General features: G+C 59.4%; 48 protein-coding genes and 1 riboswitch (1 of these 49 only partly in view). Of the genes, 13 read left to right on the top strand and 35 right to left on the bottom strand.

Going from position 1 to position 57,671, the window contains the following annotated elements; genetic code table 11:
* Together cobU and VFW72_RS01525 are read right to left on the bottom strand one after the other, a co-directional pair.
* Positions 1 to 370 carry the 5' portion of a bifunctional adenosylcobinamide kinase/adenosylcobinamide-phosphate guanylyltransferase gene (gene cobU, locus VFW72_RS01530; RefSeq protein WP_329672496.1) on the bottom strand. Its footprint begins 185 nt before the window's first position, so 370 of the gene's 555 nt are visible here — the first part of the coding sequence; its start codon is at positions 368 to 370; its stop codon lies beyond the left edge, outside the window.
* A gap of 11 nt (positions 371 to 381) precedes the next feature.
* A complete protein-coding gene (locus VFW72_RS01525; protein WP_329672495.1) occupies positions 382 to 2,352 on the bottom strand; it encodes a TonB-dependent receptor plug domain-containing protein in 1,971 nt (656 codons plus the stop codon).
* A gap of 81 nt (positions 2,353 to 2,433) precedes the next feature.
* A riboswitch (cobalamin riboswitch) is annotated at positions 2,434 to 2,652 on the bottom strand.
* Positions 2,653 to 2,727: 75 nt separating this feature from the next.
* On the opposite strand from VFW72_RS01525, the gene VFW72_RS01520 reads away from it, so the two are divergent.
* Together VFW72_RS01520 and VFW72_RS01515 are read left to right on the top strand one after the other, a co-directional pair.
* Positions 2,728 to 2,964 carry a DUF904 domain-containing protein gene (locus tag VFW72_RS01520; protein WP_329672494.1) on the top strand — a complete coding sequence of 79 codons (237 nt, stop codon included), beginning with the start codon at positions 2,728 to 2,730 and terminating at the stop codon, positions 2,962 to 2,964.
* On the top strand, positions 2,951 to 3,268 hold the full coding sequence (locus VFW72_RS01515) for a cell division protein ZapA (protein ID WP_329672493.1): 318 nt from the start codon (positions 2,951 to 2,953) through the stop codon (positions 3,266 to 3,268). Before VFW72_RS01520 ends, VFW72_RS01515 begins: the two co-directional genes overlap by 14 nt.
* Before the next feature lie 306 nt (positions 3,269 to 3,574).
* On the opposite strand, the gene VFW72_RS01510 is transcribed toward VFW72_RS01515, so the two are convergent.
* Complete coding sequence (locus VFW72_RS01510; RefSeq protein WP_329672492.1) at positions 3,575 to 4,576, bottom strand: diguanylate cyclase; 1,002 nt, start codon at positions 4,574 to 4,576, stop codon at positions 3,575 to 3,577.
* A 247-nt stretch (positions 4,577 to 4,823) separates the two neighbouring features.
* Here VFW72_RS01510 and VFW72_RS01505 point away from each other — a divergent pair, with 247 nt between their 5' ends.
* A complete protein-coding gene (locus tag VFW72_RS01505) occupies positions 4,824 to 5,708 on the top strand; it encodes an NAD(P)-dependent oxidoreductase (protein ID WP_329672491.1) in 885 nt (294 codons plus the stop codon).
* Positions 5,709 to 5,724: 16 nt separating this feature from the next.
* On the opposite strand, the gene VFW72_RS01500 is transcribed toward VFW72_RS01505, so the two are convergent.
* A complete protein-coding gene (locus tag VFW72_RS01500) occupies positions 5,725 to 6,924 on the bottom strand; it encodes a GGDEF domain-containing protein (RefSeq protein ID WP_329672490.1) in 1,200 nt (399 codons plus the stop codon).
* Positions 6,925 to 7,014: 90 nt separating this feature from the next.
* On the opposite strand from VFW72_RS01500, the gene VFW72_RS01495 reads away from it, so the two are divergent.
* The gene (locus VFW72_RS01495; RefSeq protein ID WP_329672489.1) at positions 7,015 to 7,227 is read left to right on the top strand and encodes an oxidoreductase-like domain-containing protein; all 213 of its coding nucleotides are present in this window, start codon (positions 7,015 to 7,017) and stop codon (positions 7,225 to 7,227) included.
* Between the two features lie 66 nt (positions 7,228 to 7,293).
* Here the strand turns inward: VFW72_RS01495 and tssH are convergent, their stop codons facing one another.
* Genes tssH through VFW72_RS01455 form a run of 8 tightly spaced genes read right to left on the bottom strand, consistent with a single transcriptional unit; the run spans position 7,294 to position 16,853 of the window.
* Positions 7,294 to 9,969 carry a type VI secretion system ATPase TssH gene (gene tssH / locus VFW72_RS01490; protein WP_329672488.1) on the bottom strand — a complete coding sequence of 892 codons (2,676 nt, stop codon included), beginning with the start codon at positions 9,967 to 9,969 and terminating at the stop codon, positions 7,294 to 7,296.
* Between the two features lie 50 nt (positions 9,970 to 10,019).
* Positions 10,020 to 11,156, bottom strand: coding sequence for a type VI secretion system baseplate subunit TssG (gene tssG / locus VFW72_RS01485; protein WP_329672487.1), 1,137 nt, complete (start codon positions 11,154 to 11,156; stop codon positions 10,020 to 10,022).
* On the bottom strand, positions 11,120 to 13,033 hold the full coding sequence (gene tssF, locus VFW72_RS01480; protein ID WP_329672486.1) for a type VI secretion system baseplate subunit TssF: 1,914 nt from the start codon (positions 13,031 to 13,033) through the stop codon (positions 11,120 to 11,122). The genes tssG and tssF overlap by 37 nt, the downstream gene beginning before the upstream one ends.
* 26 nt (positions 13,034 to 13,059) lie before the next feature.
* Positions 13,060 to 13,509 (bottom strand): type VI secretion system baseplate subunit TssE, encoded by a 450-nt coding sequence (gene tssE, locus VFW72_RS01475; RefSeq protein ID WP_329672485.1) that lies wholly within the window; start codon positions 13,507 to 13,509, stop codon positions 13,060 to 13,062.
* A gap of 51 nt (positions 13,510 to 13,560) precedes the next feature.
* Positions 13,561 to 14,121 (bottom strand): Hcp family type VI secretion system effector, encoded by a 561-nt coding sequence (locus tag VFW72_RS01470; RefSeq protein WP_329672484.1) that lies wholly within the window; start codon positions 14,119 to 14,121, stop codon positions 13,561 to 13,563.
* Positions 14,122 to 14,160: 39 nt separating this feature from the next.
* Positions 14,161 to 15,636: a type VI secretion system contractile sheath large subunit gene (gene tssC / locus VFW72_RS01465; RefSeq protein ID WP_329672483.1), complete on the bottom strand. Its 1,476-nt coding sequence runs from the start codon at positions 15,634 to 15,636 to the stop codon at positions 14,161 to 14,163.
* Between the two features lie 5 nt (positions 15,637 to 15,641).
* The gene (tssB, locus tag VFW72_RS01460) at positions 15,642 to 16,157 is read right to left on the bottom strand and encodes a type VI secretion system contractile sheath small subunit (protein WP_329672482.1); all 516 of its coding nucleotides are present in this window, start codon (positions 16,155 to 16,157) and stop codon (positions 15,642 to 15,644) included.
* A gap of 27 nt (positions 16,158 to 16,184) precedes the next feature.
* Positions 16,185 to 16,853: a hypothetical protein gene (locus VFW72_RS01455; protein ID WP_329672481.1), complete on the bottom strand. Its 669-nt coding sequence runs from the start codon at positions 16,851 to 16,853 to the stop codon at positions 16,185 to 16,187.
* 246 nt (positions 16,854 to 17,099) lie between these two features.
* Here VFW72_RS01455 and tssJ point away from each other — a divergent pair, with 246 nt between their 5' ends.
* From tssJ to icmH, 3 genes are read left to right on the top strand one after another with little or no spacing between them, the layout of a single operon-like run.
* Complete coding sequence (gene tssJ / locus VFW72_RS01450; protein WP_329672480.1) at positions 17,100 to 17,789, top strand: type VI secretion system lipoprotein TssJ; 690 nt, start codon at positions 17,100 to 17,102, stop codon at positions 17,787 to 17,789.
* Entirely contained in the window at positions 17,786 to 19,144 is a 1,359-nt protein-coding gene (tssK, locus tag VFW72_RS01445) for a type VI secretion system baseplate subunit TssK (protein WP_329672479.1), read from the top strand. The genes tssJ and tssK overlap by 4 nt, the downstream gene beginning before the upstream one ends.
* A gap of 19 nt (positions 19,145 to 19,163) precedes the next feature.
* The gene (gene icmH, locus VFW72_RS01440; protein ID WP_329672478.1) at positions 19,164 to 19,916 is read left to right on the top strand and encodes a type IVB secretion system protein IcmH/DotU; all 753 of its coding nucleotides are present in this window, start codon (positions 19,164 to 19,166) and stop codon (positions 19,914 to 19,916) included.
* 18 nt (positions 19,917 to 19,934) lie between these two features.
* Here the strand turns inward: icmH and VFW72_RS01435 are convergent, their stop codons facing one another.
* Complete coding sequence (locus VFW72_RS01435) at positions 19,935 to 21,284, bottom strand: replication-associated recombination protein A (protein WP_329672477.1); 1,350 nt, start codon at positions 21,282 to 21,284, stop codon at positions 19,935 to 19,937.
* A gap of 616 nt (positions 21,285 to 21,900) precedes the next feature.
* Between VFW72_RS01435 and VFW72_RS01430 the strand changes: the two genes are divergently transcribed.
* Positions 21,901 to 23,805: a DEAD/DEAH box helicase gene (locus tag VFW72_RS01430; RefSeq protein ID WP_329672476.1), complete on the top strand. Its 1,905-nt coding sequence runs from the start codon at positions 21,901 to 21,903 to the stop codon at positions 23,803 to 23,805.
* Here the strand turns inward: VFW72_RS01430 and lolA are convergent, their stop codons facing one another.
* From lolA to VFW72_RS01415, 3 genes are all read right to left on the bottom strand, one after another.
* Complete coding sequence (gene lolA, locus VFW72_RS01425) at positions 23,806 to 24,477, bottom strand: outer membrane lipoprotein chaperone LolA (protein WP_329672475.1); 672 nt, start codon at positions 24,475 to 24,477, stop codon at positions 23,806 to 23,808.
* Positions 24,478 to 24,499: 22 nt separating this feature from the next.
* Positions 24,500 to 26,863 carry a DNA translocase FtsK gene (locus VFW72_RS01420; protein WP_414638766.1) on the bottom strand — a complete coding sequence of 788 codons (2,364 nt, stop codon included), beginning with the start codon at positions 26,861 to 26,863 and terminating at the stop codon, positions 24,500 to 24,502.
* Positions 26,864 to 27,012: 149 nt separating this feature from the next.
* Positions 27,013 to 27,684 (bottom strand): Crp/Fnr family transcriptional regulator, encoded by a 672-nt coding sequence (locus VFW72_RS01415; protein WP_329672473.1) that lies wholly within the window; start codon positions 27,682 to 27,684, stop codon positions 27,013 to 27,015.
* Positions 27,685 to 27,911: 227 nt separating this feature from the next.
* Between VFW72_RS01415 and trxB the strand changes: the two genes are divergently transcribed.
* The 4 genes from trxB to fabI all read left to right on the top strand — a co-directional run bounded on the left by trxB (position 27,912) and on the right by fabI (position 30,404).
* Entirely contained in the window at positions 27,912 to 28,868 is a 957-nt protein-coding gene (trxB, locus tag VFW72_RS01410; protein WP_329672472.1) for a thioredoxin-disulfide reductase, read from the top strand.
* A 231-nt stretch (positions 28,869 to 29,099) separates the two neighbouring features.
* Positions 29,100 to 29,333, top strand: a complete 234-nt coding sequence (gene rpmB / locus VFW72_RS01405) for a 50S ribosomal protein L28 (RefSeq protein WP_329672471.1) — start codon at positions 29,100 to 29,102, stop codon at positions 29,331 to 29,333.
* A gap of 16 nt (positions 29,334 to 29,349) precedes the next feature.
* On the top strand, positions 29,350 to 29,520 hold the full coding sequence (gene rpmG / locus VFW72_RS01400) for a 50S ribosomal protein L33 (RefSeq protein WP_130966209.1): 171 nt from the start codon (positions 29,350 to 29,352) through the stop codon (positions 29,518 to 29,520).
* Between the two features lie 98 nt (positions 29,521 to 29,618).
* Positions 29,619 to 30,404 (top strand): enoyl-ACP reductase FabI, encoded by a 786-nt coding sequence (fabI, locus tag VFW72_RS01395; RefSeq protein ID WP_329672470.1) that lies wholly within the window; start codon positions 29,619 to 29,621, stop codon positions 30,402 to 30,404.
* A gap of 2 nt (positions 30,405 to 30,406) precedes the next feature.
* On the opposite strand, the gene VFW72_RS01390 is transcribed toward fabI, so the two are convergent.
* The 16 genes from VFW72_RS01390 to VFW72_RS01315 all read right to left on the bottom strand — a co-directional run bounded on the left by VFW72_RS01390 (position 30,407) and on the right by VFW72_RS01315 (position 45,975).
* Positions 30,407 to 30,772 carry a response regulator gene (locus VFW72_RS01390; protein ID WP_329672469.1) on the bottom strand — a complete coding sequence of 122 codons (366 nt, stop codon included), beginning with the start codon at positions 30,770 to 30,772 and terminating at the stop codon, positions 30,407 to 30,409.
* 26 nt (positions 30,773 to 30,798) lie between these two features.
* Positions 30,799 to 31,770, bottom strand: coding sequence for a chemotaxis protein CheX (locus tag VFW72_RS01385; RefSeq protein ID WP_329672468.1), 972 nt, complete (start codon positions 31,768 to 31,770; stop codon positions 30,799 to 30,801).
* A gap of 29 nt (positions 31,771 to 31,799) precedes the next feature.
* Entirely contained in the window at positions 31,800 to 32,357 is a 558-nt protein-coding gene (locus tag VFW72_RS01380) for a hypothetical protein (RefSeq protein ID WP_329672467.1), read from the bottom strand.
* A gap of 5 nt (positions 32,358 to 32,362) precedes the next feature.
* A complete protein-coding gene (locus VFW72_RS01375) occupies positions 32,363 to 33,085 on the bottom strand; it encodes a methyl-accepting chemotaxis protein (RefSeq protein ID WP_329672466.1) in 723 nt (240 codons plus the stop codon).
* Positions 33,086 to 33,224: 139 nt separating this feature from the next.
* Positions 33,225 to 35,510, bottom strand: coding sequence for an Hpt domain-containing protein (locus VFW72_RS01370; RefSeq protein ID WP_329672465.1), 2,286 nt, complete (start codon positions 35,508 to 35,510; stop codon positions 33,225 to 33,227).
* Positions 35,511 to 35,800: 290 nt separating this feature from the next.
* Complete coding sequence (locus VFW72_RS01365; RefSeq protein ID WP_329672464.1) at positions 35,801 to 37,000, bottom strand: DesA family fatty acid desaturase; 1,200 nt, start codon at positions 36,998 to 37,000, stop codon at positions 35,801 to 35,803.
* Positions 37,001 to 37,169: 169 nt separating this feature from the next.
* A complete protein-coding gene (locus VFW72_RS01360; RefSeq protein ID WP_329672463.1) occupies positions 37,170 to 37,601 on the bottom strand; it encodes a hypothetical protein in 432 nt (143 codons plus the stop codon).
* A gap of 18 nt (positions 37,602 to 37,619) precedes the next feature.
* Positions 37,620 to 38,924, bottom strand: coding sequence for a hypothetical protein (locus VFW72_RS01355; protein WP_329672462.1), 1,305 nt, complete (start codon positions 38,922 to 38,924; stop codon positions 37,620 to 37,622).
* Positions 38,925 to 39,130: 206 nt separating this feature from the next.
* Positions 39,131 to 39,562, bottom strand: a complete 432-nt coding sequence (locus VFW72_RS01350) for a hypothetical protein (protein WP_329672461.1) — start codon at positions 39,560 to 39,562, stop codon at positions 39,131 to 39,133.
* An 18-nt stretch (positions 39,563 to 39,580) separates the two neighbouring features.
* Positions 39,581 to 41,020 (bottom strand): hypothetical protein, encoded by a 1,440-nt coding sequence (locus VFW72_RS01345; protein ID WP_329672460.1) that lies wholly within the window; start codon positions 41,018 to 41,020, stop codon positions 39,581 to 39,583.
* A 344-nt stretch (positions 41,021 to 41,364) separates the two neighbouring features.
* A complete protein-coding gene (locus tag VFW72_RS01340; protein ID WP_329672459.1) occupies positions 41,365 to 42,093 on the bottom strand; it encodes a lysophospholipid acyltransferase family protein in 729 nt (242 codons plus the stop codon).
* Between the two features lie 55 nt (positions 42,094 to 42,148).
* Entirely contained in the window at positions 42,149 to 43,480 is a 1,332-nt protein-coding gene (locus VFW72_RS01335; RefSeq protein ID WP_329672458.1) for a dihydroorotase, read from the bottom strand.
* Complete coding sequence (locus VFW72_RS01330; protein WP_329672457.1) at positions 43,477 to 44,460, bottom strand: aspartate carbamoyltransferase catalytic subunit; 984 nt, start codon at positions 44,458 to 44,460, stop codon at positions 43,477 to 43,479. The genes VFW72_RS01335 and VFW72_RS01330 overlap by 4 nt, the downstream gene beginning before the upstream one ends.
* Positions 44,460 to 44,990, bottom strand: coding sequence for a bifunctional pyr operon transcriptional regulator/uracil phosphoribosyltransferase PyrR (gene pyrR, locus VFW72_RS01325; RefSeq protein WP_329672456.1), 531 nt, complete (start codon positions 44,988 to 44,990; stop codon positions 44,460 to 44,462). The genes VFW72_RS01330 and pyrR overlap by 1 nt, the downstream gene beginning before the upstream one ends.
* Positions 44,990 to 45,391: a Holliday junction resolvase RuvX gene (gene ruvX / locus VFW72_RS01320; RefSeq protein WP_329672455.1), complete on the bottom strand. Its 402-nt coding sequence runs from the start codon at positions 45,389 to 45,391 to the stop codon at positions 44,990 to 44,992. Before ruvX ends, pyrR begins: the two co-directional genes overlap by 1 nt.
* Positions 45,388 to 45,975, bottom strand: a complete 588-nt coding sequence (locus tag VFW72_RS01315; RefSeq protein ID WP_329672454.1) for a YqgE/AlgH family protein — start codon at positions 45,973 to 45,975, stop codon at positions 45,388 to 45,390. Before VFW72_RS01315 ends, ruvX begins: the two co-directional genes overlap by 4 nt.
* Positions 45,976 to 45,995: 20 nt before the next feature.
* Between VFW72_RS01315 and VFW72_RS01310 the strand changes: the two genes are divergently transcribed.
* Positions 45,996 to 47,444: a deoxyribodipyrimidine photo-lyase gene (locus VFW72_RS01310; protein ID WP_329672453.1), complete on the top strand. Its 1,449-nt coding sequence runs from the start codon at positions 45,996 to 45,998 to the stop codon at positions 47,442 to 47,444.
* On the opposite strand, the gene VFW72_RS01305 is transcribed toward VFW72_RS01310, so the two are convergent.
* From VFW72_RS01305 to VFW72_RS01295, 3 genes are read right to left on the bottom strand one after another with little or no spacing between them, the layout of a single operon-like run.
* Positions 47,445 to 48,572 (bottom strand): GGDEF domain-containing protein, encoded by a 1,128-nt coding sequence (locus VFW72_RS01305; protein ID WP_329672452.1) that lies wholly within the window; start codon positions 48,570 to 48,572, stop codon positions 47,445 to 47,447.
* Positions 48,572 to 55,300, bottom strand: a complete 6,729-nt coding sequence (locus VFW72_RS01300) for an Hpt domain-containing protein (protein WP_329672451.1) — start codon at positions 55,298 to 55,300, stop codon at positions 48,572 to 48,574. The genes VFW72_RS01305 and VFW72_RS01300 overlap by 1 nt, the downstream gene beginning before the upstream one ends.
* Positions 55,301 to 55,313: 13 nt before the next feature.
* A complete protein-coding gene (locus tag VFW72_RS01295; RefSeq protein WP_329672450.1) occupies positions 55,314 to 57,647 on the bottom strand; it encodes a methyl-accepting chemotaxis protein in 2,334 nt (777 codons plus the stop codon).
* Positions 57,648 to 57,671 lie beyond the last annotated feature (24 nt).

The following is a 57,671-nucleotide window of genomic DNA, read 5'->3' as shown; positions in this document are numbered from 1 at the left end:
GCTCCAGCGAGCGAAGCAAATCAGCCCGCGCCACCGGCCAGTCCTGAGCCAGAGACGCATCAGCCTCCAGAGGCATCAGCCAGTTGGTCAACCACAAAGGCAAACAGTCAACCACCAGCAAGCGCTCTGGCTGCGACCAAGCCTGAATACAAGACCCAAGTTGGTAAGGCGCCTCCAACACCTCGAACCCCGCAGGTCGATCTTGTCGATGGCGCGCGATGCGATCGCGCATCTCGTCGTCACCGGCCAGTGCAGTGGCCACCACCGAAACTCGATGGGTGGCCGACTGCGCCAGCCACCTCACACCCAATCGTTCAGCGAAGCGCGACTTGCCACTGCGTTGACCACCGAGAATGAGATGTGACTGCATGGGTAACCCGATCAGAACTGCTTGCTCAGGCTGGCCTTGATCACCTGACCTGGGTCAGGATACGCATAGCCGTACTGGCACATATAGGCGTTCGCATAGTTCAAGCGATCACCCAGGTTGGACACCACCAACCCCATGCGCCAGCCATCGCGTTCAAAACTGTAGCCGGCATCGACGCTGACTTGCGCCGGAATGCGAGTGGGGCAGGTGTTATCGAAATCATCCCCAAACCGGGAGGACGACAAGTACTGTGCCCCCAGATGGATCGACTGCGAGTCGCTCAACGCCACCCAAACACGTGCCGTAGCCGAACGCGGCGACACCAGTACACGCTGCTTGCCGGCATACGGCCCTTCGCTGAATCGAGCCGACAGAGACTGGGCAGACCCCGTCACCGTGACCTTGGCGGTCACAGGCCACTTGCCGTCCACCTCCACACCTTGACGGCGCACCGGATCGATGTTGCGGTTGCAACAGAGATCCCGGTCCAAGGGGTTCAGGTCCAGATACAAAATTTCGTGAGTGGTGTCCTGTCGGAACACTCGCGCGTTGAACACCGCACCTTGGGCTGCCCAACGCAGCCCCAACTCCCGATCCTGACTGGTCTGTGGCAACAAAGGCTGGCCATTCGGAGTCGACGCGTTTTCGTCAAAATTGGCCAAACGGAACGAACGCGCCGCACGACCGTACACCTGCCACTGATCATTGACGGCCTGACTCACCCCAAACTCCGCCGACGTCACGGCATCACGGCGCTCATAGCCACTCCAGGACGTGGTCTCACGCTTGTTGACAAACTCGCGGCGCACCCCGGCATTCACTCGGGTGCCCCCATTGACCGTCACATCCGAGTACGCATAGACAGCGCGGTTGATCTGCAGCCCCGAATTGGGGTCGGCGCCCTCGGGGGTGCCCCGCTTCCAGTGCTGGAAATCAACCCCCACGGTTTGCAACCACTGGCCCCAACTCAGGTCCAGGTCGTAAGACAACTTGGGCGACACCTGCTGGTTGCTCACTGCACTGTCGGACTCACTGCCGTAATAGGTCGAAGTGGTGCTGCGATAGCGGGCCGACGCATCCAATTGCGCCATCCAAGGTCCGGCCTGCCATTGCGTGTTGCTGATCAACCGGGTTTGAACCGATTTGCCCCAACTGCTGTCATCAGTCGACTGGCGACGGTCCTGACGCAGCTCATCGAACGTCAGGGGTCCCGGCCACTGGCTGAACTGCTCGTCACGCATCAAACGCAACTGCTGAGACCAGGCCCCCTCCGCCAGCGAAGCCCCCAACGAATACACATCGTTGTCCGACTGGGCATTGCGTCGATAACCCGGGCTGGTCTGGCGGCGCACGGTCGCGTCCAGCGCCCAGGCGCCCACCTTGGCCGCCGTAGAGCCATGCAGCACGTAGCCACCCAGGCTGTCGATCGATCCGCCCAGACTGGAACGCGAACCGGCCAAGGCCGCGCCGTCTTTCAACACCACATGAATGACCCCAGACGTTGCGCCCTCCCCCCACAACACGCTGGAACCACCGCGCTGCACCTCAATGCGTTCGATCTGGTCCACCGGCACACCCGACAGGCGTGCACTGGAGAGGTCGGTTTCACTCACGCGAATGCCATTGATCAGCACCACGGTGTTGGGGTGAGTGGCATCGCCAAACCCACGCAGATCGATGGTGTCATTGCCCCCGTTGGACAAATCCTGCTTGCCAACGAAGCCGCCCAGCTTGCGAATGGCTTCGAAAACCGTGTCCACTCCGGACTTGCGAATCTCGTCGGCTGAGATCACCGTCAATGCCGAGGTGGCCGTACGTGCACTGGCGGGAGAACGCGTCGCGGTCACCACCACCGTATCGAGTGACTCGGTCGGAGCGGGTGTCGCTGCCTCAGCGGAAAAAGAAGCCAATGCAGCAGCTGCCCCCAACGCAACGGCGGAGGGAGACACAGGTGCCTTGCGCACCAAGAACGAAAACAACATGATGTAGGGAAGTAACGAGTGCTCCCGCCAGCGTCCCCGCAGGTCTGGAGCGAAATGGCCTGCACGCGCCCAAATGGCGCGAACGCAAACCCCCTGTTGGCCGGTATCCGGGCTAGACGATGCAACCCATGACACCTTCCCAGGTAGAACCCAGTGGCAGAGAACATGAGCGAAGCAGAGTGGGCGCAAACCCATCAGCTTGACCGTCGACCGTTGCGGGGGCAGCGCAGTTCGAAACCTGCTTCCCGTTTAACTTCGGCGAGGAACCTCGCCGTATGCACCAACGGCAGGCATTGTAAAGGCGGCACCCGCTACGAGGAATACAATCCCCTTTGAGATGCCAGAGTACCCGGCCTTTGCTGACGGTGAGCGCCCATGTCCCGAATTGATGAAATGACCGAACGCGTCGAGCGTCTGCTGCTTCGCCACGAAGAACTGCGGCGCACGAATGCGCTGCTGCAGCAACAGCTGACCGCGACCATGCAAGAGCGTGACTCGCTCAAGACCCGACTGTCGGCCGCGCGCGCGCGCATCGATGCCCTGATTGACAAACTGCCACAGGCCACAGGCGCCACATCGGCAGAGGTTGAAGATTCCGATGAAGCAAATTGAAGTCTCGATCATGGGCCAGAGCTACCTGCTGGGTTGCCCGGAAGGTGGCGAGGCTCGACTCCGCGATGCCGTGACCCAGGTAGACCGCGAAATGTGCGCCATTCGCGATTCAGGCAAACTCAAAGCACGTGAGCGGATTGCGGTGCTGGCCGCACTGAACCTGGCCTATGCCCTGACCGACCCTGCCAACAAACAAGCAGCAGCGCAACCCCAAGTCGATGTCGACTTGCCTGCCCCCGAGTACCTCGACAACTTGATCGCTCGCCTCGACCACGCGCTGGATCAGGATGGCCACCTGATCTGATCTGTCAATAAAGCCCCCGACTACCGACAACAGTTTCGCTCAAGGGGCTGAGTTGGCCGTAGAATGAAATCGTTCGTCGCGTTCGTGGTTGTTTTTATTTCCTTGAACCGATGCTCTTTGAGCCAGGGCTTGGAACATCGCTGCACAGGTGCGATCGTCTCGCGTCAGATGAACCCGAAGTGCTGCTGACCTCGCCCACCTGAATCCCCTGGGTTCAGGAATGCGGCAACCAGTCTGCGACGAACCCTTATGCAAAACGGGCAGGTCCTCTCCGAGGAACCTGCCCGTTGTCTTTTGGGAGAAAAATCAGGCTTCCTGAGCGAACTGGATGCTGGCGAGCGCCACGCGATTGCCGCCCTTTTCACGCGCCCCGGCCAGAGCCCGATCAGCGCTGCGCATCAGTTCCTCGACCACCCCTGCGGTATGAGGGAAGCTGGCCACGCCCATGCACACGGTGAAAGGAATTTGTTGCCCGTTGAACGGCACGATGTGTTGCGAACACTGACGCCGCAACTGCTCCATCCTGGAATGGGCAATTGCCAAGCCCACACCAGACAGCAGCACCACAAAGCGGTCGCCCCCCAAACGACAAGGGGAATCCATCGCGCGGGTGTTGGCGCGCAACAAGCGCCCCAGTGCCTCGACCACACGCTCGCAACCTTCTACGCCATGGCGCTGGCGAATGTCTTCCATGTTGTCGATGGCCACGGCGACCAGGGCAAACTCGCGCTGCTCGCGGCTCGACAAATCGGCCTCGCGGCGCAGTTGCTCTTCAAAGTGAGCTCGATGGTACAGACCCGACACCGTGTCACGCACCTGGTTGTCCTGCACTTCCCGACGCAAGGCGTCATTGGCCTTTTGCTGCTGCTCCAACTGGGCCAAAGCATGCTGCAACTGAGTTTCTTTCCGGCGCGCCTCGGTCACGTCTTGCCATACCGACAACAACTTGGCAGGCGCATCATCGCGCTCGCGCATCACCTGGCGCCAAGCCACAAACTCATGGCGTTCACCGCCAATTTCCAACTTGTGCTCGGCTCGCACACCACGACTCGATGCGGCCAGGGTCTGTTGATCCGCCGCACGCAGGGCCATGGCTTGGCTGGCCTCAAACAAATCAGCATCGACCGCCCCAACCACGGGTTTCTGGGTCAGGCCCAACAGGCGCGACGCCGTGTCATTTGCGTGTTCATAGCGACCCGATGCGGCATCCTTGATCAAAATGGCCAAGCCAAACTGATCCAGCGCTTTCAGAAAAGCATCTGTCAACACCTGCTCACCGAGAGCGGACTGGGCAATAGCATCAAGCATAACCATGCGCTTTTGATTGTGGGGGTCTACCCATGGGGGGAAATATTCGCTGAAATTACCTGATCTGACTGCCCTTCAAACAAGGGATCAAGCCAGGCTTTCCGCGTCAAGTGCACGCTTTGCAACGAAAGGCGCTTCAAGGGCCTCACCCAATCCTCCATGGATACCCGAGGTCACGCCACAGAGGCCCTCAAGCGATCACCGACAATGGCGCCTTCCTGTATTCATTTCCGACCCCCAAACCACCATGACGACGATCTGTTTGCTGGGATGCGGCCTGATGGGCACGCCCATGGCACTCCGCCTGCTGAACCACGGGTTTCCCCTGATCGCATGGAATCGCACACGCAGCAAAGCGGACGCGCTCACCGCCCACGGCGCCCGGGTTGCAGATACACCAGCTGCTGCGGCACAAGACGCCGACATCGTGATCACCATGCTCGAACACGGCGGCGTGGTGGAGGACGTGCTGTTCAACCCAGCTTTGCCTGGCGCGGCACTCGGCCTACGCCCAGGCAGCCTCGTCATCGACATGAGCTCGATCCTGCCGGAACAGGCGCAGTCTCACGCCCCGAAACTCTCTGCGCAGGGGGTCGCCTACCTGGATGCCCCAGTCTCAGGCGGTACCTTGGGTGCGGAAGCGGGCACGCTGGCCATCATGGCCGGAGGCAAAGAAGCTGATTTCGAACGCGCCCGCCCCGTGTTGGAGGCACTCGGTCGCCCCGTGCACGTGGGCCCCACCGGCTCCGGTCAATTGACCAAGCTCGCCAACCAGATGATTGTCGGCATCACGATCGGCGCGGTCGCCGAAGCCCTGCTGCTGGCGCAAAAAGGGGGCGCCGATCCTGCCAAGGTCCGCCAGGCCTTGCGGGGTGGCTTCGCCGAAAGCCGGATCCTCGAAGTCCACGGACAACGCATGGTCGACGAGGACTTTGCCAAACGTGGTTCTCTGGCCATACAACTCAAGGACCTGCGCAATGCACTCTACACCGCGGGAGCACTCGATTTCCAGGCCCCCATCACGGAAGCTCTGACCGATTTGTACGCCCAGGCGGCCGAACACGGCTTCGCCGATCTGGACCAGTCAGGGCTATATCGAGAACTACAGCGCCGCCAAAACAGCGGGCAGTGATCAGGTAAAGCGCACCTCAGGAGGCCAAAAGCGAGCGGTTACGCCCCTGGCGTTTGGCCTCGTACAGCGCCACATCGGCGCGATCAATCGTGGCTTCGACGGTCTCATCAGGCATGCACCGAGCCAATCCGGCCGAAAATCCCATGCGCAGATCTGGCACGGAGGGGCTGATCTCATAGTCGCCCAGGCTCACACGCAAACGCTCGATGCCCGTCACCGGACTGGTTCCGGGCTCTTCCAGCATGATGATCAGAAACTCTTCCCCACCCCAGCGGCTGATGACATCGGCCGAGCGCATGACCTTCGAAGCCTGCCGCGCGAAGCCCTTGAGAACTTCGTCGCCCACGCTGTGCCCCCAGGTGTCATTCACTCGCTTGAAGTGATCCAGATCGATCAGCGCAACCCACAAACCCAGGTTGTTTCGCTTGAGCAGTGTTTTGTATTCCTGCAAAACCAACAGCCCCTGGCGGCGGTTGATCAGCCCCGTGAGGGCGTCACGAGTGGCCATTTCATGAATGCGCTCCAGGGCTGCCGTCAAATCGCGTTTCTGCTCCTTGAGGCGATTTCTCATCGCCGCAATCTGGGTGGCGAGATAAGCCATCACCGGCACGGTGACCACCACAAAAATGAAGTGCACCAATTCGATGTGAGGCGGGTAGTGAACCGGATCCGTCTGGGCCTTGTAGTACATCGTCACACTGGCCAGCAAGACCACGTACGCCCCCGAAATCATGGCGCTACGCGGGTTCATGTTGAACACGCCAAAAAACATCACCAGAGCGTAGAGGATCAGCGTCGCACCGTGGGCCTCGCCGGTAATCGAGTATGCGCCGGCAATCCAGGTCTGCGCCGTCAGCACCTGAACCAGGGTCAGCGCGGGTTCGTCAAAACGTTCGCTCCAACCTGTGCGAATGGCCAGATAGAAAACCACGCAGGAACTCAGCATCAATCCAGACAGAATCTGGCCGCTCAAAGGGGCGATCCAGCCGTTGCGCACGCCAAACCACATGAGCAAGGCACACAAAACGAACACCTGAATCGACGCCAGGGTGCGAATGACACGAATTCGGCGGAACGGCTCTACCCCCAACAACAGGGGAAGACGAGGGCGAGCACGCACCTGGCGCTCAACTAAAAACCGGGAATCGAGTTGCGAATCCTGCCCAACCTGATTGGGCTCACCAGCGGAAATGGCGTCGTTCGAGTGAGAAGGCATCGTGAAAGATGACGCGCGCGTAGGTATCTATAGTCAGGTTTCCAGCATAACGCGGATTGCCCCGCAAAGGGGCGCGATATCATCCCGGCCATGAATCTCCCCCCTCTGACCGATAAGGAATCCGCGAAATCGATGTTTCGGATTTTGAACACGGCTGCCGCAGCAAAGGGAATCAAACTCAGACCGGCGCCGGAAGAGCCAACCACGTGCTGCGGCAAGGGGTGCAACGGTTGCGTCTGGGAAGGCTATTACGAAGCCGTGGTGTACTGGCGCGACGAAGCCCTGCTGATGCTGGAAGACTAGGAAAAAGGGAGACCCGAGGGTCTCCCTTTTTTAATCCCCATGGCTGGCCATCGCCACCATCATCGTTCAACTGATCTTGAACTTGAACTGCCCAGTCTTGCTGGCACCCACTTTGATCTTGCTCAGCGCCTTGCCTTCGGCCATGCGAGCCAGCACGGCGTCGGCCACTTCGGGCAGCAAAGAGCCATTCAAAACATGGTCCACGGCACGCGCGCCGGTATCGACTTCGGTGCAGCGGCTCAGCACCAACTCCAGCAAGGCGTCGTCGTATTCCAGTGCAGCCTGGTGGTTGGCCTGCACACGCTGAGCAATGCGATCGAGCTTCAGCTTGATCACGTCGATCAGAACATCGTCGCTCAGGGGGTAGTACGGCACCACCTTGGTACGACCGATGAAGGCCGGCTTGAAGGTCTTGTACAGCGTGGGGCGCAGCATGTCGGCCAGTTGGTCGGCAGTAGGCAGCTCCTCAAACGCCTTCATCACTGTGCCGCCCGCCTCTTCATCGTGCTTGAAGCAAGCCTGCATGATGCCTTGTGAGCCGGCATTCGAGGTCAGGATGATGACGGTATTGCGGAAGTCGATCTCGCGGCCTTCGGCGTCGTCCATCAATCCCTTGTCGAACACTTGGAAGAACATCTCCAGCACATCGGGGTGGGCTTTTTCGACTTCGTCGAGCAGCACCACGCTGTAAGGTTTGCGGCGCACGGCTTCGGTCAGCACGCCACCTTCGCCATAGCCCACATACCCAGGGGGAGAGCCCTTCAAGCCGCTCACGCTGTGCGCTTCCTGGTATTCGCTCATGTTGATGGTGATCAGATTGCGCTCACCACCGTAAAGAATGTCAGCCAGAGCCAGCGCGGTTTCGGTCTTGCCCACGCCAGAGGGGCCCACAAACAGGAACACCCCCTTGGGCTTGTTCGGGTCTTCCAGCCCGGCACGAGCCGTGCGAACACGCTGAGCAATCGCCGCCAAGGCGTGATCCTGACCAATCACGCGTTGCTGCAAGCTGTCTTGCAGATTGCGTACGGTCTTGATCTCATCCTTGACCATCTTGCCCAGGGGAATGCCCGTCCACGAGGCGACGATCTCGGCGACCACATGGCCGTCCACCTGCAAGGGCACCAGGGGGCGCTCGCCTTGCAAAGCACTCAACTCGGCTTGCTTGCCCGCCAACAACTCACGGTCGGCGTCGCTGGCCACACCGGCCGTTTCGATCTGCTCACGCAAGGCGCGAATGTCGGCCACCAATTGCTGCTCGAAAGCCCAACGCTCTTCATCGGCCTTCAGGCTGGCTTCAATGGTCTGACGCTCTTGCGCCAACTCATCCAGACGCGCGCCGTGCTTGGCGCCCGTGCTCAGCTCACGGCGCAGCACTTGCTCTTCGGCGGTCAAGCGGTCCAGTCGCTTGCGCGCATCTTCAATGCGTGCGGGAGTGGCACTTTGGCCCAACGCCACCTTGGCGCAGGCCGTGTCCAGCACACTGATGGCCTTGTCCGGCAATTGGCGACCACTGATATAGCGAGCCGACAGGCGCACCGCTTCGGAAATAGCCTCGTCAAACAGGCGCACGCCAAAGTGCTTTTCCATCAAGGGTGCCATGCCACGCAACATGGCGCAGGCCAGCTCCTCGCTGGGTTCTTCCACCTTGATGACCTGGAAACGACGGGCCAACGCCGGGTCTTTTTCAAAGTACTTTTTGTACTCACCCCAGGTGGTGGCCGCAATGGTGCGCAGCTCGCCACGAGCCAAGGCCGGCTTGAGCAGGTTGGCGGCATCATTCTGCCCAGCCTGACCACCGGCACCAATCATGGTGTGGGCCTCGTCGATGAACAAGATGATGGGATGCGGGCTGCGCTTGACCTCATCGATCACGTTCTTCAGGCGGTTTTCAAACTCCCCCTTGACCGAAGCACCGGCCTGCAGCAAGCCCATGTCGAGCACGTGCACCGCCACCCCTTGCAGTGCTTGCGGCACATCATTGAGGGCAATGCGCAAGGCCAGGCCTTCCACCACCGCGGTTTTGCCCACGCCAGCTTCGCCGGTGAGGATCGGGTTGTTCTGGCGACGACGCATCAGAATGTCGATCGCCTGGCGGATTTCGGCATCACGCCCGATCACCGGGTCGACCTTGCCATCACGGGCGCGCTGTGTCAGGTTCGTGGTGAACTGATCAAGAGCGGGAGTCTTGCCCGCTGCGGCCTGCGACAGGTTTTCTGCGGCAGCGCCCTCCTCGGCGGAGTCAGCCGAGGCACCCGCTGCCTTGACGTGCTCCGGCGAGCCTGCGGTCAAGGCATCCAGCTTGTGCTTGAGCTCATCCAACTGGAAGCGCGCAAACAACTTCGATGCACGGTAGGCCATCTGGCTCAGGCTGGGCTCGGTCAACAAGGCCAACAGTAAGTGGCCACTGCGAATGCGGGCCGGCGGCGACTCCAGTGAAGCGATCAGCCAGCCATGTTCCAGCAACACTGGCAGGTGCGACGAAAACACGGGGGTGCGCGTGTTGCCCGTCTTGAAGTTGGACAGCTCACGCTCCAGATCGCGCTGCAGTTCCGTGGTCGACACATCGTAGCGACGGCACAGCAAAGACAGATCCGAGACCGGCTCCTCCAGCAAGGCCAACAGGAAGTGCTCCAGATCGACTTCGTAGTGCCCACGTCCCATGCAGAGGCTGGCGGCGCGCTCTGCGGCACGCCGCGTGGTGTCGTTGAGCTTGGAGATCAGCGTTTTGAGGTTTTGACTCATGGTGATGACAGCTTCCTGAAACTTGTTTTGAATTGTTGAAATCGAGTGACTCAGGCCACAGCCTGAATGTCATAACAGACATCGGCCCGGTCCTCATTGGCCGGCGCCGTCTGCAAGAAGGTATCCCAGCCCAGACGGCTGAGGTTCGGAGCACGGCTCGAGTCCAGCACCAGTGGCTTCACATGGTCACGCTGCAGCACCAGCTTGACCTCGAAGGAGAGACTCGAACCAAAGCACAACAGCAACCACTCTTGCAAGGCACGAGCCCCCCGACTGCCGGGCAAGAACTGTTGCATGCGCTCGTGCGGGATAGGGCCCAGCTCAACCTGCATGCACAGGTCACGCTGCCAGACTCGGTCACCCAACATGGCCGAGGTACCCAGCACGCCCTGGCTCGGGTTATGCGGGTTAATGATCCCCAGATAAGCCCGCCCAGCCTCCGGCAACTGATACCAGCGCCCAACGAACTGCTCGATGCGTACTGGCACTCGGAAGTAGTCCTGCAGCACCGCTTGCACCTGTGCCACCGACCAGGTGCCTTGTTGAATGGCCCCTGCGTAATAGGCCAACGCCTCTGGCGGTATGGCTCGCCCTCGCCCGGCAGGCGCCCTGCGTGTGGCATGCGCCATGCCCGCCAGCGACAAAGTCATCGGCAGGAATGAACTGGTCCTGCTGGCCTCGTACTGGAAAGGCAAACGGTGCTTGCGCCAGGCGTCGTAAAACATCGCCACAGCCCGATGGCTGAAGATGTCCATGAAGGCCCGCGCACCAAAGTCCTTCTGATACAGCTCACGCTGGGCCAATGCCTCTGTGTAAAACAATGGCAAGGTACCCGTCACGCCCAACAGCCCCATGAAGGCCGGCGTCATGTCCACCCTGGCGATGTCAGAGGGGCGAATCTGTTCCAGGCTGGGCTGCATCGGTGCGCCAACCGAGGCCGGCACTGACGACGGGCCGCCAGAATCGTCTTGCCGCCATTGAACCTTCAGCGATTCGATGGCACTGGCGGGAAACGACAGCGACAAGGAGTTGCGGAAGTTGATGCGGCTCAGCCCTCGCCCGCCCGGCGTGCCCTTATCCAGCCAACGGTCCAGCAACCGAACAGCTTGAAAGAAATCGAACTGCTGCGGTTCTTGCAGCAGCCGATGAATCACACCAGTTGCTTCGCGCCGTTGCGTGGGGGGCATGACATCACCACCTCTTGCGTGCGAGCAGACACCACCGTCAACTGGGTGAAGCTGTTGGCATGCACATACAAGCCAAAGAAACGATCAAGCACTGCGACAAACAGCCCCAGCCCCGACCCCACAAAACTGTCTTCGTCCACGGTCACACGCACCTGCGTGCCACGAACAAAGTTGGCAAACGGCTTGCCCGGCAGCCAGGCCGTGGTCGCTGCAAAAGCCACATCGACCAAGCCATCGATCTGACGACGGTTGCTCGCCGAGCGCGACAGGTCATACAGACGGAACATCTCCTTCAAACCATCCACGCCGGCGTCCGACAAAGACAGATGGTTCAAAGACAGATGAGAAATCAAGCGCCACAAAGCACCATTGCCCCGATCGAACCGCTGGGTCTGCGTAGGCTTGCGCAGCAAGCGAATCTCCTTCGCCATGCCGCCGCCTTCCATGAACAGATCGCCACCCTGCACGCCGAAGGGCAACATCGAAGGCAGGTCTCGATTCGTGGCCGACACGGTCAGGGACAAGGTCTCGGTTTGCGGCAAAGCCGGGTTGAAATCGAGATCGACAATGGAAATCTCTGTTTCGTAGCCAGGGCTTTGCTCAGCCAGATCGTCATCTCGCCGCGCATGCCAGTAGCGTGCAGGCGCTTGATTCACGGATGAATCTTCTTCGGCCAGCCAGTCATCGTGGCGCAACGAGAAGAAGGGGCGAAACTCTTCCACCTCTTCCCCCGTGGCTGACTTTTTCACACGAAACACCTTGTGAATGCCATGCACCTCGTACCCGAACGCGCGACGGGCATCCACCACCACGGGGTAAGACGTGGCCTGCTGCGTAACGCGGATCGGGTCAGCCGGCTGCTCGAACAAGTTGATAATCGGGGTGCAGCCCAACACCAAGTTTCGGGCCTCGGTCATTTCCAGAAGACGCGACTCATCGGAGTCTGACCGTACACCGGACATGACCAGATGCAGGGTGATGGCGCGATCGTGCGATGCCGCCCCCTCACCAGCGTCAGATGACTGCATCAAAGCAGTGTTACGAGGCACGGGCACATCAACAAAGTTGAACTTGTCAGGGAATGCGAAGTATTCGGTCAGCAGCCGATAGGCTTGGTGCGAACGGGCATCCCAGTTCAGCAATGACTGGTCGTCATCAAACCCGACCAACTGCGGCTTGAGTGCCTGCGGCAAGCCCAATGTTTCGGTGGCCTGCCAAGGGCGGTGCTCATGCGTTTGCACCAACACATCCAACACACGACGGCACAGCGCCTCGCGCAGCACACTGACCTGCGATGCCTCGCCATCAAGATAGAAGCGCAATGGCTGTTGCAACACAGAAGCCCAGGAGGCTTGTGGCGACTGCAGCGATAGCTTGATCGACAAGACCGAGGTGGCGCCCTGCGGCAGGCGCGAGCCTTGGGGAGCAGCAATGGCATTGCGGTACTGCGCCTGCACCACCTGCAAAGGCAACAGCGTCACGGCCTGGGTGGTTTTGAACTTGCAGGTCACGCCCTTAAGCGGTCTAGCAGAGACCGTGGTGCCGCGCTCAACGATTGCAGGCTTGGTCAACTGACCTGCGGCGCTACCCAAGTCAAGCTGAGCGATCGAGCAGGCGGGAAACGGTCGGAGGTAGTGCGGATACAGCACCTCCAGCATGGATTCGGTGAAAAGCGGGAAATCGTCGTCAAGTCGCTTGTGGACGCGTGCTGCCAGCAGCGCAAAGGACTCGATCATCCGTTCGGCGTGGGGATCATCGGAAACGTCTGCGGACAAAGACAAACGCCCGGCGATCTTGGGATAACGCTGCGCAAAGATCGATGCCGCTTGACGCAACTGAGACAACTCACGCTCGTAGTGAGGCAGCAAATTTTGCATGACTGAGCGCCTGCGAATGTCTGACTTTATCGGGTCTTTGAAACCTGATACCGCAAATTATTGGGGTGAAGAATGGCGTCGAAGCTCACCATCTCGTTGGCCTCACGCGTGATCAGCAAAGCCTGGATCGAAAAGTGCAACCTCTGACTCGCGTCGTCACGCGCCATCACTGAGACCACGACATCGCTCAGACGTGGCTCGTGCTTCACCAGAGCGCGTCGGATGTCCTCACAAATCAGTTCACGATCGCCTTCTTTAGCCAAACTCAGTGACACGAAGTCCCGAAGGCCAAACGACAAAACTGACTGCTGGACGGCTGGAAAACCCGACAAAGCGACTTCGGTCAGCCCACAACGGGTGTTCAATATGGCTTCAACGTCACGTGCCACGCTGTCCTTGAGCTGATCAATCGAAATGTGCCCACGAGGATCCCAATCGACATCCAGCAGCTTTTCAAACAGATTCAGCGCAAACAAAATGGCACCTCAAAGGGGCAACGACTCAAAAGTCGTTGCCCTTCAATCACATCAGCCGAACTTGGCTTCGTTGGTTGCCAGGTTCCAAGAACCGGTGCCAGTCACAGTGGCGGCTGTGCCATCCAGCTTGGATGCCATGTATTCCCACTGCACAGCAGAATACTTCAGGCCGAACGTTTCTTTCGGGAAGCCATCGGCGCTAACCGACGGAGCAACCGAGGAGACCAAAACGTTCTTCAAGCGGATCACCAGATACTTCACGCGGCTGTTAGTGGTGTTGCCATCGAACGAACCCGTTTGACCGTTGGCACGGTAGAACGTGATTTCGACGTCAGGCGTCACCAAGCCTTGCGAAGCAGCTTGCCACAGCTTCGGGCTTGCGGAGTCAATGTCCTTCACAAAGATCATTTCGTCATGTTCGCAACGCTCAGCTGTATGCCCGCCAGTCGTCGAGGCACTCGCCGACTTAGGCTGACGAATCACGTGAGACCACGAATCCACCTCGATAGTGGGCCTGGTATTTTGGGCAACAGCGCCGCCACTACCGTGAGTCTTGTCTCGCACATCACCCTTGATGGCCGAGTTCTTAAACTCGATGTAAATGTCCTTCACAGATTTTCCTTCCGATTAATTATTAGTAATCAACGAGCATCAGGCGCCACCAGGCAACTCAGCAACCAAGCGCAAAGAAACCGACAGCTCGTCCAACTGAAAGTGCGGGCGGACGAATGCCACCGCACGGTACGTTCCGGGTCGCCCAGGAACCTCCTGCACCTCAACTGAGGCTTCACGGAGAGGGTACTTGGCCTTCGCTTCATGGGATGCGCTGTCATCCGCAAGCACGTATTGAGAGATCCAGTTATTCAAGTAGGTCTCGACGTTACCCGCCGAAGCAAAGCTACCAATCTTGTCGCGCATCATCGCCTTCAGATAGTGCGCAATTCGACAGACAGAGAAGATGTACTGCAATTGGGCCGCCAGCGCAGCATTGGCATTAGCAGCGGGGCTGTCGTACTTTTTGGCTTTCTGCACCGACTGTGCACCAAAGAATGCGGCGTAGTCGGTGTTCTTGCAGTGAACAAGAGGAACAAAGCCCAGGTCGCTCAATTCCTTCTCTCGACGGTCGGTAATGGCAATCTCCGTCGGGCATTTCAATGCCACTTCTCCATCATCGGTTTTGAAGGTGTGCGTCGGCAGGTCTTCCACCAGGCCGCCCCCCTCTACGCCACGAATCGCGGCGCACCAGCCATAATTTTCAAAGGCTGCAGTCAAACGTGCGCCAAATGCATAGGCGGCATTGACCCAGAGATATTTGTCGTGATTAGTGCCATCTACGTTCTCGACAAAGTTAAACCCTTCTGTGGTGCTGCCATCCTTGGGATCAAATGGCAAGCGCCCCAAGAATCGCGGCAGAGTCAACGCGACATAGCGAGAGTCTTCAGATTCACGGAAAGACTTCCACTTGGCGTATTCGACCGTATCAAACACCTTGGACAGATCGCGAGGCTTGCCGAGATCTGTATACGACTCCAAGCCCATGATTTCGGCCGACGCCGAGGAAATAAAAGGGGCGTGAGCTGCCGCAGCAACGTGCGACATCTGCTCAACGAAGTACATATCCTCAGCGCCACGGCCGATTTCATAGTCACCGACCATGGCGGCGAATGGCGCACCACCGAAGGTGCCAAACTCCTCTTCATAGACTTTCTTGAACAGCGCCGATTGATCAAAATCGATGGCTGTTTTGAAGTCCTTTACCAGCTCTTTCTTCGAGGCATTGAAGACCTTGATCTTCATCTGTTCGCCCGTAGACGTCTGCTTACAAAGATATTGCAGGCCTGTCCATGAGGATTCCAGCTTTTGGAACTCGGCTGCATGCATGACCTCACTCAACTGCATCGAAATGAGTTGATCCAGTTCGGCAATACGCGCATCGATGGTCGCAGAAAGGTTGTCGGAGACCGTAACGGTACCCTGCATAACTTCCTTGACCAACTCGGTGATCAGATCTTTCGCACGAGCATGCTCGGTGTCCGTCTTGGCGACCTTGCTTTGCGAGACGATGTCGTCCAACAGGCTCGCAGATTCAACCAAAACACCGGTTTGCGGTTGGAGTTGTGCACTCATGTTGATCACTCCTGGGGCTGCTGGGTCTCTTCACCCAGTTGTTTCAACTTCTCGGTGTTTGTCAACACTTCGCCCAGCACATCTTCCAGCTTGTCGTTACCAGCCAGCTTGTTACGCAGGTCAGAAAGCTTGGTACGTGCATCCAGCAGCTTGCGCAAGGGCTCAACTTGTTGAGCGACCGACTCGGGGCGGAAGTCTTCCATCTTGTTGAACTGGAGGTTCACGGCGAACTCACCGCCCTCTTCACTCAACTTGTTCTTGACACGGAAGGAAGCACGAGGCGCCATACCCGACATAACCTCGTCGAAGTTATCCATGTCGATGTTGACGAACTTGCGGTCCTTCAACTTGGGCAAGGGCTTATCTGGGTCTTGTTGACCTGTGAAGTCACCCATCACACCCATCACAAAAGGCAGCTCCTTTTGTTCAACGGCATCACCGACTTCAACGTCGTAAGTCAGCTGAACACGCGGCGGGCGCACGCGCTCCAGACGTTTTTGCACGCTGTCTTTCTTGGCCATGGAAGGCTCCTCTCTGTTGAACTTGGATTACTGCAATGCGCCAAAGGGATTGCTGCGACCACCTGCAGCAGCAGGCTGGGCAGCGGGCTTGGCGCTGGATGTGGAAACGGGGGCAGCGGTGGTGGCTGCAGGCTTGGCAGCAGGTGCCGAAGCTGCAGGGCGGGTGCTGCGGGAAGACTTCTTGGACTCGGGCTTTTCAGCAGCTGGCTGAGGCAACAAAATGGGCTCACCGAGCGCTTCGCGGATGATCTTCGCAACGGCTTCGGCCTCACTGCGAGTTGAGCCCTTGACCTCGTCGACCTTGCGCAACTGGTCCAGTGCATCGGCACTGACGCGCAGGCCGCTGACCGCGAGAATGCTCTTGGCGGTCAGGTCGGTGTTGTCGCGCTGCAGAACTTCTCGGGCTTCGGTAATGGCTTGGCCGTACAGGCGAGCGTCAAAGTGAATCTGGGCCTTGCGCAGCCATGGCATCTTGCTGGCAGGATCCAGATCGGACGCGGCTTCAAGTTCGGTAAAGGCCTCATCGGTCTTGCCCTGAGCATGAGCCTTGTCGGCAGCAGCAATGCGCTCGGCCACCTTATCGGCCAATGTAGGTGCCTTCTCAGCACCGTTGGAATTCAATGTGGAACAGGCCGCCAGATTCAAGGCGAAGACCGACACAACCGCATAGCAAATGCTGCGGCTCAAGAGCTGCATACTCACACTCATACTCCCTGACTTCTTTGGTATGGACCCCGCAGCGCCAAGTGGGCTGGGCTGCGGCAGGCGCGATTAAATCCCAAAACTTTCAGAGAGGGTTCGTTGCATTGCGAGCGTTACACACTCTTTCTTCTGGTTGCAAAACAGCGCCCCCTCTTGTGGGGGGAATGATGATTTTTGAGCCGCGCAGGCCCCTACACTCCGCGCACCATTGGGCTTCGTCCGCCCACACTAAAAAGAAGTATGCAAGCAGGGAAGATGTCGTTTGTGGCCATGGCGGCGATGGTGTGCCTGAGCGGTTGCGCCAGCGCTCCCAAGCCGCCCGCCGAGATGCCAGCAGGAGCGGAAAAGGGCTCGTCTTTCACAGACAAGGCTCTTGAGTTCTTTGGCATCAAAAAGCCTGAGGCGCCTCAGGCAACAGACAAGCCTGACCTGGCCATGCCTGATCGTCGCATCAACTGGAAACTGGCCGCCAGCGACGCACTGAATCTGAACGCGCAAGGCCAACCGGTGGCCCTGTTGACTCGTATCTATAAGCTCAAGAGTGCTGACGCTTTTCTGAAAGCACCCTACGAAGCGTTTGGCGATGTGGCTCGGGAAAAAGAGTTGATGGGTGACGACCTGCTCGAAAGCCGAGATCTGCAACTCATCCCAGGGCAACACTACGAGTCGACCGACAAGGTCAAACGCGAAGCCAATTTCGTGGGCATCGTTGCGCTGTATCGTGCCCCTGCACCCACTCATTGGCGCTATGCCTTCAAGGCAGATAAGGTGGAGTGGTCTGGCATCAGCATTGGCTTGCACGCATGCGCCATGACCGTTCAGAAGGGCAACCCCGAGGGCAAGTCGGTACAAGTCGCTCGATCTGCGGCCATGCCCTGCCCCATGACCCAACAGCCAGCAGCCCCCGCTGCGAACGAGGCTCAGCCGTGATTCAAACATCCAAAGTTCTCTGGGGCGAAGGCCTCTTCTTGCGCCCACAGCATTTCCAGCATCAAGACGCCTACCACGAGTGGCGCCTGGCGCAAGTTACACGCTTGCTGCATCCATATGCCTGGGGTTTGCGGTCCATCCAGATCGATGCTGACGCGCTGCAAACAGGCATGCTGCGCGTGCTCGAACTGCAAGCTGTGCTGCCTGATGGCGAGTTGTACAACGCCCCAACCGAAGACGATTTGCCGCCACCGGTTGCGCTGAGCGAGTTGGCTGACGTCTCGCAAGGCAGCAATGATCTGGTCTTTCACCTGGCGCTGGCCCCCTTGCGACACAGTGGCACCAACATGGCTGCCAGCCGTGAAGCCGCTGATGTGGCGGTGCGCTACTTCCAGCACCCTGTGCAAGCAGCCGACGTGTTCACACAGGCAGCCCAATCGGAGGTGATCGTGCTGCGCAAGTCGGCGCGCATGCTGCCCGATGCCGAGCCACGAGGCCATTTGGTCTCGCTGCCAGTCCTCAAGTTGAAGCGCACCTCGACAGGCGGCTTCGAGCAGGACACACGCTTCATGCCACCGGCCATCAATCTGCAGGCGTCTTCGGCGGTGTTGCTACAACTGCGTCGGCTGCTGGACGTGCTGCAAGCCAAGGTCGACGCGCTCTATGGCATGCACCGTGAGCCCAGCAAGAACATCATTGAGTTCCGCTCCGGTGATGTGGCCTCGTTCTGGTTGCTGCACACCGCCAGCACGGCCTTTGCAGGCTTGTCACACCTGGCACGTAACCCTGGCTTGCACCCTGAACGACTGTTCGAGAAGCTGCTGGAAGTGGCTGGCTCGCTGATGACCTTCTCGAAGAATTTCACGCTGGCCGATCTGCCGGCATACGACCACCTCAACCCCGGCCCTGGGTTCAGCCGACTGGACCAGATCGTTCGCGATTTGCTGGAAACCGTGATCTCGACGCGCTACTTCGCCATCGCGCTCAATGAGGTCATGCCGAGCTTCCATCAAGGGCGACTGGAATCGGAAGCCGTCGCACAGGGCACTCAGCTGTATCTGGGGGTGTCGGCCGCCATGCCGCCAGCAGAGCTGGTAGAGATGGTGCCCTCGCGCTTCAAGGTGGGCGCACCGGACGATGTCGACAAGCTGGTGCTATCGGCCATGCCGGGTGTGCGCCTGGTACATGCACCACAGGTGCCTGCGGCCGTGCCCGTTCGCCCAGGCAGCTACTACTTCACGTTAGAGCCACGCGGCGCTTTGTACGAACGCATGATGCAGGCTCAGGCCATCACGATCTACGCCCCTGCGGGCATGAGCGATTTGCGACTCGAATTGATCGCCGCCAACGCTTGAACACAGAGAATCGATCACCATGGTTGCCACCACTGTCAACACCCTGCCGCATCAGGCTCAAGCGGCCACTGAACCCGTTTTGCTTGACCTGATGTACGACGGCTTTTACTTGCTGTTTCTGCTCAAGGCCAAACATCCACCATCTGATGCGGAGGTGTTTCGAGATCGCATCAAGCAGTTCCTGAGCAACTTTGAGCGACAGGCCAGCAAGCAAGGCGCCAATGCCGATGACATCTACGCGTGCAAGTACGCGTTTTGCGCCACGATTGACGAGGCGATCCTGATGTCGCAGTTCAAGGCCAAGGAAGCCTGGCAGCGCATGCCTTTGCAGGTGCAGTATTTCGGCGAGCAACTGGCCGGCGAACAGTTCTTCACCAAACTGGAAGAGCTGCGTCGCCATGGCACCGCGCAAATCCAGGTGCTGGAGGTCTTCCACATGTGCCTGCTACTGGGTTTCCAGGGCAAGTACTTGCTGGAAGGCTCTGAAAAGCTGAGCTACCTGACCGCTCGCCTGGGCGATGAAATTGCGAACCTGAAGGGCAAGCGCGCCGCCTTTGCACCGCATTGGCAAGCACCTGACCGTGTCATTCACCAACTGAAGAATGAAGTACCGTTGTGGGTGGTCGCATCGGTATTGGGTACCCTGTCTCTGCTCGGCTATCTGGGCTTGCGCATGCAACTGGGCCACCATACTGACAGCTCACTCAGCGCACCGCAGCACATTGTTCAGTTGGCTCCGCAGGCGGCTCGGGTCACCATCACGCTGCCCTGAGCAATCGCCGTCGCTCACTCATTCGTCAGCGTCTGGAGCGGTGGCTCGCCCGTCGCCAAGCAAGCTGCGCAAGTGAGCCACCCGCTCGCCGATCTTGATTTCCAGGCCACGCGCCACGGGCTGATAGAAGCCTTGTGGCGGCATGCCATCCGGGAAATAGCGCTCGCCTCGCGCAACGGCATCGGGTTCATCATGAGCGTAGCGATAGCCCTCGCCATGCCCCAAGGTTTTCATGAGCTTGGTGGGCGCATTGCGCAAGTGCATGGGCACCGGACGCGTCACGTCTTGCTTCACCCAGGCCTTGGCGGCTTTGTATGCGGCATACACCGCGTTGCTCTTGGGCGCCACAGCCAGGTACACCACGCACTGCGCCAAAGTCAGCTCACCCTCAGGTGAACCCAAGCGCTCATAGGTTTCGGCGGCATCCAATGCCATTCGCAAAGCGCGCGGGTCTGCCAGGCCAATGTCTTCACTGGCCATGCGAATCAGACGCCGAACGATGTAGCGTGGATCCACGCCGCCATCCACCATGCGCACGAACCAATACAAGGCAGCATCGGGGTCGGAGCCTCGCACCGATTTATGCAGAGCCGAAATGGTGTCGTAGAACTGATCGCCACCTTTATCGTAGCGACGCAGCTGCTCACCCAGTGAGCGCTCCAGCATGGCCTCGTCAATGAGCGGCCGCCCTTTGAGCAAACCGGCCAGAGTTTCATAGGTATTGAGCAGTCGGCGGGCGTCGCCGTCGGCATAAGCAATGAGTCGCGCCTGAGCAGGCTGCGTCAACTCCGGGCCCTGCAAAGCCATGCGCCCTTTCTCCAGAAGAGCAACCATGGCCGCGTCATCGACTGCGCGCAAGACATGTACCGTCGCGCGAGAGAGCAAGGCCGCATTGACTTCAAAAGAGGGGTTTTCGGTGGTGGCCCCAATGAAGGTGAACAAACCCGATTCGACATGCGGCAAGAAGGCATCTTGCTGAGCTTTGTTGAAGCGGTGCACCTCATCAACGAAGACGATGGTCCGACGCCCGGCCTTTTGCGCCAGCAATGCCTGCTCAACCGCCTCACGAATGTCTTTGACGCCGCCCAGCACCGCCGAGATGCTGAGGAACTGGGCATCAAATGCCAGCGCCATGAGGCGGGCCAGGGTGGTCTTGCCCACACCCGGAGGCCCCCAGAGAATCATGGAATGCGGTTGCCCGGACTCAAACGCCACGCGCAGGGGCTGACCTTCACCCAATAGGTGGTCTTGCCCCACCACGTCATCCAGTGTGCGCGGGCGCAAGCGTTCGGCCAACGGGGCAGACACCGCCGCAGACGGCGCGACCGTGCTTGGCAATTCAGATTCAGGCAACAGACTCTCTTGCATGGCTGAATTGTCGCAGCCCACCCGGGCCGCGCCTTCCCCGAGTTGAATATGACAATTTGATGAAGGTTTCTCCTGATTTGGAACCCTGGAAACAGGCGCATGCTGAACCTCTAAAGATTCTTCAATCGGAGGTGCCTCATGTTGACCATCAGCCTGCTCTTCTTGATCGCCACGCCCGTTGCCATTGACCTCGCTTTGCGTGGCCGACACCGGACGATTGAGCTGTCCATGATCCGTCCGGACTAAGCGGACCCTGCGAATGAAGGGGGGATGTAGACAAAATCAAACAAGTGTGGGACAATCCCTAACTTATTCGTTCATCCCCTCTAACCCTTTCAAGCCGGGTTGTGCCGTCGGGCACCAACCAGAAGCGTGTCTTGAGTTTAGGTTGGCGGCGATGCCGTCGCTTACAACCGACTCACCGTGATCTCTTTGCGCCGAGTGCGCCTGTCACGAAGTACGGACACGATCACCGATTCTGGTCATCGATCCCCATAGCGACTCCACCCTGTACCAGGGCGTCTAGGCACTTTGTTGTCAGGCTCTGGTCGTGGCGTTTTGTTTCTTGCCTTTCGAGGGCAAGTGGCAGCGCTTTGTTTTGGCTTGAAAGAAGTTAATGAACACTGAAATCGATACCCCTCGCAATTTTGATGACGCCGTTGAAGTGGATGACGGGGCCGTCAAGTTTGACGATCTGGGTCTGAGCCCCGAGCTGTGCCGCGCCCTGGCTGATTCCGGCTACACCCACCCCACCACCGTTCAGGTACAGGCCATTCCTGCTGCCATGAACGGCTCTGACCTGCGTGTGGCCTCCAGCACCGGTAGCGGCAAAACCGCTGCTTTCATGCTGCCCTGCCTGGAGCGCATCGTGTCGGCCCGTGGCGACAACACCAAGCGTCGCGAAAAAGGCAAGGTGCACGGTCCTCGCGTGCTGGTCCTGGCCCCCACCCGCGAACTGGCCATGCAAGTGGCCAAGGCAGCGCAAACTTACGGCAAGCATCTGCAAGGTCTGCGTGTGGCCACGGTGGTGGGTGGCGTGCCTTACGGCGCCCAATTGAAGGCCCTGAAAGGCCCTCTGGATGTGCTGATTGCCACCCCTGGCCGCTTGCTGGACCACATGAACACCGGTGCAGCCGTGCTGTCCAACCTGGAAACCCTGGTGCTGGACGAAGCCGACCGCATGCTGGACATGGGCTTCATTGACGACATCGAAGCGATTGCCGAAGCCACCCCCGAGAACCGTCAGACACTGATGTTCAGCGCGACCTTCGCGGGCCACGTGGGTGAATTGGCTGAGCGTTTGACTCAGAACGCTGTGCGCATCGAGGTGGCATCCCACACCGACAGCCACGACAACATCGAGCAACGCTTGCACCTGGCTGACACCCTGGCCCACAAGAATGATTTGCTGGACAGCTTGCTGACCACCAAGGAAGTGGACCAAGCCGTGGTGTTCACCAGCACCCAACGCGATGCCGACGTGCTGGCCGACCGCCTGGCCGACATGGGCCACGCCGTGGCCGCTCTGCACGGTGGCATGCCACAAGGACGCCGCAATCGCGTGCTGCAAGCCTTGCGCAACCGCCAGCTGCGCGTGCTGGTGGCCACCGATGTGGCTGCTCGCGGCATCGACGTGCCCACCATCACCCACGTGATCAACTACGGCATGCCCATGAAGGCCGAAGACTATGTGCACCGCATTGGCCGTACGGGCCGCGCTGGTCGCAGTGGTCTGGCCGTCACGCTGGTTGAGCGTCGTGACATTCCCATGCTGCGTCGCATTGAGCGCTTCACCACCCAGCGTATTCCTGAAGCCGTGATCGAAGGCCTGGAGCCCAAGACCAAGCTGGCTGCAGAGCGTGGCGGCCCCCGTCGCGACAAGCCCGGCTTTGGCCCTCGCCGTGATGACCGTGGTTCGCGCTTTGGTGGCCGCCGTGATGACTTTGGTCAAGGCGATCGCTTCCAGGACCGTGAGGCCCCTCGCTCATTTGCTCGCGGCGAAGGCCGTCCTGAGCAAGGTGGCGAGCGCGGTGAGTTTGGCCGTTTTGGCAGCGACCGCCCGAAGCGTCCGTTCGCCGACCAGCCTTTCGGCAAGAAGCCGTTTGGCGCGCGTGGCGATCGCCCCCAAGGTGACCGTCCGTTCGGCGATCGTCCTTTCGGTGACCGCGGCTTCCAGGATCGCGGTGAGCGCTCGTTTGGTGGTGACCGCCCACAACAAGATCGCCCATTTGGGGATCGTCCGTTCGCGGACCGCGCCCCCCGTGGCGACCGCCCCGCTTTTGGCGACAAGCCTTTCGGTCAACGCCCTGGCAACAAGTTTGGCGGCAAGCCATTCGGCCAACGCGATGGCCAACGTGAAGACCGCGGCCAAGGCGAGCGCTCGTTCGGTGGCGACAAGCCTTTCGGCGGCAAGCCCTTTGGTGGCAAGCCTTCGTTCGGTGCCAAGCCTGGTTTCAACAAAGGCCCGAAGCCAGGCTTCGGTGGCGGCAAGCGCGGTGGCTTTGCTCGCCGCGAAGACTGATCAAGGCTGATTGAGCACGTCCGCCCCCTGGGGCGGCGTGAACTGGAATCGCGCGGCGGGCAAGGTCACCTTGCTTTCAAACTGCGCGAAATCCAACCTGGACCGCTGCCCAAAGCTGTCCAGAATTTCGAGTGCGGCCAAGTTGGGGCCGCGAAAACCCACTCGAACCGACTGGAACTGCCCGTCTTTCGTGCGCGGCAGGGCCTCCACCCATTCGATTGAAGCATCTCGTTGTTGCGAGCCCGGAGAGGTCGCGGCCGCCGCACTGGTCGAAGACGCAGCAACATTCTTCAAGACGAAGTCTTTTTCAAGTGAGCCGCCCGCCAACAGGGCGGCTGGCGTGGACCCCATGGCCTGGCTCATGGGTTTGACGGTAACCTGATTCAGGTCCGCATCCCACAACCAGACTTTCTGCCCATCACCCACGATGACCTGTTCGACAGGCAACTGGTAGGTGAACCGGAATTTATTGGGTCGCTGAAACTCCAGACTGCCCGACGATTTGCGTACCCGCTTGCCATCAGGCGAGGTGACCACTTGCGTGAAGGCCCCTCGGCCTGACTGCACGTCTTTGACGAAGGCGCGCAGCGTGTCCACGCCATCGGCCTGGGCTTGCAAAGCGCAGCCCATCAGGCCCAGCCCCCACAATGGGACCCAGATTCTTTTGCTCATGCGTATCACCGTTTGATTGCGCTCAGGCGTCCCACGGTGCAGCCGTGGCCCCACCCTCGCCGCCTCGCGCAGGCACCAGCAACTCGCGGTTGCCATTGGTGGCCATGCTGGATACGAGTCCAGACTTTTCCATTTGTTCCAGCAAACGCGCCGCGCGGTTGTAGCCAATGCGCAGATGCCGCTGAACCAGCGAAATGGATGCTTTCTTGTGCTGCAGCACGATGGCCACGGCGTTGTCGTACATCGGGTCTTGCTCACCGTCGCCGCCCCCCATCGGAGAGCCGTCAAGGTTGCTGCCCTCATCGCTGAGGTTGCCGCCTTCGAGAATGCCTTCGATGTAGTTGGGCTCCCCCTGGGTCTTGAGGTATTCGACCACGCGGTGCACTTCGTCATCGCTCACGAAAGCGCCGTGCACACGCACAGGCAGGCCCGTGCCGGGCGCCAGGTACAACATGTCACCCTGCCCCAGCAAGGCTTCTGCGCCCATTTGATCGAGGATGGTTCGGCTGTCGATCTTGCTCGAGACCTGGAACGAAATGCGGGTCGGGATGTTGGCCTTGATCAGGCCAGTGATGACATCAACAGAAGGCCGTTGGGTAGCCAAGATCAGGTGCACCCCAGCGGCCCGCGCTTTCTGAGCCAGGCGAGCGATCAGCTCTTCGATCTTCTTGCCCACGACCATCATCAGGTCGGCCAATTCATCAATGACGATGACGATGTGCGGCAAGCGCTCAAGTGGCTCGGGCTCTTCCGGCGTCAAGCTGAATGGATTGGGGATGAGTTCGCCTCGGGCCTTGGCCTCGTCCATTTTCTTGTTGTAGCCCGCCAGGTTGCGCACGCCCATTTTGGACATGAGCTTGTAGCGGCGCTCCATTTCGCCCACAGCCCAGTTCAAGGCATTGCCCGCCTGCTTCATGTCGGTCACGACCGGACACAGCAGGTGCGGGATGCCTTCGTAGACGCTCATTTCCAGCATCTTCGGGTCGATGAGGATGAGGCGCACGTCACGCGCTTCGGCCTTGTACAACAAGCTCAGAATGGTGGCGTTGATGCCCACCGACTTACCCGAGCCGGTGGTACCGGCGACCAGACAGTGCGGCATCTTGGCCAGGTCAGCCACGACAGGCGCCCCCACAATGTCCTTGCCCAATCCGATCGTGAGCATGGACTGTGCCTCGTGATAGACCTGCGAGCCGAGAATTTCAGCCAGGCGAATCATCTGGCGCTTGGCATTGGGCAACTCCAGCGCCATCAGGTTCTTGCCTGGAATGGTTTCGACCACGCGAATGGACACCAAGGACAAGGATCGAGCCAGGTCTTTCGCCAGATTCACGATCTGCGAACCCTTCACCCCGGTGGCCGGCTCGATTTCATAACGGGTGATGACGGGCCCTGGCGACGCCGCCACGACCCGCACTTCGACCCCGAAGTCTTTCAGCTTTTTCTCGATCAGACGCGAGGTCATCTCGAGCGACTCAGGGGTGACCGTTTCCATGCGGCCACTGGCAGCATCAAGCAGATCGATCTGGGGCAGTTTGTTGTCGCCCATTTCGGCAAAGAGAGGCTTTTGCTTTTCTTTGACGACGCGCTCGGACTTGGGCACCTCAACCACAGGCTGCTCGATGATGAGCGGGATCGGTTCGATCGGGGCTTCGTGGCGCACCTCTTCCACCACGCGCTCACGCTCAATCACGGCCTGCTCGCCGATCTTGATGTCTTGCTCGACCTCGCGCTGCGCCTCGCGGCGTTCACGCAGGCGATCCACCAACTCACCAATTCGCTCGGCCACTTCCAGCCAGGAAAACCGCAAGGCCATTGAGGTACCAGCAACCAGCATGGCAATCCACAGCACACCAGAGCCGTTGAAGCCCAACCATTTGCTGCCCTGTTGCCCCAGGTACAAACCCAGAATGCCGCCCGCATGCTCCCCCGCCAGCGACAGCTCGTGACGATACAGGCGAGACCACTCCAGCGCACAACTGGCGGTCATCACCAACACCACGCCCAGCCAAAAGCGCCAACGCGGAAATGCATGTGCACTCTGCTGAGCTGGATGGGGAGCAGAACCCGCGACAGAAACCGAGGTATCGCGGCGCAACCACAAGGCCAACTGCCCCAGCCAGACGCGCAAACCGATGACCACTCCCCACCAGGCGGAATAGCCAAAGAAAAACTGCGCCACATCGGAGGCGTACGCACCCAAATGGCCAACGAGGTTGGTTGGCTCGGCGTGTTGACCCGAGGTGGTGAAGGCCGGATCAAGCGGGTTGTGACTGACCAGCGCCAGCACACACAACACCCAGATCACAGCACCAATGAGAAGTCGAGCCTGAAACCCGACCCCGGTGTCGGCAGCAGCGACCGGCTCGGCGGCCTGAGCAGCCATCTGGCGATGGAGCCGACCTGTTACACGCACAGAAGCGGCGGCGTCCGTCGGACGCTCGCCGCCACGCGCCTCAGAGGAGGCGCCAGAACGAAGGGAACCCAGAGGAAACGTCATGCCCGCATTGTGCGGGCATTTTGGGTCGACAGCGATCAGGCCGCTGCAACCAGACGTTCACGCAGCTTGACGCTGCCGGTCTCCTGGGTTTCGATCAGACCACGCTCTTCCAGGTCCTTCATGACGCGGCTGACCATTTCGCGGGAAGCACCCACGTGCTTGGCCAGATCCTGACGAGACACCTTGCCTCGGATGACCTTGTCGCCGGCTTCGTCGTCGGCCATATCGAGCAGCGCACGCGCCACGCGACCATACACATCCAGCAGGGCCAGCGACTCGATCTGGCGGTCCGCGCTGCGCAGGCGCTGCACGAGGCCGCGCAGAATGGCGTACGACAGACTGGAGTTCTCAGGCAGGCAACGAGCAAACTCGGCACGGCCCAGCACCAGCACGTCGGTCTGCACTTCGGCGCGAACGGTAGCAGAGTGGGCTTCGTTGTCGATCAGGCTCATTTCACCCAAGTAGTCGCCGGCTTCGAGCACGGCCAGGATGACTTCGCGACCGCGCTCGTCCGACGCCACGACACGGGCGCGGCCGGTCAGCAGAATGAACAGCGAATTGGTCTTGCGACCCTTTTCCACAATCAACTCACCCCGACGATAGCGGCGCTTGACCACCCCTTCGGCGATGGACTCGGCTTGCGCCTGAGTCAGCATCGAAAACAGGGGGACGCGACGGATCAAATCTAGGTTGGACAACATGGCCATGTGCAGCTCCTCTCTCGTTGAGACCGGGGTGGCCTGTCAAAAAAACAAAAAAACAAAGGACTTTTCGCCCACGTTCGTGTGTGACAAACAACCAGTCCCTACAATTTTCGGCACCAGCGAGCGATTTTTTAGGCACTTTATCGATCATGCACTTGACCGGTAGCATGGAAGTGCGCCTGAAATCCGGCACAGTTCGGTTCCTTGAGAGAAAAGAAAGAGTTCACGCCATGTCCACGCCCCAACACAGCCAGGTTCTGATCCTGGGCTCCGGCCCCGCAGGCTATACAGCCGGCATCTACGCCGCACGCGCCAACCTCAAACCCACCCTGGTCACCGGCATGGCCCAAGGCGGCCAACTGATGACAACGACCGAAGTGGACAACTGGCCTGCCGACGTCCACGGCGTTCAAGGCCCTGAATTGATGCAACGCTTCTTGCAGCACGCGGAACGCTTCAACACCCAGATGGTGTTTGACCACATCAATGAAGTGGACTTGTCCAAGCGCCCCTTCACGCTCAAGGGCGACTCCGGCACCTACACCACCGACGCCCTGATCATCGCCACCGGCGCATCGGCCAAGTACCTGGGCCTGCCGTCTGAAGAGGCCTTCATGGGCCGAGGCGTCAGCGGCTGCGCCACCTGCGACGGGTTCTTCTATCGCGACCAGGTGGTCTGCGTGGTGGGCGGGGGCAACACGGCCGTGGAAGAGGCCTTGTACCTGTCCAACATCGCTTCCAAGGTACACCTGATCCACCGCCGCGACAAGTTCCGCGCGGAAGCCATCATGATCGACAAGGTTCAGGAGAAGGTGGCTGCAGGCAAGATCGAACTGCACCTCTTCAGCGTGCTCGATGAAGTGCTGGGCGACCAGACCGGTGTGACGGGGGTGCGCCTGAAGGACGTCAACAACGGCGCCACCAAGGACATCGAACTGAAGGGCTGCTTCATTGCCATCGGCCACCAGCCCAACACCGACATTTTCAAGGGCCAACTGGAGATGAAGGACGGCTACATCATCACCCGTGGCGGCAACAACGGTTTTGCCACCATGACGAGCGTGCCCGGCGTGTTTGCTGCCGGTGATGTGCAAGATCACGTCTACCGTCAGGCCATCACCAGCGCCGGCACAGGCTGCATGGCCGCCCTCGATGCCCAGCGATTCCTCGAGCAAGGCGGGGCCTGAACCGGTATTTGTGAGACCGAATTGATCTGCTAGTTGGCTTTGGCCAAGAATCTGGCTATAATCTCGGTTTTACCAAAATTCGTCCCGGCGTGAGGTGCGCGTTTGCGTACCAAAGCGCTGGAAGGGTGTTTACCAGGTGACGAGTTGAGCAATCAACCCTCCCCTGCTCTGAGCACCAGTCACCGCAACACCTGCGCCGTACAGCGCAATTACAGTGAACGGAGAAGCGTCATGGCACGCGTCTGTCAAGTCACGGGCAAGCGCCCGATGTCTGGGAATAACATTTCCCACGCCAACAACAAAACCAAGCGTCGTTTCCTGCCCAACCTGCAGTACCGTCGTTTCTGGGTCGAGAGCGAAAACCGTTGGGTGCGTCTGCGCATTTCCACCGCCGCTCTGCGTTTGATCGACAAAGTGGGTATCGATCAGGTCCTGGCTGACCTGCGCGCCCGCGGCGAACTGTAATCAGGAGACTTGAATCATGGCTGCTAAAGGCGGACGCGAAAAGATCAAGCTGGAATCCACTGCGGGTACCGGCCACTTCTACACCACCACCAAGAACAAGAAGACCACGCCTGAAAAGCTGGAATTCATGAAGTTCGACCCCAAGGCTCGCAAGCACGTGGCCTACAAGGAAGTCAAGCTGAAGTAATTTCGGCTCTTCCCTCAAAAAACCCGCCTGACTCTGGTTTGGCGGGTTTTTTTATTCCTTGTCAAAGTCTGATCGCGAGGCTGGCAGAAAATAGTCAAATGACTGAAACAACCACCCCGCACCAAGCCTTGGCAGGAAAGAAGGCTTTGATCGTTGGCGTTGCCAATGAAGCATCCATCGCTTATGGCTGCGCCAAAGCATTCAAGGATCTGGGCGCCGACGTGTGCCTCACCTATCAAAACGATAAGGCCAAGCCCTTTGTCGAGCCGATTGCCCTGGAACTGGGCGCGGAGATCTTCGCGCCGTTGGACGTGACTCAAGCGGATCAAATGGATGCCCTGTTTGAGACCATTACCCAACGTTGGGGCAAGATCGACTTGCTGGTGCACTCCATCGCCTTTGCACCCAAGGCAGATCTTCAAAACGGTTTGCTGATGAGTTCCGCGGAAGGGTTTGCCAAGGCGATGGACATCTCATGCCATTCGTTCTTGCGCCTGGCTCGAAGAGCTGTGCCGCTGATGTCTGATGGCGGCTGCATGTTCGCCATGAGCTATCACGGTGCGAACAAGGTGGTTCCCAACTACAACCTGATGGGTCCGGTTAAAGCCGCCTTAGAGGCCGCATGCCGGTATTTGGCCTACGAGCTGGGGCCAAAAAAAATCCGGGTGCATGCAATATCACCCGGACCGATTCAGACGCGCGCGGCATCTGGTTTGAAGGAATTTGATGTTTTGCTCGCTCATTCAGTCAGCACGGCGCCCATCGGCGAGCCCGTCGATGTCATGGACGTGGGATTGACCTGCGCCTATCTGGCAAGCCCCTACGCACGACATCTGACCGGATCCACCGTCTATGTAGACGGCGGCATCAACATCATGGCCTGAGTTTACTCAGCCAGCTTCTTGAAGGTAGCGATCACCGCATCGCCCTTGAAGGGCTTCACGATCCAACCCTTGATGCCGGCCGCCTTGCCACGCTCCTTCATGATGGGCGTGTTTTCGGTGGTCAGCATGATGATGTTGACGGTGGCATTGCCCAGCTCACCGCGGATCTTCTCGGCCATGGTCAGGCCATCCATGTTGGGCATGTTGACGTCACTGACGATCAGCTTGACACGGGGATCGGCCTTCAGCTTGGCCAGACCATCGCGACCATCGACGGCGGTGATCACATCCAGACCGTTTTTCTTCAGGAAATCACCGACTTCATTGCGGACGGTGGCGGAGTCATCGACGACTAGAACTTGTGCCATGGCATTTCACCTCATTGAGAAAATAATCAGAAGAGCTCCAGCTCGCCCGAGTCAAACAGATCTTCGACCTGGGCTTCGTTTTCCTTGAACTTGTCAGGATTCCAGCTCAGATTGAACACAAAACGCTGATAGATGACCATCGGAGGCACTTTGCCAGACTGATCGTTCAGCGTGTAACGGAAACACAGTTGCGGGTCTTCAGAACCAAAGGAGATGTAGCGATGCAGGTGGTTCACGATGATGGGAACCTGTGTTGCTCGCCCCTCCAGCGCCTCGTACGAGATATAGCGGTTCTTGAATGACCCCCACACCAGGTTGGTCACTTCACCCAGCACCTGGTTGATGTCGCGGAAGTTCACTTCCTCGTTGACACCGATGTGGGTTTTGTCATCTTCGACAAATTGAACCAGCGGACCTTCCTCGGTCTGCAGCATCATGTAGCCACGACACCAGTTGCTTTCCAGAGGAATCAAGCTGAACAGCTCGCCGTAAATGATGCGATCACGCACGATATAGGGCGCTTCGGTGGCGACATCCACGCCCTTGAACTGGCTTTCCAGCGCAGCCTTGGTGATTTCAGTGATGCCACGCACCAAGGCGTTGGGGTACACGAGGCTGAAAATCGACTCGTGGATGACGGGGCCGAGTTTGTCGATGTGATCAATGGTGTAGGCATGACTGAACAAGCCACGCTGCATTTCCGGCAGGTCATCCAGGTTGTCGACTTGGTTGCGACGGAAAAAGATCGGCAGTTCAGGACGAACTTCGTGAATTTCCTTGGCAAACGAGTAGCCGTCGCTGGAAGGAACACCGTAACCTTCAGAGAGGAAAATGGCGCCCAGGTCCACGTTGGACTTCATGACAGCCATGACGTTCTCGGACTGTGCGCGCAGCGTCACGAGATGGTTGGCGTCGCAAAATGCCTTGATCCGCATGCCGCATTCGGGCGAATCATCCAGAACCAGCACTTTGCTGACGAGTTCAGCCTTTTCAACCATATAGGGATCCTCGATTCTTCGTTGAGCGACTAGAACAATTCCAGTTCGCCGTTGGTTTCCTCTTCAGCCTGCGTCATGTCAACCGCGAAGTCGATGTCAGCAAAATCACACACGCACAAACTGGCGTGCATGGTGAGCGTCTCGTTGATCGAGATCTTGAAATGTTTGATGTAGCCGGCCTCTAGCTCTTGCAGGTAGTCCACGCAGTCGCGATCGAGGACATTGGGAGTTGACATGCCCAAGTGCGGAAAGTGATGCGCGAGCTCGCGATTGAGGGTTCCGCAGAAAATGTTGCCGCACTCGCAGATGACGTCGAGAAAGTCCGATTCGGTCATGGATTCAGCATCAGCGCGATTGATGGCAGCGAAGTGCTGTTTCGTTTCGCGGTTGAGGGTGAAATAGATCATCGTCATGACACGAAACAGGTATGACGACACGGTCAGCAACACCACCTTCTTTTCGGTGATGTCCTTGACGTTGTCGATGACCTCGACATCGCAACGGCTGTCCGACGACTCGCTCAGGGCGCTCGACAGCGCACTCTTTACGATGTAGTCAAATCCGTCTTTGGCTTGCTGAGTGATCATGGTCTTCAGGCCGCTTCAAGAGCGTCTTTCGTCTTGCTGTTGATCAACTGCAATTCGGTGACCGCACCGATGATCATCTTCCCGCCTGCCTGCAGATCCTGGAAGGTGGTGGTGGTGATCAGGTCATTCTTGTAGAGGTTGTTGCGGTAGTCGTTCGACAAGGCTTCGGCGCGGTTGGCCAAGGTGCGAACTTCGTTGGCCACAACAGCAAAGCCGCGCCCCAACTCGCCCGCCCTGGCCGCTTCGATCGAAGCGTTCAAGGCCACGATCACCACCTGGCGCACGATGGCGGCGAACTCGTCATTGCGTTCGTGCATCTGGCGGTTGTGGGTCAACAGAACGTTCATGTCGGCGTGCCACCGTTCGAAGGTCTTGATCAGGCCCAGCAGGTTGTTGATCGAGTCGGCCAAGCGTTCGCAATTGACCAGGGTCTGTTCGCGATTTTCAGCGGCACCCGACTGCACATCCTGCAGCTGGCGATCGAGCGAGCGCTTGAGATCAGCCAGTTGCGACTGCGCAGACGATTGCTCCTGATCGCGTTGCTGATGGAGCTCATCCAGCTGCTGACGCAGTTCGGCAACGGCCTGCTGCAGAGCCTGTTCACGGGCATCGGCTTCGGCTCGGGACACCACCTCACCTTGCTTCAGTGCCGCCTTGCGGGCGCGCCAGGCCATGCCGCCAGCCCCCAGCAGGCATCCTGTCAGAAAGAGAATTGCGTAGAGCAACATGTTCAAGCCTCGAGAGATTCGGGTCTGAGACCGCTATTCACATCACGAATAACGGGGCTGATTCATGACTGGATATCGGCCGGTTTGGCAAGGCATAAAGTCCTAGTCCAGTCAGAAATGCCGTGTCTTTTTTCTCAGTTCAAGCCGACAGGTGAGCCGCAAACTTTTCGGGCAGGCTGATCACCAGCTCGAAGGGGCGCATTTCAGCTGCGGCGTTGTCGTCGGTGAATTGGATGGCCACATCACCGCCTTCACGCTGCAGGAAGCCCTTGACAGCATCCATCCCCACACCTCGGCCAGACACTTCTGTGACCTTCTCGGCCGTAGAGAAGCCTGAGGCAAAGATCAGCTGAGCGACTTGCTCTGGAGGCACCGCATCACCGGCTTGAATCAGACCGTTGTCGATGGCCTTCTGGCGAATCTTGCCAACAGCCAGTCCTCGACCGTCATCCCCCAGACGGAAGACCAGTCGGCCCCCCTCTGTGCTGAGCTTCAAGCGGATGTGACCGGCCGCACTCTTGCCTGCGGCTTCTCGAACCTCGGCGGTTTCCAGGCCATGGTCCATGGAGTTGCGGAAGACGTGAGTGAAGACGTTCTTGAGCAAGCCCACGATCTGTGTGCGAACCACGATGCCATGGTCTTCAATGGAGATCTTGGGCGGCTCCTTGCCCAGTTCCTTCGCCAGAGATGGCATGGACTCGATGATGCCGGCCAGAACGTGGTCGATTTTCTCGGTGCCGATCAGGCTCAGGGTCTGATCCACCTCGTGCAGCGCTGCCTTCATGGCCTCGGCATCGGCGGCCTTGGCGGACTTGATCAGGTTGAGGGCGCGGGCTACGTGGTCCTTCTCGACCATCAGGAACTTCTCGACGCTGCCGCGGCGACCTGGGCCCTTGCGTCCCAGCTTGACGTCGTTGATCTTGCCGTACTCATCCAACAAGGCATCGACTTGATCCAGTTGGGCCAACATGGCTTCGGGCTCCCAGGCCTTCTCGGGATCCTTGCGCAGGTCGTCGTACACCTGCTCGGTTTCGTGCACGGTGTTGGTCATGTTCAGCAGACCATAGGTACGGGCATTGCCCTTGATGGTGTGCATGTTGCGGAACAACAGGCCCACTGCATCCTGGTCCTTGCCAGCCGCGTTCTTGATGATCTCGCGGTTTTCGGCCACGAACTTCTTGGCGCTGTCGATGAACTCCTGGAACTTCTCCTGGCTGACCGCCAGGATTTCGCCAATGATTTCCAGCTCGCGCTTCTGAGCGCCAGCTTCGCTGGCCAAGCGCTTGAGCTCGGTCACGTCACGCACACACAGCATCAGCTTCTCGACCACATCGTTGTCGTCGGTGATGGGCGACCAGCTCAGCTCCAGACTCTTGACCACGCCATTGGGCATGGTCTTGTCGAACTCGGTGGCCAACAGGTGCGAGTTGAACTCGTAGTTCATGGCGTCTTCGCCAATCACCGAGCCGACGGCGACTTCCACGGTGGACAGCGCATCGGAGCCCAGGGTGGTGTTGCTGAACACCAGATCCATCATGTTCTTGCCCGCGATCTCGGTGGTTTCGAAGATGTTCTCCATGTAGGCCGAGTACTCTGGGTGGATCACGCCGCCTGGCAGCACGGTCAACACGCCTTGAGGCATGTTTTCCAACATGGCCTGGATGTCGTTGGTCTTCTGACGCAATTGAGCGGTCCGCTCGGCCACACGCAGTTCCAGAGTGGCGTTCTGCTCTGCGATCACAGCCATCATGCGAACGTTGTTGCGGATGAAGAACACCAGCACGCCCATGAAGCACAAGTTCATCAAGCCCAGAGCGATACCCATATAGAGGTTGAGCTTGACGGTACCCTGCGAGTCAGCCAGGGTCTTGACGAAATTGCCATAGCTGGCTTCACGGAACACCTTGATCGATTCACGCAGAGATGCCAGCAACTGGTTCATCTTCTTGGCGTCGATGTTGGTGTCCTTGTTATTCAGCGCCAACGCAGTGCGGTTCGCGATTTCCTGGTATTGCTTCAGGTCGGCACGCAAGCGGGCGATTTCCTTGGCTTGCTGTGGATAGATGGTCGCCATTTCCTCAAAGGCTTTGTCAGCCTGTTGATAGAAATCCTGCTCTTCATCCAGCGGATCGTTGTCCCCCAGCATGACCGATCGCATGAACAGCTCTTCCATCTTGTCGAGGCGAACCATATTGGCCTCGATCTTTTGCAAGACAGGGAAGTACAAGTCCTTGATCGCGGTGAGCTGATCACTGCTCTGGAACGATTTCTGAACGCTGAAGGTGGTCACGGCCAGGAACACCAGGATGGCAACACCCACCATGATGATGATTTTGCGCATCGGGTTGGAACTGCCCCCTCCGCCGCCTGATGCCTCATGTCCGGGGGTTCCCGAACTGGTCGACGTTGCTGGCGATCCTTGCATGATTTGCTCCATAAGCCTTCAACCTTTGAATGAATGCGTGCGGAAAATGGACTGCGGCCAATTCACTGCCTTTTCAGAATACGGCAACCACACCGATCTGAAGGACACGAAAAAGCAGCCTGATGTCAGGCTAATCTCACCCTTCCGCAGCCTGATATCGGCCGAATTCCCGGATGATGAAGACCGCCCGCACCACTTTTTCCATTTCAATACACGGAATCTGCGGCAAACGACCAAAAAAAAGCTGCCTCGCAGGCAGCTTCGTGAGCGGAGGAACAAACCTGACTGGTTCAGGCATGCGCTGCGCGCACCTTGCGTGAAAACTCTTGCAAGGCGGCAATGCCACTGGCCTCGGCACGTTGGCACCAGGCCTGCAGGTCTTGCACCAATTGCTCGGCCGAGACGTTGGTTCGAGTCCAGATCGCGCGGAGCTCTTCGCGCATTTGAATCAGTTGATCAAGTTTGGGGCTGACGCCTCGCGCTTGCTGAACCATCTGGCGCAGTGCAACCGGCACCTGAGCTTCATCGCGAGCCATCCACTTGCGAACGGCATGGAGCTTGGCTGCAGCGGCTTCCTGGCCATTCGACTTGAGGCGCTCCAGCTCAGAGCGGCATGCCGCACGAACTTCACTGGCGTACCCGGCCATCAACTCATAACGATTGGCCACGATGGCTTCAAGCGTCTTGGCATCAGCCTGGGGTTTGATCTCTCCCAACTGAAGCTTGGGCGCGATCTTGCGAACCTTGGCCAAGCCCATCAATTCCAGCGCACGAATGTAGCCCCAGCCAATGTCGAACTCGAAAGGCTTGACGGACAGCTTCGCCGAGGTCGGGTAGGTGTGATGGTTGTTGTGCAACTCTTCGCCACCAATGATCAGACCAATGGGAGAAATGTTGGTGGAAGCATCAGGCGCTTCAAAGTTGCGGTAACCCCAGAAGTGCCCCAGGCCATTGACAATGCCTGCGGCGAAAACGGGAATCCACAGCATTTGAACGGCCCACACGGTGATGCCAATGACACCGAACAAGGCCAGGTCGATCAACAGCATGGTGATCGGGCCCCAATTGTTGCGTGGGGTATAGAGATGGCGCTCAAGCCAGTCATCCGGGGTGTTGTGACCGTATTTCTTGAGGGTCTCGGCGTTAGCCGCTTCCTTGGCGTAAAGCTCACGGCCTTCGAGCAAAACGGTTTTGATGCCGTGCGCCACCGGGCTATGAGGGTCTTCAGCGGTTTCACATTTCGCGTGGTGCTTGCGGTGAACCGAAACCCACTGCTTGGTGACTGTGCTGGTGGTCAGCCACAGCCAGAAGCGGAAAAAGTGCGAGGGGATCGCGTGGAGGTCCAGCGCACGGTGCGCCTGGCAGCGGTGCAAAAAAATCGTGACAGACGCAATCGTGATGTGGGTCAGCACCAAGGTGGCCACCACGATCTGCCACCAACTGGCATTCAGCAGACCGTGGGTGGCCCATTCCAGAACAAAGTCCAACATTCAAAACCTCGATATCGAAGTGGGAATTGTAGGTTGCCCCGGCTGCTTGATTCGTGACACACCACAAACAATAAGGGCCGCCACCGGATTCGGTGACGGCCCTTTCAGGAAGACTGTGCAATGCGACCGAACCTGCAGCGCTTTCAGGATAGCTGCAGGCTCCAGTCGATCATTCCACGATCAACACCACTTTCACGGTGCTATCCACCGCGGACTTTTCAATGTAGCCGATCGCGTCAGGGTTGTTCGCGACGAACTTCTTGACGTCTGATGCAGTGGTCAGTTCCTTAGGAGGAGTGGCCTTCCCGGAGAAGGTCAAACGCGCCCAAGTGGCTTTCACCTGTGCACCGGTTTTACCGGCCGCCTTGCTGTAGAACTGCTCGCGCACAGCGGCAGATTCAGGCAAGTCAGCAGGCGCAGCGGTGGCACCAGAAGGCAAGGTGTTGGACTTACCCAGGAACACGGCGGCGACCTGTTCAGGCGTCATCGATGCCATGGGGCTTTTCGGGTTGACGATGACTGCCACTTGAGCCGAGGCCGCTTGAGCCAGGGTCATGAGACCAGCCACAACCAGAGATTGAAGGGTGAATTTGATGCTCATAGTAGTTCTCCCTTCGGCTTAGAAAACAAAGTCGACGGAGAGCGTCAGGACACTGATGTCCTTCGGCTTGTTCAGGAATTTTGAGCCGCCCAGCACAGCAGAAGCAGCGTCATCAACCAGGAACTGACCGTTCGAATTCTTCGGAATGGCGACGTAGTCGTACTGCGCTTTGACCGCCACGCCAGAACGGGCATCCCAGCGCACGCCCATGCTCTTGGTGTCCTGGTTCAGCTTCTGCGTGTTGAACAGCGCAGTGCTACCGATTTGCACGAATGGACCCAAACGGGTCAAGGCGCCATCAACCGATGCGTTGGGGTTCGTCACAGACAAACGCGACATCGAAACGTAGGGCAGTACCGAGCCGAGTCGATAGCCGGCCAGCGCATACCAACCCTTCAGGGCGGGGATATAGCCCTTCTTGTCGATTCCACGCTTGCCGTATTCGGCGCTCAGAACAATATTGTCCTGGTCGTAGGTCAGGCCGACGCCAGTGAAGCTGGCATTGACATTGTCGGTGGTCAGTCGGCTGACCGCATCCTGCTTGTCCGCGTCGGTGCCTGATGCCGCCTCAGCGTATCCGATCACCTTTTCAGCAGTCGGCGAGTTCACAGCCAGCTTGCCCTTCAGGTAGCCCGCACGCCATGACCACCCGTTGTCGAACTCGCCTTGCAAGTTCAACCCCTTGATGCGACTCAGCACCACTTCGCTGGCGGCAACGGCGTTGGCTTGGCCCAGGGAATGCAGCGCGCTGGCATATTTGTTCGTGGCCTTGCCTGCCCAAAAGGAGGAAGTCAAGGTCATCGAGCCCAAGTTCGTTTGGTAGCTCACATCGCCACCCTCAAATGAACTCACGGGTACTTGACCGTAGACGTCCAGGTTGGGACGAACCGCTGTGTTTGCGTAGCCGACATCGCGGAAGTCAGAGATCATGAAGATCGGGGCCCCCATGCGACCGGCACGGAAAGACAAACCGGGCGTCGCTTGCCACTTGGCGAAGGCCCACTCCATCTTGGGTTCGTACTGCCCTTCGGCGTCAAACTTGGTCATGACCTGGGCGGTACCTGACAAGGTCGGTGTGAACTTGTAAGTACCTTGCACAGCAATCTTGCTGTCCGGGTCAAAGCTGGCGTGCTTGGTCGCCCCCCCCGCTTGGCCTGGGTAGGCAAAGTAAGCCTCGTCCGAATTGGTTTTGGACAGGCCCAGCGTGCCGAAGCCCGACAGGCTGAAATGGCCATCTGGAGACTGATAGCCGGCAAAGGCGCCCGAACAGGCGACCAGTGCAGCAGCAGCCAGTGGCAGATGCCGAAGTTTGGGATGAATCATTCGTTGACTCCTCAACTGAGTTGACGGTGCTTGCCTCTTGTTGAATCAGATCCCTGATTTCCAGGGGGGACTGGCAAGCAACCACGTTGCCGAGAGGCTTAGCGGTTAACGACAGCTTAGAGCGGTACTTGATAGCAGATTTATCAAATAGCTCATAAGACAACGCGCATTTCGTCACGCTTGATAACGAAATGCGCGAATGTTCCTTACTCGACGATCAGAACAACCTTAACGGTGCTGTCGACTGCGGATTTTTCAATGTAGCCAATCGCGTCCGGGTTGTTCGCGACGAACTTCTTGACATCTGCTGCCGTGGTCAGCTCCTTCGGGGGCGTAGCCTTACCAGAGAAGGTCAGCCGCGCCCAGGTCGCTTTCACCTGCGCACCGGTTTTGCCCGCAGCCTTGCTGTAGAACTGCTCGCGCACGGCGGCAGATTCAGGCAAGTCAGCAGGCGCTGCGGTGGCACCAGAAGGCAAGGTGTTGGACTTACCCAGGAACACGGCGGCGACCTGTTCAGGCGTCATCGATGCCATGGGGCTTTTCGGGTTGACGATGACCGCCACTTGAGCCGAGGCCGCTTGAGCCAGGGTCATGAGACCAGCCACAACCAGAGATTGAAGGGTGAATTTGATAGTCATGCTAGTTCTCCCCTCTGCTTAGAACACAACATCCATCGACAAAGTCAGCACATTGACCTTGCGTGGATTGTTGAGGAATGACTGCGCAGCCGGGGTGGTGGGATCAGGTGTAAAAAACAGACCCCAATGATTTGCGGGTTTATGAATTTGGTCCCACTGAGCCTTCAGAGCCACATTCGGCATCACATCCCAGCGACTCCCAACGGTGTAGGTTCGCTGTGACAGCGACTCGACGTTCATGAATGCTTGAAGCGAATCTCTCAGGCCAGTCCGCAACGCTTGCACGGATCCCACACCATCAATCGCAGCGCTTCCTGTGGTGGGTGCGGCAGGGTTGTGGTCCACGTTATAGCTGTCCACCGAGAGTCTGGACAGCGCAACGTAAGGCGTGAAGTGGCCGACCCGGTAGCCCAGGTTGACGTACCAACCGGTGGTGTCCGCCACGAAGTTGTCGCTTCTGCGCTTGGTGTACTCGGCGGTCACGATCCAGTTGTCTTGATCGTAGGTCGCGCCAAACCCCAGGAAGGAGATGTTCTTGTTCTGCGTAACCGCATTCGCATTCACCAACCCGGTGTACGAGGTACCCAAGGCGTTGATGTAAGGCAGAAGTGCGGTACCTGAGGCGTTGTAAAGCAAGTTCTGGCCGTCAGGATTCAGCGCCCGACTGGTTCTGAGGCATTCGGCCTGAGCCACAGCACTCGCCAAACAGTTGCCAGCCTGCAGCATCGTATCGATAGAGTCGGATGTCAGGTTGAACTTGGACTTGGCGTAACCAGCTCGCAGAGTCAAACCGCTATCGGTTTCTGCAGTCAGGTTGATGCCCTTCAAGCGAGACAACTCGAAATTCGAGGGACCCAACTCCAGTGAGCCTTTGCGAAGTGCCGAGGTGTAATCATCCTTGGCATTGCCGGCGTAAAAAGTCGCATTCAGCGTAGTCGACCCAAGGTTGTATTGGTAGGTGACATCTATTCCCTCCATCTTGTCGGTGGGAACCTGACCGTACACATCGAGATTCGGTCGGACTGCCGTATTGGCATAACCCACGTTTCGGAAGTCGGAAATCATGAAGAACGGGGCGCCCATCTTGCCGACACGGAAGTTCAACGCGGGTGCTGCCTGCCATTTGACAAAAGCCCAGTCGAACCCGGGGGTGAACTGCCCGACTGCGTCGTACTTGGACATCAACTGAGCGGTCGCGCTGACCGATGGCACAAATTTGTATGTGCCTTGCAAAGCGAGTTTGGTGTCTGGCGTAAACGAAGGCCGCTTGCCTGCCCCGCCTCCCTGCCCTGGGTAATTGAACTGCACATCATTTGTGCTGGTACTGACGGCGCCCAAGGTGCCAAAGCCCGATAAGTTGAAATTTCCATCGGGCGACTGGTAACCGGCATAGGCGCCAGAGCAGGCGACCAATGCTGCGGCAGCCAGAGGCAAATGCCGTAGTTTGGGTTGTTTCATGTTCGGTGACTCCTCAACTGGGTTGACGATGCTTACTCACCACTAACCATCCCACTCTGGGTAAGCAGCAACCGCGTTGCCTGGTAGCTTGGCGGCCAATGACAGGTTAGATTCACAATTTGGGTCAAATGAATCCAACAAGACGCAGAACAACGCGCAATTCCTCGGGCCAACAAAATTGGCACGAGGGTGGGTCGTTTGGGCCTGCTGTCGGCAGATGTCCCAGCCGGTGAACTGGCATATCGAACTCCTGGGCGCTTGGTGACGGTCTGTCCGAAACAAAACTGTCCGAAAACCTGTTTTGTATCGTGCAACGTCAAAGCTACCCCCCTAGTTGAGGGGCGTCAACCGGGGATTGCGCTGTCCACCAACTCCTGAAGGCTTGCAGCCAGGCTGCGCCTATCGGCATGAGACACGGCTTGAGGAGCCAAAATCGTCACATGAACGGTCATTCCTCGAGAGGAAACGACCCACCACAGGGACTGCAGCAAGGTGGTGTCCCCCACATAGGCAGCCCGTGAACTAATCGACTCAGAGATGTCGCTATAACGCAACGACACTGGCTGAATCGGAACCTTGGCATCGATGGCAGCCTGCAAGAGGTTGGCATGAAATGGCAACACCCCATGTCCTGAACCTGTTGTGCCTTCGGGAAACACCGCCACCGTGCTGCCTTGTTGCAGGGCCTGAGACATCAAGCCGAGGACCCGCATGGCATCACGGCGGCGCTCGCGCTGCAGGTAGAGCGTACCGGCAGCGGTCACGAGTTTGCCCACCAGCGGCCAGCGGCCAACCTCGGCTTTGGACACGAAACGTGCAGGCACCACGGCGTCGATGGCCATGATGTCGAGCCAGGAGATGTGGTTGGCCACCACCAATTTGGCCCCTGCATGAGGGGTGCCATGCACCACCAACTCAATGCCCATGGCCGCCAGCAACCGAGCGGCCCAGTCTTGCGTCAACGCCATGCGCTGACGTTCATCCACACCTGGCATGCGCCAGTAGACGATGAGCAAGCCGCGGAGGATGTGCCCGAATACGCGCAGCAGACGCCACAGGGCGACTGGCCACATCCATGGCCCAGTCACCCTTGCGTGGCTGGCAGCAATCGACATCAGGCTACGGCTTTCAGTTGCCTTGCTTTTCGTAGGCAACCTGACCCGCCACCAAGGTCAAGCGCACTTGCCCGGCCAACTCAAAGCCGGTGGATTCAAATGCGAAGGGGGTGTGCTTACCTTGGCTGACCAAGGCATCCGGGGTGACTTGCCAGCGATGCGTCGGGTCAAAGACGCACACATCTGCGACCCCTCCAGGGGTAAGACGACCGGCGCTCGAAGACAAGGAGCCCAGGGCATCGCCCAACACCGACACAGGGCCCGTGGTGACAGCCGCCAAGGCGCGACGCAGACGAGCGGCATCAGGCTGATCAGTCTGATCTGCCCCCGCCCACTTCAGAGCCAGGCTCAACAACAATTCCAAACCCGTTGCACCCGGCTCAGCCTCACCAAACGGCAGGGTCTTTTCATCCTCGCTGACCGGCGTGTGATCAGACACCAGGGCGTCGAGCGTGCCGTCAGCCAAACCGGCTTGCAAGGCATCGCGGTCACGCCCTTGGCGCAGCGGTGGCGTCAGCCGCATGGCGGGGTTGAAGTAGCCAATGTCCACATCGGTCAGCATCAGCGAGTTGATGCTGACATCCGCGGTGATAGGCAGTTTCTGGGCCTTGGCCTGGCGAACCAATTCGACCCCGGCTGCACTGGAAATGCGGCACAGATGGACCCGGGCGCCCGTAGCGCGCACCAGCTCAACAATGGTGTGAATGGCGATGGTTTCCGCGCTCACCGGTACGCCAGACAAACCCAGGCGCGTGGCCACAGACCCGCTGGCCGCCACACCTTTGCCCAACCAGGCATCTTGCGGACGCAACCACACTGTGTAGCCGAAGGTCGACGCGTATTGCATGGCGCGTTGCAGCACCTGCGTGTCCTTGATCGCCACCTCGGCCTGCGAATACCCCACGCAACCGGCTTCATGCAACTCTGCCATTTCAGTCAGAGTTTCACCCTTGAGGCCACGGGTCAGTGCCCCCAAGGGGAAGAGACGGCAACGGCTGAGCTTGCGTGCACGCAGCTTGAGCATCTCAACCAAGCCGGGTTCATCCAGAGCCGGATCGGTATCGGGCAAGCACACCACACTGGTCACGCCACCGGCAGCCGCAGCGGCCAGTTCGGACTCCAGCATGCCCTCATGCTCATGGCCTGGCTCGCGCAAGCGCGCAGCCAGATCCACCAGACCTGGCGCCACCACGAGGCCAGTGGCGTCAATGACGCGGTCAGCAGTGAAGTCGGCATTGGCTTGACCCACCGCACTGATGCGTCCACCCGTGATCGCCAGGTCGCCAACTTGATCGAGGCCGGATGCAGGGTCAACCAGACGGCCGTTCTTGATGAGGATCTTCATGCTTCGTTACCAGCCAGAATGGACATGACGGCCATGCGCACCGCAATACCGAACGTCACTTGGGGAAGGATGACACTTTGCTTGCCATCGGCCACCGCAGAGTCAATCTCGACACCGCGGTTGATGGGCCCGGGGTGCATGACGATCGCATCGGGCTTGGCCAAGGCCAGCTTGTCTTCGGTCAGACCAAATTCTTTGAAGAACTCGCCGGCGCTGGGCAGCATGCCGCCGGCCATGCGTTCGTTCTGCAGGCGCAGCATGATGACGACGTCGGCATCCTTGATGCCCTCAGACATGTCATGGCACACCCGTACGCCCATTTCACGCAGGTCGCCGGGCACCAGGGTACGAGGGCCCACCACACGCACTTCAGGCACACCCAAAGTGGTCAAGGCATGGATGTTGGACCGCGCCACACGCGAGTGAACGATGTCGCCGACAATGGCCACGCTCAGGTTCGTGAAGTCTTTCTTGTAGTGCCGGATCGTGTACATGTCCAGCAAGGCTTGAGTGGGGTGCGCGTGCCGGCCATCACCGGCATTGACGACGTGCACGTGGGGCGCCACATGCTGCGCAATCAGATAAGGCGCCCCCGACTCGGAGTGGCGCACCACAAACATATCGGCACTCATGGCCGACAGGTTGGCAATGGTGTCGAGCAGGCTTTCGCCCTTGGACGCCGACGAGCGTGCGATGTCGAGGTTGATGACGTCAGCGCTCAAGCGCTTGGCCGCAATCTCGAAGGTGGTACGGGTGCGCGTGCTGTTTTCAAAAAACAGGTTGAACACGCTCTTGCCGCGCAGCAGCGGCACCTTCTTGACTTCGCGGTCGTTGACGCTCAGAAAGGTCTCGGCCGTATCCAGGATCTGGTGAATGATGGCCTTGGGCAAGCCTTCGGTCGACAACAGGTGGATCAACTCGCCATGGCTGTTGAGTTGGGGGTTGCGCTGGGGCTTTTTGATGGAGGCAGACACGGTCATCAAACCCTCTCGAAATGAAATTGGAAACGGCCATCGTCGGCGCGAGCGAGCGACACACGCTGATCTTCAGGCAAGGTGATTCGAGCAGCAGAGAACGCCGGCTCGATGGGCAACTGGCGGCCACCGCGATCCACCAGCACCGCCAGGGTCACACTGGCCGGGCGGCCGAAGTCGAACAGTTCGTTGATGACGGCGCGGGTGGTTCGCCCGGTGTAGAGCACATCATCAATCAACACGATGTGACGTCCATCCACCTCAAAAGGCAGATGGGTGGCATCTTTGGTGGAAGCCATGCCGCGCGAACCGAAGTCATCGCGGTGCAGCGCCGAGGAAATCACGCCATGCGGCTGACTCAGGCCCAAGTCACGCGCCAGGCGTTCTGCCAGCCAGGCCCCACCCGACCACACCCCGACCAGAACCGTGTCTGGGCTGTGAATCAGGCGACGCACGCCCTGCAGCATGGCGCCATACAGCGCTTCGGCATCAAGGTGGAGGCTGCTTTGCAGGGCAGTGGTTGGCTGCGAGGTCATCAGGTCTCCGATGAGAGTTCGTTGAAATACTGCTGCAAGATGATGGCAGCCGAATGTGAATCCAGATCGCGGGCGCCGTCGGCATGAGCCTCGGTGGTGGAGTAGCGTTCGTCGACCTCGTGAATAGGCAAGCGATGGCGCCCCTGCAATTGCCGCGCGAATTTGCGTGCGCGAGCGGTGTTCTCATGCTCGGCACCATCCGGGTGGAAGGGCACCCCTACCACCAACGCATCCGGGCGCCATTCTTCGATCAGGCGGGCGATTTGCGCGAAGCGGGCATCGCCCTCTGCAGCAATCGTTTTCAAGGGTTGCGCCTGACGCATCAGGCTGTTGCCCGTGGCTACACCCACACGCTTGAGGCCGTAGTCAAACGCCAGAAAGGTCTGCGTTGGCTCGCTCATGCGTGACCGGCCTCGCCCATCAGGAAGCTGCGATCAATGCCGAGCAAAGCCAGAGCCTTGTCGTAGCGCTGCTCGATGGGGGTGTCAAAAATGATGTCACTGCGGGCATCGACCGTGAGCCAGCCATTGCGACTGAGCTCTTCTTCCAGTTGCCCGGCACTCCAGCCGGAATAGCCAAGGGTGACGAACACCTTGCGCGGACCGGCGCCATGCGACAGGGCTTCCAGCACGTCACGCGAGGTGGTCATTTCCAGGCCACCCGGAATCTTGAGTGTGGAGTTGTAGTGTCCGCCCTCTTCGTCCAGGCTTTCATGCAGCACAAAACCGCGCTCAGTCTGTACGGGCCCACCGAAGAACACAGGCGCCTCGCTCAGGTCTTCACGATCCAGGTGCAAATCGACCTTTTCGAACAGGTTTTTGAGCTTGATGTCGATGGGGCGGTTGATGACCACGCCCATGGCGCCATTCTCGGTATGCTCACACATGTAGACCACCGCACCAGCGAAATTGCCATCGCTCATTCCGGGCATGGCGATCAGGAACTGATTCGTCAGATTGATGGTGTTTTTCGGGCCTTCAGACATAAGCTCAATTTTAGACCCACATGACTGAAATGATTGACGCCGCACTGGTCTGGTTTCGTCGAGACCTGCGTTGCGATGACCATGCCGCGCTGTATTACGCACTCAAGAGCGCGCGCAAGGTATGGTGCGCCTTCGTTTTGGACACCGACATCCTCGATGCCCTACCCCGCCAGGATAGACGCGTCACTTTCATCTTGCGCTCACTGCAAGAGCTGCACGATGGGTTGACACAGGCCACCGGCGGTCTGGGCGGCCTCATGGTTCGCCATGGCAGCGCCGTCACCGAAATCCCGAAACTGGCGGCTCAACTGGGTGTGCAAGCCGTCTTTGCCAACCACGACGACGAACCCGCTGCGCTGACGCGCGACGCCGCCGTACGGGGCCGCCTAAGTGACCAGGGCATGGCCCTCTACACCACCAAAGACCATGTGATTTTTGAGCGAAATGAGGTCCTGACCGGTCAAGGCACCCCCTACGGTGTGTTCACCCCCTACAAGAACGCCTGGCTGAAAAAGATCGATTCGTTCTACCTCAAGGGCTACCCAGTGGAGCACTACACCGCCGCGCTAGCCCCTGTGGCAGCCGACCTGGCCGGTTGGCAGGTCGGTAAGCCTGTGGTGCCCACCGAGAAGGACATTGGCTTCGAGCCTTGCGACGACCTGAAAATTTCACCTGGCATGTCGGGGGCACGCGCCTTGCTGGCTGATTTTCTGCCCCGACTGGATCAGTATCACGAGACACGTGACTTTCCCAGCGTCAAAGGCCCCAGCTACCTCTCAACGCATCTGCGGTTCGGCACCATCTCAATTCGAGAACTGGCCCGGCTGGCTCACGAGCGTGCCCAGAATCGGTCCGAAGGGGCTCAGATCTGGCTGTCGGAGCTGATCTGGCGCGATTTCTATCATCAGATCCTGTTCCACCACCCTCACGTGGTGGGCCACAGCTACAAGCGCGAATACGACCGCATCAAATGGGCCCATGGCGCCCACGCCAATGCCCATTTCAAGGCTTGGTGCGAAGGGCTCACCGGCTACCCTCTGGTTGACGCGGCCATGCGCCAACTCAACCAGACCGGCTACATGCACAACCGCTTGCGCATGGTCACGGCCAGCTTTCTGACCAAGGACCTGGGAATTGACTGGCGAAAGGGCGAAGCCTATTTCGCGGAAAAGCTGCTGGACTATGACTTAGCCGCCAACAATGGGGGCTGGCAGTGGGCCGCCTCCACCGGCTGCGATGCGCAACCGTGGTTCCGCATCTTCAACCCCATCAGCCAGAGCAAGAAGTTCGACCCGACAGGCAAATTCATTCGGCGCTACGTGCCCGAACTGGCCGATCTGCCCGATGCGGCCATTCATGCCCCATGGTTGGGAGGCTTTCAGGTCAAAGGCTACCCCAGGCCCATCGTGGATCACGACGAAGCCCGTGCAGACACACTGAAGCGGTTTGATGTGGTGAAGAAGGCCTGATCAGAACAGCTCCACGTCACCGACGTGGTCGCCTTCCACCTTGATGACGCCATCGCGCACCAAGCCTTCGTAGCACAGCACGCGATTGCGGCCCTGGTGCTTGGCTTGATAGACGCCTTGGTCAGCGCGCGAGAACGCCTGGTTCGGCGTATCCTGGTGCTGCACTTCGGTGAAGCCCAAGCTGATCGTCACGGTCTTGACCTGTGGGAACAGGTAAGACTCGACATTGGTTCGGAAGCGTTCGAAGGCTGCCTTGGCATCTTCCTCGTCACCGCCACGCAGCAACACGACAAACTCTTCGCCGCCGAAACGGTAGAGACGATCGTAGTGACGGAAAGACTGACGCATGATGCGCGCGACCAGCACGAGAACTTCGTCGCCGATCAAGTGACCAAAGCCGTCGTTCACCCGCTTGAAGTGATCGATGTCGACCACGCCGAGCCAGTAACCCGTCTTGGTGTTGGCACGACGCTCCACGGTGGTTTCCATCGGATTGTCGACCACCGGCATCGACGCCTTCAGGAAGGTGGCATCAAAGGTTTGACGGTTCAGCAATCCGGTCAGCGTGTCACGCTGACTGGACTCCAATAGATTCTGGAAGTTGCCGAACACGCGCAGCAAAGTCTGGATCGGGCGCAGGGTTTCCAGCGCCAGAGGTTGCTCCGAGCGAACCTCCAGCACGCCGGGCAGCCCCACTTCGACCAACAAGGGCAACACCGTCACGTAGCGATCGCCTTCGTTCTGGCGTGCCACGGGCAAGGCGTCGGCCTGTTCATCCACTTGCTCCAGAGAGCGCCCCTCCAAGGCTTGGGCCCGGGTGGGATAGTCGGAGTAGGCTGGCAGAGAATCCAGATCAATCCAGGGGGGATCGCTGACCGACAGCTGATTGCGACGGGCCAGGCCACTGCACAACCAGCGACGGACCTCATCTTCTCGGCCGACCAGGCGGTAGACCCCCACACTGCTGACCGTGTTGAGCAACTCCAACACGCCTTGGGCCAGAGTCACATCCAGCTGCTCACGGTCGCGCTGAGCCGTCAGCGAGGCCAGATGAGTGATGGCCTCCTCGGCGACCTGAACTCGATCGCCAGACAAGGTGCCGGTTGGTGACTCAAAAACAGCAGACATCAGCCCTCGACAGATGGGTTGGTTGAAACGGACTGCCCTGCAGCATAACGTGCAACGAGTGCCAGTAACTCTTCTTCGCCATACGGTTTGCCCAGATAGTGGTTCGCACCCAACTCTTCGGCGTAATCGCGGTGCTTCTGAGCGATGCGAGAGGTAATCATGATCACGGGCAGATGGTTGAGACGAACGTCACTGCGAATGTTGCGCAGCAGGTCGAAACCGTCCATGCGGGGCATTTCAATATCAGACAGCACCACCGCTGGCGACTCCTGTGCCAGTATTTCGAGCGCTTCCAGGCCATCTTTAGCCAAAACCACGCGATAACCCTCACGCGAAAGCAGACGTTGTGTGACTCTTCGCACAGTCAAGGAGTCATCGACGACCATGACCAGCGGAGGCAGGATCTCTGCAGGCTCTGTTGGCGCCACTGGCGCGACCGCCCCCACTGAACTGCTGGCCGTGGATTCGGCGCTTTGTGGCGCAAAGGCCTCGGCGGTATAGGCATGCGCCTTCTCACCGTAAACCGTTGCCAGAGCCACTGGGTTGTAGATCAGAGAAACAGCGCCCGACGCCAACAAAGTCATGCCAGCCAGGCCAGGCAGGCGCGACAACTGCGGGCCCAAGTTCTTCACCACCACTTCCTGATTGCCCAGCACTTCGTCCACGTGCAGCGCAACACGCTGCTGTGCCGAACGAATCACGACGATGGGCAAGGAACGCCCCTGCTCCAGACCACGCGGGCTGAGTTGCAGCAAGGCGCCCAACCAGTAGAAGGGCAACACCATCTCGCCGAACAGGTAAGTGCCCGTGCGATAAGCGTGATCGACTTCGGCCGGCTTGGCTCGACGCACCATTTCAATCAGGTGGGTCGGCACAGCGATATTGACCTGGCCGCAACGCAGCATCACAACCTTGGTGACAGCGGTGGTCAAAGGCAGAACCAGGGTAAAGCTGGTGCCCTTGCCTTGCGACGTGCCGGTTTCGATGCGACCGCCCATGGCGTTGACCTCGGAACGGACCACATCCATGCCGATGCCACGCCCTGCCAACTCGGTCACGGTGTCGGCAGTCGAGAAACCAGGGGTAAAGATGAGCTGAGCCAGTTCGGCCTCGGTGGGCTGCGAGTCGGGCTTGAGCATGCCCATCTTCAAGCCCTTCTGGCGAATGCGCTCCAGATCCAGACCGGCACCGTCGTCACGGAACTCGATACTGACTTCGTTGCCTTCCTGGCGCAGCGCCACCACGATGGTGCCAGCCGCGTCCTTGCCTGCGGCCACGCGCTGCTCGGGGCTTTCAATGCCGTGGGTCACGCAGTTGCGCAGCAAGTGCTCAAACGAGCCGGTCATCCGCTCCAGCACACCCCGGTCGACTTCAATCGAACCGCCCACGATGTCCAGGCGAACCTGCTTGCCGGTTTCCTTCGAGGCCTGACGCACGACACGGTACAAGCGGTCAGACAAGCCTTCGAACTCAACCATCCGGGTGCGCAACAGATCGTCTTGCAGGTCACGGGTCAAACGCGCCTGAGCCGCAATCTGGTCTTCTGCGGTTTCCAGCGAGCGCAACAGTGTGCGCTGCACAGTGTGCACGTCGTTGACCGACTCGGCCATCATCCGGGTCAATTCCTGGAACCGGGTATAGCGGTCGAATTCGAGCGGATCGAATTCCTGGCTGGCAGCACGGGCGGCTTCCATACGGGTCGCCAGCTGGGTTTCGGCCTGGAATTCAATGTCACGCAGTTGCTGCCGCAGACGGTCCAGGTTATCGGTCAGGTCGTTGAGCGAACCGCGGATCTGGCCAACCTGTGCGGCCAAACGGGTGCGGGTGATACTGACTTCGCCGGCGTGGTTCACCAGGCGATCCAGGAGTTGAGGTCGCACGCGCACCGCAGCCTGGGTGGTTTGCTGCGCATCGCGCACCTGACGCACCACCGCAGCCGTGCCCAGATGAGGCAAGCCGGACCAGTTGATGACTCGCGCAGTCGCGGCTGGCGTAACGGCAGACTCAGGCGCCGACACATCGACAGCTGGCTGAGCCTCGGCCTCAGTTACGCGGGGTTCGGCTTCGCCTGTCGGCGAGGTCAAATCCAGCAATGCGGCGGCCGCTTCATCAGCCGCAACGGCAGGCTCCTCAACGGGGGCTTCGCGCAACTCATGAACCACCACGGCAGGCTGAGTCGGCTCCAGCGCCACGCGGGTCTGTTCGTCGTAGTTCTGGGCATCGCGCTGACGCAGAGCATCGAACACTTCCACCAGGGCGTCTACACGAGCCTCCAGCGGTTCAACATCTGCTCGTTCGATGACCCCATGCGAGAGCATTTTCTCGATGGAGGACTCGAGTCGGTGAGCCATCTCACCCAGGCGCATCGCCCCAGCCAGGCGCGCTCCGCCCTTGAAGGTATGCAATGTCCGCAGACAGGCCGAAGCGGCAGCGTGCTGGTTGGGCGTGCCCATCCAATGGCGAACCTGACTGGCCAACTCTGGGAGCAGCTCCTGAGCCTCTTCCTCAAAAATGGGGAACAGATCGGCATCGACGTTGTCTTCAGCGTCAATGTCCTCGTCGTCAACCCAGCGCAACTCGACAGGCCCACTCTTGGACACGACTCGCGTGGCCTCCGCGGTGGGAGCCATGGGTTCGAAGGCCTTGAACTCTGGCAAGCCCAGCGGCGCAGGCTGAGTCACGTACTCAGGCTCGGCCTCCACCTCTGGCTCAGGTTCTGCAAGCTGTTCTGGCTCTGCAGCAGCCCGTTCTTGCACCACAGGCACTTCGATCGACTCAGCGGCCTGCACAGGCTCTTGGTCCTCGACCAAATCACCCAAGGGCAAATCAAGGTCGGCCAATTCTGCGGGCTCAATGGACTCGACGGGTTCGACAGACTCCAGGGGTTCCACGAACTCGCTGAGGGTCTCGACCACAGCGGTCTCGAGCACGGCAGGCTCAGCCGATTCCAGTGCATCAACCGCCAGAACCTCGACGGACTCAGCCGCAGGCTCAGCAGGCAACGAGGACTCAGCTGCAGGCAGTGTCAGATCGAGTTCGCCGTGCTCGCTTGCCGGTGCCTCAACCGGGGGAACGAATTCCTCTTCAGGCTCCTGATCTGCAACCAGAATGCGAGCTTCCAGTCGACGGGATGCATCCTGGTCATAGTCTTCCAAACGGCCCATCAACTCTTCTGATGGCGCCTTCAGGAACCCACCGGCGAATTGGTGCAGCAAGCGGCGGATTTCTTCGGCCGCTTCGTTGAACAACTCCGCCGCTGCGGGTTCGCCAGCCCCCAAGGCCTGCGAGCGCATCAAGGAGTGCTCGAGCAGGCGCGCCAGACGAGACAGATCTCGATACCCCACGGTGGCAGAGTTGCCGGCCAGAGAATGCGCCAGGGCGATGATTTCGTCGCTGACCGGATGTTGCAGGTCGAGCGCCCATTCACCCAGAGCCGTCACGAGACGGCGCGACTGTTCATCGGCCTCGTTGAGGTAAATGTTGAACAGGGGCGTGCTGATGCGCAGATCGCCCACCACCTTGACCTGCTCGTCAGCGGCGTCTGCTTCGACTTCAGGTTCAGGTTGGGACAGAGATTCAGGCTGCGCTTCGGTCAAGACCAGCTCGGCCTCAGTGACCTCCACCAGCTCGGGCTCAGCTTGAGCCTCGGGAACTTCGGCCACCACCTCGTCCACCGAGGGCAGATCCAGATCGATCGACTCGAGCAAGGTCTGCACCTGGGCAGTCACAGTGGCCGAGGCTTCTGGCGCCGGCTCGATGAGTTCGACACCGTCATCCAGCACCTCTGGCTCTGGAACCTCCTCGGCGACAACGGGGGCGTCGGCCAAATCGGTGCGCAGATCCAGCGCCAGATCGTCCTCGCCCAAATCGGCAGGCGTGACGACTGCTGCGGTCAGCTCGGGCAACTCGACTGGCTCGACCACGGGAGGCGCAGCTTCCACAGGCTCTGCGAGCTCAGTCGCCTCAACAGACTCAATGATCTCGGCACCCAGATCGAGCACCAAGGCTTGGTCGGCAGAGGGCTCGACAACCGCATCGACGAGCTGAGGGATGGCCTCCGCCTCAGGAACAGCCACAGCGTCGATGACGACGGGCTCAGGAGCGGCCTCGGCCACGGGTGCGGCCACAGGCTCAGGCTGAACTTCAAGCGTCAAGCGCTGGCCTTGCAGACGCAGGGCATCTGCAACGCGGATCACAGGCGCGGCCGACCAGCTGGCATCGCGCTTCTCAGCGATGGCTTCGGTCCAGTCTGCGAAGTAGCCCAACAGCTCGCGGGTCACCGCCAGCAGGTCAGCACTGGCAGGCTCGTGCGAGGCCAGCCAGGCGTTGTACATCTGCTCGCTGGCCCAGCCACCTTCCCCAAACTCCTTGAGGCCCACCATGCGTGAGCTGCCCTTGAGGGTGTGGAATGCGCGGCGCACCGCGGTCAGCAGACCGACGTCATCAGGTTGATCTTGCAGGTCGTTGACCGCCTGCAGGGCATCGGAAATGACTTCGCGCGCTTCCTCCAGGAAGATTTCGCGCATTTCATCGTCTTCCTCCAGCCCGGTGGGTTCGGCCACGGCGACAGGTGCCGGAGCCAGGGGCGCCTGGGGAGGGAAGGCAGGAACTTCGGGCTCATCCAAGCCGACGGGGTCGGTCACCGACTGAGCGAAATCGGCCATGACCTGCGCCACTTGCTCGCGGGCGGCAGCCACGGCTTCGTCATCGTCGGCCACTTTCGCCGATTCGATGGCAGCTTGCGCCGCAGCCAGGGAGTCAGCCAGCTCGGTCTGCTCTTTGACAGCGTCGTTATCGACCAGCTTTTGCAGGCTCTCTGACACCTCGTTGAGGCACACGTCTTCGCGCTGCAGCGACTCGACCACGTTTTCTGCAACAGTCTGAGCTTCTTCCAGCTGAACTTGCTGAACGTGCTGAGCCACGGCCTCGACCGGGTCATCCAGTTCGGCTGGCGGCAGCTTCTCGCGGCCCATGACGGGCGACAACACGCCCGTTTCGGGATTGAATTCAAACAGCGACTTGGCCAAGGTGGGCTGCACGCCCATCATGTCGATCAGGAAACCCAGGGCGCCCAGATTGGTCGCCAGACGATCGAACACGCCCGCCTCTGCGGCCTGGTCGACCGAAGCATCGGCCACCAGCAGGTGTTCGATGTCTTCGCGCATGCGAGTCACAGCCTGCGCGGCCAGGTTCAGGCCCAGCACTGCCAGCACGCCCTTCATGGACTGCAGCTGCGACGGCACGTTGGTCAACGGGGTGTGATCGGCAGGATCCCGGAAATACTGGTCGATCTGCTTTTCGGCTTCCGACAATGTGGCGCGCAATTCCTGCACCACACTGCCAATGGTCTGGCGATCAGAGACCCGACGGTACAGGTCTTCCATCCAACCTTCCAAGGGCTGGGCAGCTTGCCCCTGGCTGACCGCAGTAATGCGCTCGGCCAAACGGCGCACGCGCTGCTGCTGATCGGGGTGATCGAACTCACCATCTTCCAGGGAGGCTTCGAGATACAGCAAGCTGGTGGCCACTTCCATGGCCAGGCTCGTTTCTGGCCCTTGAGCCGATTGCACCGTCTGAGCGACAGCCTGAGACAAGGCATCGGCCAACAACTGGCCATCAGGATAGAGGCGACGCAGCGAATCAGCCACGAGCGCGAACTGTTCGTTCAGACCGCCCAGGCGCAGCAACTCGCCGGCGGCCACAGCCGACCAGCCATCTTTCGCACCGGAAACGCGCTTGATGGCTTGGGTCACCCAAGCGGGGTCATAGCGACCCAGGTTGGACGATTCCAGGTCCACCGGTTTGTGTCGCTCCAGACCAAAGGTCTTGCGAACACTGGCCAGCACAGAGTTGATCTTGCCGGGCTTCTCCACCGCCTGAGCACAGAAGAACAGCAGTTCGTGCGCGAGACGGTCTGAAGGCACGGCTTCGCCCTTGGCCAGCACACGCAACTGGGCCAGCAGAGACGACAGCACGCGCTTGGCATGCACATTGAGTTGCAGACCACGAGAGGCCAATGCCTCAAGGAAACCACTGGCCAGCATCCAGGTGGCCGCCTCGCGGTGAGCCTTGCGGCCCATGGCGCCGGCTGCCAGAGAGGCGCACAGTTCGGCCAGGGTTTCGCCCTGAGCCAACTGGCCACGCATCAACATGAGCAAGCCGGTTTCGAAGTCTCCGATGACCTGCGCATCAGACTCGCGCGGCTTCGCATCGGCTGGGGGTTGCAGAGGCGCTTCCAGGGACACTGTGGGCCAGTCTTGCGACCACAGGTCGATGGGACGCGCCATGGTGTTACCCAGGCGAGCGGCCAGCGCCTCGTACTGAGGGAACATGGCCAGCGCAGGCACGGGCTTGCCTGCCAGCTTGCGGCTGATGTAATCCAGCAGCGCAAACGAGGCACGCTCGATGTCGCGAACGGCATCTTCCGTGATGGCTTGCGGCCGGTTGACGAACTTCTGAACCAAGGACTCGCTGGCGCGCAACATCGTGGCGCCGGCGGTCAGTCCGGACAGTTCCAGGGCGCCTACGCCCTGATGGATCTGCTGGCGGGCCGTACGCAACACGGCCGGGTCCAGCGCATCCAGATCGGATAACCCGGTTGCCGACGCCTCCTTGAGACAGCGGTTCAGCGCCTTGTGGGCCGAATCCAGGGATTTGCGCAATTCCTCATGCACCCAAGCCAGGGCACTGAGGTCGTCTGACAGGGGCGTATTTTGGAGGCTATCCATGGGTCACAGATGGTCAGGCAATCTTGAATCGAGCCACCGATTGTTGGAGTTCTTCAGCAGTCTTGGACAGCTCTCGAACCAACTGTGTCGTCGAGCGGGTACCTTCACCGGTCTGCTCGGTCACCGCGAAAATGTGCTGGATGTTGGACACCACCACATTCGCAGATTCGGCTTCGCGCAGGGCTTGCGCAGAAATCTGTTCAATCAGTTCAGCGAGTTGACGCGACACGCGGTCAATGTCACCCAGAGCAGAACCGGCCGCGTCAGACAGTCGGGCCCCTTCCACCACACCCTGCGTGGAGCGTTCCATAGCGGCCACAGCATCTTGGGTATCGGTCTGAATGGTGCGCACCAGCGCGGCAATTTCGCGGGTCGCATCGGCTGAACGTTCCGCCAGACGCTGCACTTCTTCGGCCACCACAGAGAAGCCGCGACCGGCTTCACCGGCGGACGCCGCTTGGATGGCGGCGTTCAGAGCCAGCACGTTGGTCTGTTCGGTAATGTCAGAAATCAGTTCAGTGATTTCACCGATTTCCTGCGACGATTCACCCAGACGCTTGATTCGCTTGGAAGTTTCCTGGATCTGCTCACGGATGGTGTTCATACCGCCGATCGCGTTTTGCACCGCAGACAGACCGGTATCGGCAGCGGCCAGCGATTGGCGCGCCACTTCAGCGGACTGCTGAGCTTGTGCAGACACTTCGTTAATCCGGCCGGCCATGTGCAGCACCGACTCACCGGTTTCACGAATTTCGCGCAGCTGTTCGTCAGAGGCTGCCAGCAGTTCAGTCGAGGTCGATTCCACCTGTTGCGTGGTTTCGGACACCCGGCCCACCGTGCCCTGCACTTGCGCCACCAGGTTACGCAGCTCTTCCACCGTGAAGTTCACCGAGTCGGCGATCGCGCCAGTGATGTCTTCGGTCACAGTGGCTTGTTGCGTCAAGTCACCTTCCGCAACCAGTTGCAGTTCGTTCATCAGTCGCAGAATCGCAGCCTGGTTGGCGTCGTTCACGCGCTTGGCTTCACGCTCCAGACGTTCCGCTTCCTGACGCTGGAATTCAGCGATGTGACGACGGTGAGTCTGGTCAGTCAGGAACACACGCAGCAAGCCATAACCCGCGGCAACCGTGGTGGCCAGGAACAGCAGAATCATGACGATGGTGAAACCACCCACGCCCGCCCCCTCGGCCAGACGCTTCTGAACTTCTTCCAGCCCCTTGCGCAGGGGTTCGCTGTCGTCAATGATGGCCACTTGCGCATCACGCGAAGCCACCAGACCTTGCAGGGTGCCCAGAATGAAAGAGGCCTGAGCTCGTGTGCCCTCGAACAGCTTTTGCAAGCCTTCCAGTGGTTCGCGAATCTCGGGATCCTTGATGGCAACCAGTTTCAGATCATTGTTGCCCTTGAGCAGGCCTTCGGTGATTTCCTTGAACTCGTTGAGGTCCTTACCCAGCAGGAACACCGCTTCGGTCGACACCCCTTCCACGGTCAGGAATTCGTTGGCCGACTTACCGATACGCTGGGTCAACATGACCAACTGGGTCAGCGCACGCGACTCAGCTGGACTCAGACTACCCTTTTCGATGCGACTCTGAGCAATGGCTTCAGCCAGATCCAGCAACTCGGAAGATTGGCCATTGACTTCACGCAATGCTTGCGACACTTTGGTCAGCGTGGCCTTTTGGCTTTGCACATAGTTGGCATTCTTTTCAGCACGATCCACCAGCGGCAGCAGCGGGGTCAGGGCTTCCTTGGCGGCCTTGGGCACCTCGGTCAGCCCCAGGCTGCTGTCACCCTTGGCCAGGCCGCGCACATTGCTGGCCAAAATCTTGGAGCTTTCCGCCACTTCGACGAAAGCCTGAGGTCGACCGATCAAAGCCTGCGACACAGACTTCGCCAAACGCTGCGACTGCATCAGCGCCTGACCGGTTGCACCCGCCTGAGCAGCACGCTTGTCAGCGGAGTTCACGGCCAGGAAGGCGCTGAACATCAGGCCCAACACGCCGACCGCCAGGGCGCCGCCCAGTGCACGCTGCTGGCGATCCAGGCGGAGGTGGCCAATGACTGGCAGACCCGACTTGGGCTCGGACAGCACGCTGTCGCCTGCGTCTGCTTGCTGCTGGCGGTTCTCGTGGTAGTCGGGCGGGAACTCGGAGGGGGCCGCTTCCGAAATGATCGAATCAACGGTGGTCGAGGCCCCGGCCTGAATGGTGGATTGAGGGCTCAGGGTGTCGATCGACTGGGATCCGGCGGCCGTCACCAAGCCTTCCGTGCTCAACGATTCGGGCGCGACCTCGTGGCCGTCTTGCGATTTGCCCATCTCCTTGATTCGACTCAGGAAACTCATCCTATTACTCCAAACAGTCAGTTA

This window comes from Aquabacterium sp., assembly GCF_036273115.1.
Lineage (GTDB): Bacteria > Pseudomonadota > Gammaproteobacteria > Burkholderiales > Burkholderiaceae_C > Aquabacterium.
The sequence above is the reverse complement of the archived record's forward strand: the minus strand, read 5'-3'. Positions and strand labels throughout refer to the sequence as shown.

Coding starts and splice junctions, on each gene's coding strand:
- VFW72_RS01525 (WP_329672495.1), bottom strand. CDS start 2,352: ATGTTGTTTTCGTTCTTGGTGCGCAAGGCACCTGTGTCTCCCTCCGCC.
- VFW72_RS01520 (WP_329672494.1), top strand. CDS start 2,728: ATGTCCCGAATTGATGAAATGACCGAACGCGTCGAGCGTCTGCTGCTT.
- VFW72_RS01515 (WP_329672493.1), top strand. CDS start 2,951: ATGAAGCAAATTGAAGTCTCGATCATGGGCCAGAGCTACCTGCTGGGT.
- VFW72_RS01510 (WP_329672492.1), bottom strand. CDS start 4,576: ATGCTTGATGCTATTGCCCAGTCCGCTCTCGGTGAGCAGGTGTTGACA.
- VFW72_RS01505 (WP_329672491.1), top strand. CDS start 4,824: ATGACGACGATCTGTTTGCTGGGATGCGGCCTGATGGGCACGCCCATG.
- VFW72_RS01500 (WP_329672490.1), bottom strand. CDS start 6,924: ATGCCTTCTCACTCGAACGACGCCATTTCCGCTGGTGAGCCCAATCAG.
- VFW72_RS01495 (WP_329672489.1), top strand. CDS start 7,015: ATGAATCTCCCCCCTCTGACCGATAAGGAATCCGCGAAATCGATGTTT.
- tssH (WP_329672488.1), bottom strand. CDS start 9,969: ATGAGTCAAAACCTCAAAACGCTGATCTCCAAGCTCAACGACACCACG.
- tssG (WP_329672487.1), bottom strand. CDS start 11,156: ATGCCCCCCACGCAACGGCGCGAAGCAACTGGTGTGATTCATCGGCTG.
- tssF (WP_329672486.1), bottom strand. CDS start 13,033: ATGCAAAATTTGCTGCCTCACTACGAGCGTGAGTTGTCTCAGTTGCGT.
- tssC (WP_329672483.1), bottom strand. CDS start 15,636: ATGAGTGCACAACTCCAACCGCAAACCGGTGTTTTGGTTGAATCTGCG.
- tssB (WP_329672482.1), bottom strand. CDS start 16,157: ATGGCCAAGAAAGACAGCGTGCAAAAACGTCTGGAGCGCGTGCGCCCG.
- VFW72_RS01455 (WP_329672481.1), bottom strand. CDS start 16,853: ATGCAGCTCTTGAGCCGCAGCATTTGCTATGCGGTTGTGTCGGTCTTC.
- tssJ (WP_329672480.1), top strand. CDS start 17,100: ATGCAAGCAGGGAAGATGTCGTTTGTGGCCATGGCGGCGATGGTGTGC.
- icmH (WP_329672478.1), top strand. CDS start 19,164: ATGGTTGCCACCACTGTCAACACCCTGCCGCATCAGGCTCAAGCGGCC.
- VFW72_RS01435 (WP_329672477.1), bottom strand. CDS start 21,284: ATGCAAGAGAGTCTGTTGCCTGAATCTGAATTGCCAAGCACGGTCGCG.
- VFW72_RS01430 (WP_329672476.1), top strand. CDS start 21,901: ATGAACACTGAAATCGATACCCCTCGCAATTTTGATGACGCCGTTGAA.
- lolA (WP_329672475.1), bottom strand. CDS start 24,477: ATGAGCAAAAGAATCTGGGTCCCATTGTGGGGGCTGGGCCTGATGGGC.
- VFW72_RS01420 (WP_414638766.1), bottom strand. CDS start 26,863: ATGGCTGCTCAGGCCGCCGAGCCGGTCGCTGCTGCCGACACCGGGGTC.
- VFW72_RS01415 (WP_329672473.1), bottom strand. CDS start 27,684: ATGGCCATGTTGTCCAACCTAGATTTGATCCGTCGCGTCCCCCTGTTT.
- trxB (WP_329672472.1), top strand. CDS start 27,912: ATGTCCACGCCCCAACACAGCCAGGTTCTGATCCTGGGCTCCGGCCCC.
- rpmB (WP_329672471.1), top strand. CDS start 29,100: ATGGCACGCGTCTGTCAAGTCACGGGCAAGCGCCCGATGTCTGGGAAT.
- rpmG (WP_130966209.1), top strand. CDS start 29,350: ATGGCTGCTAAAGGCGGACGCGAAAAGATCAAGCTGGAATCCACTGCG.
- fabI (WP_329672470.1), top strand. CDS start 29,619: ATGACTGAAACAACCACCCCGCACCAAGCCTTGGCAGGAAAGAAGGCT.
- VFW72_RS01390 (WP_329672469.1), bottom strand. CDS start 30,772: ATGGCACAAGTTCTAGTCGTCGATGACTCCGCCACCGTCCGCAATGAA.
- VFW72_RS01385 (WP_329672468.1), bottom strand. CDS start 31,770: ATGGTTGAAAAGGCTGAACTCGTCAGCAAAGTGCTGGTTCTGGATGAT.
- VFW72_RS01380 (WP_329672467.1), bottom strand. CDS start 32,357: ATGATCACTCAGCAAGCCAAAGACGGATTTGACTACATCGTAAAGAGT.
- VFW72_RS01375 (WP_329672466.1), bottom strand. CDS start 33,085: ATGTTGCTCTACGCAATTCTCTTTCTGACAGGATGCCTGCTGGGGGCT.
- VFW72_RS01370 (WP_329672465.1), bottom strand. CDS start 35,510: ATGCAAGGATCGCCAGCAACGTCGACCAGTTCGGGAACCCCCGGACAT.
- VFW72_RS01365 (WP_329672464.1), bottom strand. CDS start 37,000: ATGTTGGACTTTGTTCTGGAATGGGCCACCCACGGTCTGCTGAATGCC.
- VFW72_RS01360 (WP_329672463.1), bottom strand. CDS start 37,601: ATGAGCATCAAATTCACCCTTCAATCTCTGGTTGTGGCTGGTCTCATG.
- VFW72_RS01355 (WP_329672462.1), bottom strand. CDS start 38,924: ATGATTCATCCCAAACTTCGGCATCTGCCACTGGCTGCTGCTGCACTG.
- VFW72_RS01350 (WP_329672461.1), bottom strand. CDS start 39,562: ATGACTATCAAATTCACCCTTCAATCTCTGGTTGTGGCTGGTCTCATG.
- VFW72_RS01345 (WP_329672460.1), bottom strand. CDS start 41,020: ATGAAACAACCCAAACTACGGCATTTGCCTCTGGCTGCCGCAGCATTG.
- VFW72_RS01340 (WP_329672459.1), bottom strand. CDS start 42,093: ATGTGGCCAGTCGCCCTGTGGCGTCTGCTGCGCGTATTCGGGCACATC.
- VFW72_RS01335 (WP_329672458.1), bottom strand. CDS start 43,480: ATGAAGATCCTCATCAAGAACGGCCGTCTGGTTGACCCTGCATCCGGC.
- VFW72_RS01330 (WP_329672457.1), bottom strand. CDS start 44,460: ATGACCGTGTCTGCCTCCATCAAAAAGCCCCAGCGCAACCCCCAACTC.
- pyrR (WP_329672456.1), bottom strand. CDS start 44,990: ATGACCTCGCAGCCAACCACTGCCCTGCAAAGCAGCCTCCACCTTGAT.
- ruvX (WP_329672455.1), bottom strand. CDS start 45,391: ATGAGCGAGCCAACGCAGACCTTTCTGGCGTTTGACTACGGCCTCAAG.
- VFW72_RS01315 (WP_329672454.1), bottom strand. CDS start 45,975: ATGTCTGAAGGCCCGAAAAACACCATCAATCTGACGAATCAGTTCCTG.
- VFW72_RS01310 (WP_329672453.1), top strand. CDS start 45,996: ATGACTGAAATGATTGACGCCGCACTGGTCTGGTTTCGTCGAGACCTG.
- VFW72_RS01305 (WP_329672452.1), bottom strand. CDS start 48,572: ATGTCTGCTGTTTTTGAGTCACCAACCGGCACCTTGTCTGGCGATCGA.
- VFW72_RS01300 (WP_329672451.1), bottom strand. CDS start 55,300: ATGGATAGCCTCCAAAATACGCCCCTGTCAGACGACCTCAGTGCCCTG.
- VFW72_RS01295 (WP_329672450.1), bottom strand. CDS start 57,647: ATGAGTTTCCTGAGTCGAATCAAGGAGATGGGCAAATCGCAAGACGGC.